The following is a 55,955-nucleotide window of genomic DNA, read 5'->3' as shown; positions in this document are numbered from 1 at the left end:
CGCTTCGTCGACAAAGGCCGGCAAGCTCGCGGGCTTCGGCGTGACCTTGTCGTGATACCACGCGATCGCCGCGAAGCTCGGCAGATAACTCTCGCTCTTGAAATCGGTGCCGGGCGCGAACGCCGCGGAATTGAGCACCGACGACAGCAGGATCACGCCGTTCAGCGCGATATTGTGCTGCCCCAACTGATAAGCGAGCATCGCAGCGCGCGCGGTGCCATACGATTCGCCGAACAGGTACTTCGGCGAATTCCAGCGCTGATTCACCGTCAGATAGCGGTCGATGAATTGCGCAAACGCACCGACGTCCTGATCGACGCCCCAGAAGTCCTTGCCCGTGCCATGCCCGACCGGTCTCGACAGGCCCGCGCCGACCGCATCGATGAACACGAGGTCGGTCGTGTCGAGCAGGCTGTCGGGGTTGTCTTCGAGCGTGTACGGCGCGGGCGGCGTGCTCGCGGGGCTCGCGGTGCGCACGCGCTTCGGCCCGACCGAGCCCATCATCAGGAATACGCTGCCGGCGCCTGGGCCGCCGTTGAACAGAAACGTGATGGGACGCGTGGCCGGCGCTTTGGTGGGCACCGTGTACGCGACATAGAACACGCTCGCGTTGGCCGCGCCGGTCTTGTCGTGCAGCAACAGATTGCCGGCGCTCGCCGTGTAGTCGAGCTTGCGACCGTTCAAGCGCAGCGAATGCGTGGTCGTGCTGGTGGTTTCCGGCGGCACCGGAATCGCGGGCGGCGACGCCCTGTCGTTGTGAGGCCTCGCCGCGTCGGCCGAGTCCGGTGCATTCGATGCAGCCGTCCGCTTGTGCGGCTCATTCGATTCGCCGACCTGCGGCGCGCTCGGCGCGGATGCGGCGGCGTCCGTGCCTGCCCTCGCATCGGCCTGCCCGGCTGCCATGCATCGTTCGCCGAACGACACCGCACCGGCGACGGAAAGCGCCACCGTCAGCGCGGCGGCCGGCAGTCCCGCTGTCAGCAAGCGGCGCAACGAGGAACAGAAGCGAAGGGTCATGAAGTCGTCCGCGACGAGTCGAAAAGCGCTGGAGGCCGTCCAGCCGGATTGTGGAGCGCACCCGGCGCTCGATTCTTGACGCAAGTTTGTGCGGCGTCAACCTTCGGTGTCGCGGCACGCCCCAACATTACATAGCGCCTTTTCCTGCACATGGCGCACACCTGCGCAGTCGTGGCAGAATCGACAGCGCCTTCGTCGCCTTGCCGAGAATACCCAATGGACCAACTGGTACTGGATGCATTCGACGCTGCCGCGCTGATCCCGGGCTTTCGCGCGCCGCACCTGCCGCAGGAACAGCCGGCCCCCTCGACCCTCGACGCCGCCGAGCACGCGATGCGGCACTGGACGAGCACCGTCAGCGGCCCGCTGACGCCCGGCTCCGACGTGCACCGGCACGAAATGTGCCGCATGTTCCGCGAGACCTTCAATCCGTATCGCCCGTCCGTGCTCGAGTGGCCGCCACTCGAAGCCGCGACGCTCAAGCGCATCGTCGAGCTGCCGATCTGGGACATCGCCGTGCAAACCGAAGGCAGAGCCCGCCTGCGCATGGCCGCCTACGCCGCGACGCTCGACACCCCGGACCTGCGCGACGCGCTTGCGCTGAACGCGTGGGAAGAAAACCGCCATAAGGAAGTGCTGTCGCGCATGGTGCATGCGTATGGCATCGAGCTCGCGAGCGAGCCTCCGTACGTCTATCCGAAAGACACGGAGCGGGCTTACCTCGTGACCGGCTATAGCGAATGTATCGACAGCTTCTTTGCCTTCGGCCTGTTCGAAGTGGCGCGGCGCTCGGGCCTGTTCCCGCCGGAACTGACGGAAACGTTCGAGCCGGTGATGCAGGAAGAGTGCCGCCATATTCTGCTGTTCGCGAACTGGGTCGCCTGGCATCGCGCGCAGCTTTCGTGGTGGCAGCGCATCCGCTTCGAGCTCAAGGTATTGGGCGTGTGGGCGTTTCTGGTTTGGGAGCGTATCGGGCTCGCGCGTGCGATGGATGCCGACGGCAACGTCCACGAACACGATAACAACTTCACGGTCAACGGCGCGCAGTCGGTGACGGATGTCGATATCAGCGTGCCCCAATTGATGCAACTGTGTCTTCAGGAAAACGAACGCCGCTTCGCGGGCTATGACCCACGGCTGTTGCGGCCCGCAACGATGCCGCGGCTGGTGCGCTTCGGCTTGAAGTTCGTGCGTAAGAAAAAATAAGCTGCGCCGAACGCGCGCTGTGCCCGCGCGCCCCGCATTCGAGAATTGCGAATCGCCGCTTGACGGTCGAAGTCACTGGCCATCCAAGCGAGTGGCGCGGCAGTCATGCCCGCGTCAGGCTGACGCCATGCTGCTTGCGTAAGCTGGGAACCCAAGCGAACGACAAGGAGCGCGCAATGGAGTCCTTCCCGCTATTCATCATTGGCTCGCCCCGGTCCGGAACGACCTTTCTTTGTTCGGTGCTGAATGCGCATCCTCTGATCCAGCTGACCAACGAATGCCGCGTGTTTGCGTTGCTGAAGGACTTCCTCGAAGTCGGCTGCCATCGCGCCGATCTGCTCGGCGATACTTCACGCGAGCGCCTGCTCGCATTCGGCCATCGTACGCTGGGCGGGTGGGTCGAGCGCTTCTATCGGGAAGAGTTGAAGTTCGGCGCGCCGATCTGGGGCGACAAGCATCCGTCGTACGCCGACCCTACGGTACTGTCGGGCCGAACGGGTTCGATCGAACGCCTGCCGCGCTCCGGTTCCTGCTTGCGTCTGATCCGCGAACTGCTGCCGCAGGCGCGTTTCATTCATATCCACCGCGATCCTCGCCACGTGGCCAATTCGCTCGTGCACAAGCATTGGACCGGATCGATCGAGGACGGCATCCGCGTGTGGGGGCAATACGTCGGCGAGATCAACGCATTTTTCGAAGAGATACCGGCGGCTCGCGCGTTGACCGTGTCGTACCGGAAGGTCATCGAAGAACCGCGCGAAACGGCGGCCAGCATCGGTCAGTTTCTCGGCCTTGCGGATGCATCGCCGATCAGCGAGTTCCTGATCTCGCAACGCCGCTCACCGACGCCGTTCAGCGATCCGGTGACCGATATCGGCGATCTATATCTGATTCCCGATACGGCCGCGAGCGACGACACGCTGCTCGCTCTCGCCGGAACCCAGGCGCGTCGGCTGGGTTATGCGGCGGCTTGAGGTTCTCGGTCAGCCCGTCACCCCTTCCACGAACCGCGCAATCCTGTCGCACGCCTCGATCAATCGATCCTCGCCCACCACCAGCCCCAGCCTGACGAAGCCGTTCGCCGTCTCCCCGAACGCACTTGCATCGAGCACGGCCACGCCTTGCGCGCGAAACAGCTGCCACGTGAACCCGGTCGTATCGAGCCCGGTCCCGCTGACGTCGACCATCACGAACATGCCGGCTTCGGGCAACAGGCACCGCAGGCCCGGCACGCGATGCAAGCGTTCGAACACGACGTCGCGCCGCCGCCGGTAGATTTCGCGGATAGCCGCGACGATCTCCGCCCTGTTCTCCAACGCCGTCAATGCGGCCTGCTGGATGAAGCCCGGCAGGCCGTACAGCATCGCGAGCGCGAGCCGCGCCATGTGCTCGATCAGCGTCGCGGGCCCGATTGCCCAGCCGACGCGCCACCCCGCCATCGCGTGCGACTTCGACAGACTGCCGAGCGTGACCGTGCGCTCCGCCATGCCGGGCAGCGACGCAATGCTCACGTGGTCGCGTTCGAACGTCAGTTCCGCGTAGACCTCGTCGGACAGCACCCACAGGTCGTGCTCGCACGCGAGCCGGGCGATGCGCTCGAGATCCGCGCGCTGCATCACCACGCCGGTCGGATTGCACGGCGTCGCGAAGAAGATCGCCTTCGTGCGCGGCGTGATCGCCGCCGCGAGCGCGTCGCAGTCGACGTGAAACGCGCGCGCCGGATCGACCGGCACCGCGACGAGCGTCGCGCCCGCCGCGCGCACGCAGGCCTCGTAGGTCAGATACATCGGCTCGGGAACGATCACTTCGTCGCCCGCCTCCAGCAGGCACAGCGACACCGCAAACAGGCCGTTTTGCGCGCCAGCGGTCAGCACCACGTTGGCGGCGCTCACGTCACGGCCCGTGGTACGCCCGTGCTCGGCGGCGATCGCGGCGCGCAGCGGCTCGCGGCCGGCCATCGCCGTATAGTGGGTATCGCCGGCGCGCAGCGCATCGATGGCGCGCTCGACGATCGGCGCGGGCGTCGAGAACTCGGGGTCTCCTACGCTCAGCACGATCACGTCTTCGCCCCTCGCAGCCGCCTGCTGCGCGACCCGATGGATTTCCCAAGCCGACGTGCGCCGCCCTTGCAGTCGCTCGACCAGATTCGAATACCTCATTGCGCTCACCCGTTCCATTCGACTCGCCAATGTAATGGCGCGCCGACGAAACGTCCAGATACGAAAAAGGGTCATGCGAGCGGACAACCTCGCATGACCCTGTGCGCAACGTACTGCTGTTTGCGCGACTGCTTTGCTTTGCTTCAAACCCCCGTCGAACCTTATTGCAAACCCCCGTTAAAACTTCGGTGCGTCAAAGCTGCCGGCGCAGTTCCGCCGGCGGCACCTTCATCAGATGCCGGTATTTCGCCACCGTGCGCCGCGCGACCAGCACGCCCTGGTCTGCGAGCATCTTCGCGAGCGTCACGTCCGACAGCGGATCGCGCGCGTTCTCCGCGGCGATCATCTCCTTGAGCAGCGCGCGCACCGCCGCGGCCGAGCAGGTGCCGCCGCTTTCGGTGCCGAGCTCGCGCGGGAAGAAATGCTTGAACTCGAAGATGCCGCGCGGCGTCGCCATATATTTGTTGCCCGTCGCGCGCGAGATCGTCGATTCGTGCAGGCCCAGCTCGTCAGCCACGTCGCGCAGCACCATCGGCTTCAGCGCGATCTCGCCGTACTGGAAGAAGGCCTTCTGATGCGCGACGATGCATTCGGCAACCCGCTGGATCGTGTCGAAGCGCTGCTGCGCGTTGCGGATCAGCCAGCGTGCTTCCTGCAGCTGTTGCGCGAGCGGCGAGCGGCTGGCGCCGGCCGACTGCGCGAACAGCTGCGCATACATGCGATGGATTCGCGCGCGCGGCTGCACTGCCGGATTGATCGACACGACCCACTTGTTGCGCGCCTGACGCACGATCACGTCGGGCACCACATAGTTATCCTCGGCGCGGCCGTAGCAATTGCCCGGCTTCGGATCGAGCTTGCGCACCAGCGCGCAGGCCACGCGCAATTCCTCCGCGCTGCAGCCGATCTGCTTTTGCAGCTCGGCCTGTTCGCGGCGCGCGAGACGTTCCAGATGATGCTCGGCGATCTGCCGCGCGACGTCGCGCCCCGGCGTATCGGCGGGCAACGCGTTGATCTGCAGCGCGAGGCATTCCGATAGCGAACGCGCGCCGAGCCCCGGACGATCGAGCGATTGCACGAGGCGCAACGCGACCAGCAGTTCTTCCTCGGTCAGCGTGGGTTCGAGATCGACGCTGTCGGCCAGGTCGGCGAGCGACTGCCGCATATACCCGTCTTCGTCGAGTGCCTCGATGATGAAACGGGCCACCGCGCGATCGCGGTCGTCGAGACGGTATAGGCGCAACGCGTCGTGCAACTGCTCGCGCAGCGTGGGTTGCGAGCGAGCCCAATCGGCCGGGTCGCTGCCGTCCCCGTCGCCGTTCTGGCGCGCCGAGCTGCGCGAACCGTAGTCGCCGGAAAAATCGGCGGGCATGTCGTCCTGACCCGCGCTTTCGAGCGTATCGCTACCGGAGTTTTCCGCCGGCAGTCCGTCCGGCTCGGCGGCGGCTAGCGTATCGACGGCGGGTGCGTTCGCGTCTTCGCCATCAGTTGGCGTCGTGCCGGCGAGCGCGACGTCCTCTGCTTCGGATGAGTCGTATTCGAGGAACGGATTGGTATCGAGCGCCGTGCGCAATTCCTGCTGGAACTCGAGAGCCGACAATTGCAAGAGACGCACCGACTGCTGAAGACGAGGCGTCAGTGCAAGAGACTGCCTTGTGCGTAGTTCGATTGAAGGCATTGGAGTAGATCCCGTTCGTTGGTAGTCAAAGACTCAGTGAGCCGAGTTCACTCCTTCAATGCAACGTCCGTACCAGTTCGCGCAAGACGCTGTTTTGATTACGGTTTGTTTATTCGTGCGGATGAATTTTCCGGGCCATGCGCGCCCGTTTTTACAAACGGCAGGCAATTTCCGATCCCTTTCTTCACACCTCCGACGGCCTCGCGCACGTTCGCGCCACAGCCCTATTCGTCAGTCGACAAACCCCGATGGATACGGCTTTCGCGAGCGGCATCACCAGGCTCGCAGCGGCCGGGCACGATGCATGCGGAGCAGCGTTGTGTGGACGGACGCCGCCCTTTGCAAACACGCCAGTCATGCGCGGATGCGAATACGACGCCCGGTGTCGAGAAACGGGCCCCCGACGGTACCGTAGCGGCCACGACCCACGTGTGTCATCAGCGGCTTCCGCCGCGATCGGCCACCGGCAACAAGACCGCCATTTTCATCACCACCTGAAGGAGAAAATCATGAAGACGATCCAGCTTCTTAAGACCGCCGGCAGCATCGTTGTCGTTGCATTCGCGCTGAACGCGAACGCCCAGACCAGCGCTTCGGCTCCGCCCGCGGCGTCGGAAAGCGTCGGCCAGCATATCGACGACGGCACCATCACGACCAAGGTCAAGGCGGATCTGCTTGCCGCGAAGAACGTCAAATCGACGCATATCCACGTGAAGACCCGCAAGGGCGTCGTATGGCTCACGGGTTCGGTGCCGTCGGCCGAAGACAAGACCGCCGCCGAAGATGTCGTGCAGAACGTAAAGGGTGTCGAGAGCGTGAAGAACCAACTGAAGGTGGGCGCGGACTGATATCCGCATAATCGGTTCGCGCCGATTCGATCGAGCGGAACGGAAAAGAGCCGGCAGAGCCGGCTCTTTCTATTGCACTGACGCGTCGATCAACGCTTCATCGCCGCATACTGGTCGCGCAGATCGCGCACGCGATCATGATTCTGCAGTACGCCCTGGTATTGCCGCTCGACGATCGCACGCACATCGGCCGGCAAATCCTTTTCGAGCGCATCGTGATAGCGCTTCTTCGCGACGTCCTCGCCCTTTTCGCATTCGGCGAGAATCGCATGGTCGCTTCGATCCGAAACCGCCGATCTGACGTCGACCCAGCCGCGATGCAGCGCACCGCTCATGCTGCCGCCGGTTTCGGGCTTGCCGCCCAGGGTCTGAACGGCATCCTGCAACTCACGCGCGCCGCGGGCGCACTCTTCGGCGGTCGAGCGAAACAGCATCTTCAGCTCTTCGTTATGCGCATCCTCGGCTGCTTTCATAAAGCCCTTTTCGCCATCCTTCGACGTTTCGACCAGGTCATTCAATACGGAAACAACGTTGGTAGCCATTCAATACCTCCAAGGGTTTCGTTCATCGCGGAATCCGCCGCGCGGGGCTTTTTATGTGCGTCGCGATGAATCGGTTCGACGCGCGGCGGGCTGCATTGGATAGCACGCATCGCGCGTGCCCGGAAACACTTTGGTCGTCCCCTCGAGCGGCACAGCGGTTGCTACGTCGATGAGTTCGGCAATCTATAACGACAGGGGGAATCACGATGAAAAAATCCGGCAGCGTCAAAGTCCTGGCGGCGGTCGCGATCGTCAGTTCGGCTACCGTGATGCAGATTCGCGCGCACATTGCATCACCCGACGCGGCGGCCGCCCATCCACATACAACGATGTCGGCCTGCGCCCGTTCGCATGACGGCATCACACCGGCCTCATGCGAGCCGATGCATAGCGAAAGGCAGCTCGAACGATTTCAGCCGCCGCACGACACACGGCAACCGTGGGTGTAGCGCGACGTCGAAATCGCGCGGTAAAACGGAAAACGGCCCGATGATCGTCATCGAGCCGTTTTTCGTTGGTATGCCGCTTCGCTTACGTCACGCGCGCTTCTCCGCGAATTCCTGGATCGGCTTGGGCGTCCTCGTCGGATCGAAATCGGCCCAGCGTCCCTGCTGCCAACGGCCGGTCGCCTTCTCGATCGCGACGCCGCCCGCTTCACGCAGCACGCGCGCGGCATCGAGCTGATTGTCGGGCGACACGTGCACGGCGACGAGCACGCCCGAATCGCGCGCCTCCTCGTGATACGGCACGTGAAGGTCCGATTTGCCGCGCTCTTTGGTGCGCGACATCGCACCGATCAGCGAGCCGACATACGCGCCGACACCCGCCGCGATCAGCGACACGAGCAGCGGTGCGGAAAACGCCGCGAAAATCGCCACGCCAACCACCGCGCCGATCGCCGCGCCGATCGTCACGCCCATGCCCGCGCCTTTAGGCGCCTCGCGCGCGCCGGGGTCGCTATCGGTGTCGCCGCCGATCGGGAAACGCGCGTGCTGGCCGCGCGGATTGACGAAAAACAGCGTGACGTCCTCTTCGACGAAACCCGCATCGAAAAGCTTTTGCGCCGCACTTTCCGCGGCCGGAAACGTCGTGAAGCGTGCTGCGACGATGAGTGACATAACGCCTCCTTATCGTTGATTAGCGTTCGCGGACCATACCGTCGCCGGGGAGCGCGCGTCACAAGCGGCGCGCCCAGTCAGTGCAACACGCGGCGGCCCTACGCCGCGGTGCCGCGATCCGGTTCCATGCCTTCCACTCTGAACAGTCCGCTATGCAACACGACGCCTTCGCCGTTGTTCTGGTCGAGCGCTTCGGCGCAGACCGAGCGGATGCGCTGACGGCCTCTGTCGAAAGCGGCCATCAATGCCGGTTCGAGCGCGGATTCCGCGCCGAAGTGATCTTCCAGAGCCTCGGCGGTGATCGAGCAGACCACCGGCTCGCCATCGACCCGCGCGAGAAAGCGCACCGTCAGATTGGCGCCGTCGAAGACCGGTTCGTCGTCGGGGAAAGTGATCTGCATCAGAGAGTCCTCATAAGCAGGCCGCGGCAAGATCGCGTTCATGACGAGCCTTTCAATTTGCCGGCCAGTTGCTGCGCCATCTCCAGGTGATGCTTGATGGTCGGCAGCGCTTTCGCGGCCGCGGCCTTCAGTTGCGCATCGGTGCCGCTTTCGCTTTGCTGCTGGAACAGGTCCACCGCACGCTGATGCGCTTCCACGCCGACCTGCTCGACGTAGGCCGCATCGAACTCGTTGCCCTTCAACGTCTGCAGTTTGCCGACCAGCGCGGAATCCGCAGACGGCGTTGGCTTGAAACCCTTCTTCGCGACCAGCCCGGCCATTGCTTGCGACAGCTTCGTGTGGTCGGTCATCATCTGTTGCGCGAACTTCCTGACCTGCGGATCGTTCGAGTTCTTCAGCGCGATCTTGCTGGCGGCGATTTCGGTGGCGTCCGACTTCGACGCTTCGAGCACGAACTGCTGATCTGCGGGTGACAGCGTCGTTTTACCGGCCGGCGCGGCGCTCGCGGGCGCATCGCTCGCCTGCGCGCAGGCTGTGTCGATCGTTGCGGCGCTCGCGCCCAACACAGCCAGCGCGGCAGTCACCACTTGTAGGGAATACCGGAATTTCATGCACTTTCTCCCTGTCGAATCACCGATGCGCAGCGTCGAATCACCGATGCGCTGGCGGCGAAGCCAACGCGCCGCCTTCGATCAAGCCGCCTTGCGCTTCGTCAGTTGGCCGATCAGCGTCTTGTTGAATGCGGGCAGATCGGCGGGTTTGCGGCTCGAAATCAGATTGCCGTCCTCGACCGCTTCCTGATCGACCCACGTGCCGCCCGCGTTACGAATATCGTCCTGCAGGCTAGGCCAACTCGTCACGGTGCGCCCCTTGATGGTCCCCGCCGATACCGGCAGCCACGTGCCGTGGCAGATCACCGCGATCGGCTTCTTCGCGTTGTCGACCGCTTTAACGAATGCCTGCGCCTGCGGCAGCAGTCGTAACGCGTCGCCATTTACGACGCCGCCCGGCAACACCAGCGCGTCGTAGTCTTCAGGACGGGCTTTGTCGAACGTCGCATCGACATCGACGGTGTCGCCCTTGTCGACATGCTTGAAGCCCTGGATCTTGCCCGGCTTCGCCGAAATCACGTGGACCGTCGCGCCGGCCTCGGTGAGCGCGCGTTTCGGCTCCACGAGTTCGGCCTGCTCGAAACCGTCTACGGCGAGTACCGCTACCTTGTAGCCATTCAGTGCATCAGTCATGCGTTTTCTCCTTTCTGCGGCGCCGCGCTCGCGCGCTGGCTGGTTATGCATTTGCATAGCGCGGCGCCTGTGCTAAAGCGTTGTCCCGCAAAACACGTGCCCGGTTGCGCCGGTTAGCGCGAACCGCTTCGTGTGCCAACAGCATCATGGTCAGACATCGGTCTGGTCTTCGTCGGAACCCTCCGCGCCCGGAGGCACCTGCGGATCGACGACGTGGTCGGTGTCGATATCGCGGTCCGCTTCCAACGTCGAATCGCCGTCGGCCGACGCACGCTCGCCCGTACCTGAGCGATCGGTATCGCTGCCGAGTTCGGCGTCGCCGGTTTCGAGCGCGTGATTGTCGAGCTCCGTATCGACGTCGAAATCGTGACGCTTCGCGCCTGCGACGTCGCTGCCGCTGTCGGACGAGTCGCTGGGACCGAGCGTGCCCGTCGTGTCGGAGGTTTGCTTGACAGTCCGCTGCGGCTCTTCATCGGGATTGAGTGTGCTGCTCATGAAATCTCCCCTTTCCAGTTGGTCACATCGACTTTTCCGCAAGGACCGTTCCGCTTCAATGGCATCCCCCTTGCTTCAGCCGCTTGAAACTTTCTACTGGCGACCATGGCTACCCCGACCCACTCCACGACCGCGAACGACAACACCGCACCGCAGCCGATGCCGCCGGGCCTGCGCCACGCCGACGACGCGAGGCCCGGCTACACACGCAAGCGCGAGCGGGACCGCTTCGTTTATTTCGACGTGAACGGCAAGCGCATCGTCGATGAGGACGAGATCCGACGCATCAACTCGCTCGCGATCCCCCCGGCCTACGAAAACGTCTGGATCTGCCCCGATCCGCGAGGTCATCTGCAGGCAACGGGCCGCGACTCGCGGGGCCGCAAGCAGTACCGCTATCACCCGCGCTGGCGCGAAACGCGCGACGCCGACAAGTACGAACGAATGGCCGAGTTCGGCCGCGCCTTGCCGAAAATCCGCGCGCGCGTTGCGCGTGATCTGAAGCTGCCCGGCATGCCGCTCGACAAGGTCGTCGCGGCCATCGTGCAGTTGCTCGACACGACGCTGATTCGCGTCGGCAGCGCCGAATACGCACGCGACAATCAGTCGTACGGATTGACTACGTTGCGCAAGAGGCACGTGAAGATAACGGCCGGTCGATTGCGCTTCCAGTTTCGCGGTAAGAGCGGCATCGAGCACGACGTGACAGTGGACAATCCGAACGTCAAGCGCATCGTGCGACGTTGCGCAGAGCTGCCCGGCCACGACCTGTTCCAGTATCTCGACGAAGACGGCACGCGCCACAGCGTCGGCTCGACTGATATCAACGACTACCTGCGCCGCGTGAGCGGCGCGGACTTCACCGCGAAGGACTACCGCACGTGGGCCGGCAGCGTGTACGCGCTGGCGGCATTGCGCCGTTTGATGTGCAGCAGCGCAGCCGAAGCGCGAGGTCATATCGTCGCGACCGTGAAAGAGGTGGCGAACCTGCTGCGCAATACGCCCGCTGTGTGCCGGCGCTGTTATATCCACCCGGCGATCATCAGCGCGTTCGAGGCCGACGAGTTGCGGAGCCTCACGCCAGCTCAGGCGCGCCGCGGTCTCAAGGTGGATGAAGTGGCCTTCGCGGTGCTGCTGGCGCAGGCGGAAAAACGCGCGGCGAAACTCGCGCGCGCATCCGCTGCGAAAGGACGCAAGACGCGCGAGTCATCGGCCGACGACAGCATCAACGGTTCGCTGACGAGTCTGCTGAAGAAATCCCGCGTGGTGCGCAGGAAAGCTCCCGCCGCGGAACAGAAAAGCGGCGCGGCCCAGCGGCGAGCCACAGCCCGCGCTGGTACGCCGCGCACTGCGCCAGAACTGGCATCTGAATCTAAACCGGCGGCCCAGTGAGGGGCTCGGCGATGAATCGACGAAGGTTCAAACCTCTTCCTCGAATGCCGCCATCACGAGCCAAACATCGCGTTCCCCATCGCGTATCTCGGCCGCCAGCGCATACTGATCGCGTGGCGAACAAACGCGCGCGAGCGTGTTATGCGCGACTTCACCGTTGTCGAACACACGCTCCGACAATGGCCGCACTTCCTGCTTGCCTTCGAACATCGGCTGTTGCCGACGGTACACGAGGGTCTCGGACTTCCAGTTGCTGAAGCACTCGCGAACGTGCGAGAAGTCCCCGCCGCAGATGTTCGCCTGAAAATGAATCTTCCTGGTCACGATATTCTCCCCGATGCGAAGCGGCATCGTCCGGGCGTCACCAAGAACGCAACGGTGCATTGCCGCTTCCGCATCGATCCAGCGTTACTGTCCCTTTGTATCGCTGCTGGCATCGGCGCCGGGCGTGTTCGTCGTATCGTTCATTGGCTTCGTTGCCTTCGACTTCTTGTGATGGTGTTTCATCGACGAAGTCGAGCCCCCGGTGCTGCCCATCGCATTCGGTGCGGGCTCGTTGCCCGCCGTCGGCGCGGCGGTGGCCGCGCCATGCGCGTTGCCGCCGCCCGCGCCGCTATTGCCGTTGCCGCCGCCCGTCTGCGCGAACGCGGCGCCCGACGCGACGGCGCCCGACGCGGCCACACATGCCGCCACCAGCCATGCCTTCGGATATTTGCTCATCTGGGTTCTCCCTCAAGTAAAAAGGACGGGTGTGATCCTTCTGTTCCTGCCGCCATCGCTGAACGTCGAGCAAGGCCTATGCCGCGCGATGCGCGCGGCGCATGCGTGCGTTGCGCTTTGCCGGGCAGCGCTGGCGCCGGCACGGACGCAATAATTGCAAACGCTGTCGCATCCTTTACGCACGCGGCGCCTCGTCGCGAGAATGCGGCGCGGGCTGCCATCGAGTAACTGCGCCCTACGGCTCGATGGAACGGCCGTTGCTAAATGCCTGGGTACATTCACCCCATCAAAGGAGCCCATCATGGTGATGCAGACCCAGACGCAAGGCGCGAACATCGTCGGCAAAGGCGCCGCGACCGCGGAAGGCCCAGGCCCGGATGTCATGGCCGCGGCTACGCTCGACGGCAACAAGGTCATCAGCAGCGACGGCGAGCACATCGGCAAGATCAAGGACATCATGCTCGACGTGCGTTCAGGCCGCATCGCGTATGCGGTGCTGTCGAGCGGCGGTTTTCTCGGCATCGGCGACAAGCTGCTCGCGATTCCGTGGAGTGCACTAACGCTGGATACGCAGGAAAAATGCTTCGTGTTGAACATGGTGGCCGAGCGCGTGAAGAACGCACCGGGATTTGACAAGGATCACTGGCCATCGATGGCGGATCAGACGTGGGCCACCACCGTGCATCAGTACTACGGCAGCGAACCGTACTGGGGCGGCGACGTCTATACGAACCGCAACGACGTGGGTGTCGGCGACATTCCCCCGGGTTCGTCGGATGCACCCGAGTCCGGTGGCGTGAAGCTCTGATCGCCGAACCGACCACTTCCGATGCGTGGCCAGTGCGGCGTTCCGCTTCAGGAGAGAACACAATGGCGACCCGAAAGAGCAGCAGCAGATCAAAACGCCCTGTGTCGCGTGGCAAGTCGGGACGGCCGCCGCGCCAGCGCCATGCGCAGGCGCAGGCCGCGCATCGCGCCAAAACCGCGAAGTCGAGCGGCGCATCCGGCGCGAAGAAATGGTCGCATCACGTTATGGAAACGAGCGACGCGATGGACATCCAGAAGGATATTTTCAAAACCGGCAGCGCGGAGTCCATCGCGCGATCGTTGAAGCACTCGTCGACGGTGAGCCGTCGACGCAAGGGCACACCGTTTCAATCGGCGATGTCGATGCTCAATTTCTACATCAATCGAGCGGGCCGAAACCTGCCGAAGGAGCGGCGCGATACGTTGCAACAGGCCAAGCGCAAGCTGCGCGAAGCATTCGGACGCGAGCCGCGCTGAGTTGCCGGGAGGGCGGCGACATCACGCGGCCAGACGCTTGAGTCGGCGCCGGGCTGAATGCCGAAGGCACTCTGCACGGCCTCGAACCGCGAATTGACGTTCAGTTTTTCGAATACGTTTTTCATATGCCATTTGACCGTCTCGGGCGCCAGATTCAACGATCGTCCGATTTCCTTGTTGGACAGCGGCGGGCGACGATAATTGTGCGAAATCTTCGAGGACATACAGCCAGTCTGCCCGACCACGGTCGAAATGTCGGTATCGCCACTGATATCCGACAACTGCGATTTCTCACACCCCACCGCCGCCCACGGTCCGCTGACTCTTCCACTGCCCCTGCTGCACCTCGAACAGCGTATAAGGCGGCTTGATCAGATCCCCATGCGGATCGAACGCGATTTTCCCCGTCACGCCCGTCACGTTCACCTTCGGAAAAGCCGCGACGATCTTCGCGCGATCGAGCGAGTCCGCGTCCTGGATCGCCTGAATCATCGCGAGCGCGGCGTCGTAGGCGAACGGCGCATAAAGCTCGACATCCTGATTGAAGCGCGCCTTGTAGCGCTTGCCGAACTCCTGCGCGGACGGCAGCTTGTCGAGCGCGGGACCAGGCTCGAGATCGCGCGTCCCCTCGCCCGCGTTGCCCGCGATCTGCAGGAACGCATTGCTCTTCAGCGCGCCCGCGCCGAACAGTTGTGCGGGCATGCCGAGCGAGCGCATCTGCTTGACCAGCATCGCGCCCTGCTCGTCGAGTCCGCCGAAGAAGATCAGGTCGACGTTTTTCTGCTTCAGCGAAGTCAGGATCGCGCGCAGATCGACCGCCTTGTCGTTCGTGAACTCCCGATCGACGACATTGCCGTTCGCCTGCTTTGCGCCCTTCTCGAATGCGTCGGCGAGGCCCTGGCCGAACGCGGTGCGATCGTCGATGATGCCGATGCGCTTCGCCTTCAACTGCTGCACCGCGAACTCGCCTGCAATCACGCCGCCCACGCCGTCGTGCCCCATCGTGCGAAACACGTTCGCGAAACCCTGCGCCGTGAGCGCCGGATTGGTCGAGCCCGGCGTGATCATTGCGACGTTCGCCGTGTGATAGACGGCCGAGGCCGGAATGCTGCAGCCCGAGTTGTAATGGCCGATCACGCCGACCACGCCGTCGTCGACGAGCTTCTGCGCGACCTGGATCGCGATGCGCGGATCGGCCTGATCGTCCTGCACGTCGAGCACATATTTGACGGGTTTGCCGCCGATCATTGGATGCTTCGCGTTCGCTTCATCCACCGCGAGCTGCGCGCCGTTCTGCAGGTCCTTGCCGACCCGCGCGACCGGTCCGGTCAGCGGTCCGACGAAGCCGATCTTGACGATTTGCGGCTCGGCGCCGTACGACGGCGCATGCGCGCACAACATCCCAAGGGCGAGTGCGACAACCAGGTTTCTGCGTTTCATGATGTCCGTCCTCTTCCGTGCAGCAGTTGCGGTGATTAAAAACGACGCGGGCTATAAGGCTCGAGATCGACCGGCGGCACGCGCCCCGCCACCAGATCGGCGACGACGCTGCCCGTCACGCCGCCCAGCGTGACGCCCAGATGCTGATGACCGAATGCGTAGACGACGCGCGGCGACGCGCTCGACGCTCCGACGACCGGCAAACCGTCGGGCAGGCTCGGCCGGAAACCGAGCCAGTCGCTATCCGGTTGCGGCAATTGCGGCAGCGCGTGCCGCGCGGAGCGCGTGATCAGATCGAGCAGCGCGGCATTGCGCTGCGGTCCATAGCCGCCCAGTTCGACGGTGCCCGCGGCGCGGATGCCGCCGTCCATCGGCACCATGTAGAAGCCGCGCTCGGCCCAGCCGCACGGCCGTGAAATCAGCGAAGACGTACCGGGGAAGCGCACGTGATAGCCGCGCTCGGTATCGAGCGGTACGCGGTCGCCGCATTGGCGCGCGAAGCGGCCCGAAAACGCGCCCGCACAGACGACCGCCTGCGCGGCGTCATAGGAGCAACCCGCTTCGTCGACGATGCGCACGCTGTTGGCGCCGGGCACAAGCGTGCGAACCGCGACGCGCTGATGCCTGAGACCGCGAGCGAGCAGCGCCGCGTGCAGCGTCTGCAAAAAGCCGCGCGGGTCGCTGAGGAACCAGCTGTCGTTGAACAACGTGCCGTGCGCAAAGATCGGCGCGAGATTCGGTTCGAGTGCGGCGATGCCGGCGCGGTCGAAGTTTTCGAAGCGCACGCCGAGCGAGCGGCGCAACGCGAGCGACGGCTGGGCCGCGTCGAACGACGCCGCATTCGAATACAGGTACAGGCATTCCCGCGGCCGGACGAAGCGCGACAGGTCGTCGCTTTCGAGCATCTCGCGGTAACCGTCGAACGCGCGCGACAGCAGGCTTGCGAGAGCCTGCGCGCTGTGCTCGTAGCGCCGCGGCATCGACGCGCATAAAAAGCGCGCAAGCCAGGGCGCGAGTTGCGGCAGATAGCGCCAGCGAATCCGCAGCGGACTCGTCGGCGAAAACAGGAAGCGCGGCAGATTGCGGAACACCGCCGGATTGTTCACCGGAATGCAGCCGTAGTTGGCGAACGTGCCCGCATTGCCGAATGACGTGCCCTCGCCCGGACCGAGCGCATCGAACAGCGTGACGTGGTGACCGTCGCGCATCAGCCAGTAGGCGCTCGACAGGCCGACGAAGCCTGCGCCCAGCACCGCGACCTCGCTCATCGCGTTCGCCGGCCGGCCGCACTGGCCGCCCGACCCGATCTCGCGCCGGCTGCACCGACCGGCAGCAGCGTGCTCTGCTCTGTCACGACCGTCCCTCCTGTACTACAGTTGCGCGTCGTCTTTCGACACGGCGCCACACAAATCATGCTTTAATACTCACACAAAATTTTTTTGTGTGCAATTAATTTGGCTTTGTGTGGACTTAGGTACTTTCCCCGAGCGAAACGGGCTGACATTGTGCAGGGCGGTGTAGTTCGGTTGCCGACTCGAGGACAAACAGGTTTAGTATTGGCTTGTCCTGCATGCTCGAACGAGTTTTTGTATGGAGATTCACGCTGGATGAAAAGCGCAATTGACCACACAAACGGCGAAGACGTTCTCCAGACAAAGGGGCGTCAGCCGACTTATCTCGAAGTGTCGCGCAGCCTCGAGGAAAAAGTCCGCAACGGTCTCTACCCGCCGGGCAGCCGTCTGCCGCCGCAGCGCGAGCTCGCGTCGGAGCTGGGCCTGAATGTCTCCACCGTGTCGCGCGCGTATAAGGAGTTACAGGCGCGTGGGCTGATCGTCGCGAGCAAGCGGCGCGGCTCGATCGTCACCGGCGGCGCCATGCCTGCCGTGCACGCCCGCCGCGACAACCCATCGGCAATCGGCAACGCTGACGCGAACGCCGTGCTCGACCTGACCGTGAACCGGCCTGCCACCGGTGAATTCCTCACACAGCTCGCGCGGACGCTGACGCAGATCGCGCACGATCCGCGCTATCCAGAGACCCAGGAATATCAGCCGCCGCAAGGCCCCGAATGGGCGCGGGCCGCGGGCGCGCAATGGCTCGCCGCGCCCGGCTTCACACCTGGCGCCGACAGCGTGGTCGTGACGAGCGGCGCGCAGCATGGCCTGTATGCGGTGCTGAGCAGCCTGATGGGGCATGAAGGCGTGATCCTGTCGGATCAGCTGACCTACTACGGCCTGAAAGCCCTGGCGCCGGTATTTCAGTTCGAGCTCGTCGGCATTCCGAGCGACGACGAAGGGCTGCTGCCCGACCGTCTCGAAGACGCGTGCCGGCATCGGCGCGTGAAGGCGATCTTCACGGTGCCGAATCTGCAGAACCCGACCGTCGTGACGATGAGCCTCGCGCGTCGCGCGGCGCTCGCCGACATCGCGCGTCGGCATCACATCGTGATCATCGAAGACGACGTGTACGGCCCGCTGCTGCAAGCGCGCCTGCCGACGATTGCGAGCCTGTGCCCGGAACTGACCTTCCACATCACGTCGACGTCGAAGATTCTCGCGCCGGGTCTACGTATCGGCTATCTGCGCACGCCGCCGCATGGCGCGGCGCTGGCCGCGGAAGCGGTGCGCACGACCGCGTGGATGCCCGCGCCGTTGTCGACGCTGATCGCCACGCGCTGGATCGAGGACGGCACCGCGCAGACGATCCTCGACGCGCAACGCGCCGAGTTGCGCGCGCGCCAGGAGATCGCGCGAGAACTCTTGCCCGCCGAGCATTTGAAGAGCGATCCCGCATGCATGTTCGTGTGGTTGCGCGTGCCGCCGCCGTGGCGCTCGGACGACTTCGCGGCCAACGCGCTCGCGCGCGGCGTCAACACGATGCCGGCCTCCGCGTTCGCGGTGGATCGCTCGACGATCGAACACGGCGTGCGCATCAATCTCGCTTGCGCCGAGTCGCGCGAGCAGTTGACGCGCGGCCTGCAGATTCTCGCGCACACGCTGCGCGACCGGCCGCGCGCGCTGTTCGGCACGATCTAGAGTGCGGCGGAAGGGTCGGGCGGAGCCGCTAGAATACGGCACGACCCCGCCCTGCCGAGCCGCCTTCATCCGATGACTCCGTCCGACGATTCAAGCCCCTCCTCGCGCACGCCCGCCGCCGACGCGCTGTTCGCGTTCCTAAAGACGCTGCCGCTCGGCGACCGCTTGATCGAGGGTGGCTTCATGGCGGTGCAGGCGGTGGCGGGCGCGAGTCTCGCGTTCGGCATCGGCCGCGCGCTGCACACTGAGCAAGCGTTCTGGGCCGCGATCACCGCGATCGGGGTGAGCCAGCACAGTTACATCGACACCCGCAAGCTGTCGCGCGACCAGTTCATCGGCGCGATGGTCGGCGGCATCTGCGGGCTGATCGGCACGCTCGCGGGCGGCGGCCATTTTGCTGCCTATGCGGCGACCGTCGCCGCCGCGATCCTGATCTGCTGGGTCGTCAACGTCGGCAGCGCGGCGCGCCTCGGCGGCATTACCGCGACGATCATGCTGCTGGCGCCGGGCATCGGCCCCGCGTGGGACAAGGCCTTTCTGCGGCTTGCCGAAGTGACGCTCGGCACGGTCTGCGCTCTCGTGGTCGCGCGGCTGATGGCGTCGCTCGAAAGACGGGCGTTCAGAAAGGGCGAAACGCCCAAATAGAATCACGCGCGCGCGTCGATTCTTCAGTCAGTCCTCCGCAGCATCGTCCGCTTGCGTGCGGCGCCGGTAACGTCCCGGCGTCACGCCGACGCTTTGTGCAAACGCCTTGCCAAACGCCGCCTCCGACTGATAGCCGACCGCCTCGCCGATGTCCGCCGCGCTGCGTTGCGTGCGCAACAGCAGGTCGCTGGCGATTGCCATGCGGATCTGCGTCAGAAAATCCATCACGGTCACGCCCGCGCGCTCGTTGAAACGGCGCGCATAGGTCGCGCGCGACATCGCCGCGCGCTCGCCGAGTTCGGAGATCGTCCAGGCGCGTTCGGGGGCGTCGAGCATCGCTTGCACCGAGGCGCCGAGGCGCGCGTCCGTCAGCAACGCGAGCGTGCCGGCGCTGTTCGCATTGCGCTCGCCGTGCACGCGCAGTGCCATCGCGAACAGCGCCTGGCTCAAGGCCGTCACGATGGTGAGCGCGCCAGGCTGACGCCGCGCCGCTTCGCCGCGCATCAAAGTGATCACCGTTTGCAACGCATCGAGCGTTCGCGCGTCGCCGAGCGACACGTGCAGCGGATCGGGCAGCGCATCGAGCAGCAGCGCCGACGAACCGGGCGCATAGACGAAGCGGCCGCACAGCAGATCGACGCCGTCATGAGTCGCGGTGTGGTCGGACTCCTGCGCGGAGGTGGCGGTGGCTTCGTGGCCATCGTTGCGCCGCACCGGCAGCATGCCGTCGTGCCCGAGCGTCAGCGGCAGGCCGCCCGCCGAGCGCTTCACGTCGCGCACGCGATGCGCGGCGCCACGCGGAAACAGCATGAAATCGCCGGCCTGCAATTCGAGCTGCTCGCCGGCCGCGGTCTCGATCACGCAACTGCCGTCGAGCACCAGATGAAACGGCGCGACCCCGCCTTCCAGCGGCGCGTGATCGATATCGAATGCGCCTGATAGCAGGCAGCGAAGATCGAGGCTCGCTTGCGGTCGGGCAAGGTCGATCAGGCGACTGAGGGTGTCCATGAGACGCGCGCGCTAAAAGTTGAGTGGAATGAGTATTCAGGATATCGCGGCGCGGCGCAATACTGTTTCCACGACGCCGGCAACCGCCGGCGCGCAACGGACCAAGGAGCACTGCTATGTTGAACTGGATCGATTACCGCAAGGAACTGTTCGGCCGTATCGGCGAAATGTCGAAGCTCGCGCCGGACAGCGTGAAGGCGTATCAGGCGATGTCGAGCGCCGGTCAGAAGACCGATCTGCTCGGCGCGAAAACGCGCGAGCTGATTGCGCTCGCGGTCGCGGTGAGCCTGCGCTGTGACGGCTGTATCACGGTCCATACGGCCGAGGCGCTGAAGCATGGCGCGACCCGCGAGGAAATCGCCGAAGCGCTCGGCGTCGCGATGGCGATCAACGCGGGCGCGACGCTGGTGTACTCGGCTCGCACGCTGGACGCGGTCGCCGCGCATTCGCAGGGGTAAGCGGGACCGCTGGCCAGCCACTGCGATCCGTACGCCATCGCCAGTGCCTACGCGCCGCAGCCATCACGAGCAGGTTCGATGATGCGGCGCACGGCGTTCACCCCGAACTTCATGGATTGATCTGCCCGCCCGCACCCTGCCGGCCACGCAGCCGCGCGGCGATGCGGCCGAACGCGTACCACTGCTGCGCGATCAGTCCATCCCCATACGAGCGCGCGGCACCATGCGGCGCGGGCAACTGATCGCGGATGCCGGTCGGCTCGACGGCGCGGTCCCACGATGCGGTGCCGAACAGCATGTCCCACCACGGGAACAGCACGCCGAAGTTGCACCCGTAGCGGCTGCCATCATGGCCATAGCCAATGGCATGATGACGCCGATGAAACGCCGGGCTCACGATCAGCCGTTCGAGCAGCCATCCATATGTGAGGCGCGCATTCACGTGCTGTACGCTCTGCATGAAATTGCCGAGTGCGACGAGCACGACGAACTGGTTTGGCTGCACACCGATGAACAGCGCAATGGCCGCAAAAAACGCCGCTTGCAAGATGTCGTCTAAAAAGTGGTTGCGGTCGTCGGCCCACAATGACATCTGCCGCTGGCTGTGATGAACCGCATGCAACTCCCACCAGACGCCGAACCGATGTTGCCAACGGTGATACCAGTAGCCGGCGAAATCGAGCACGATCAGATAGATCAGAAACGACACGAGTGGCTGATCGGTGACGCCCGGCCACAAGTCATCGACTTCGATGTTGGGCACGCCGTGGATCGCCATCAGGCTCTGCCAATGGTTGAAGAACGGCTGCAGCAGAAAGAAGAACGCAAGATTGATGATGCCGAGCTTGGCGATCCACGTGTAGATCACGTCCGCGCGCAACGCCCTGCGGTCCGCCCATGTCTCCACCGGACGCAGCGCTTCGAGCGGGCGCAACACCAGATACGACACGACTATCTGCAACGCGCCGACGATCACCCAGTAGAGCGCATCGTAAGTGTCTTCGTCATAGCCCATCAGATTGAAGCGGTAGAAGATCGGCTGGACCACGTCGACGTACAGCAGCGTCTGCAGGGCTGAGATGCCGTTGTCGAGTTGAGCGACGAGTTCGTGAATCATCTAAAGCCTTTCGGGTTGCGTCAGTCCGGATTGGGCGCGTAGACCGGCGCGCGGTTGGCGAAATACAGACCGTGCGGCGAACGCCCCACCGCGATCGTATCCACCAGCCGATGCGTGCTCAGGTCGATGACGCCGACGTGCCTCGCGAAGCGGAACGTGACCCATAGATAGCGCCGGTCCGCCGAGAGTTCCATGTCGTCAGGGCCCGGCATCAAGCCGGTGATGTCGGCCACTTTGGTCAGCGCGTTGTAGTCGAGGATGCTGACCGTGTTTTCCACGCGATTCGACACGGCGATGTGCTGGCCATCGTCGAGATTGCGAAAGTTGTGCGCGCCGCGGCCCGTGCGGATCTTCTTCACGAGTTGGCGGTTCTTCCAGTCGACCACCGCGACGTTGTCTTCGCCCGTCATGCCGACCAGCAGATAACGATCGCCGGGTGTCATCCAGAGTCCCGCTGGCGTCTTGCCTACATGCAGCTTCCACGAGACTGACTGTGTCGGCAGATCGATCGCCGCGACCTCGCCCGTGTCCTGAAGCGTCACGAACACGGTGCGGTTATCGGATGCAAAGGTCAGGTGGCTCGGCGTCTTCGCGAGCGGAATCCGCTTTGCGAGCGTCACGCTTTCGCCATCGTAGTGATAGATGTCGACGCGATCGAGCCTCAGGCCAGCGGTGACGAACCACCTGTGGTCAGGCGAAAAGCCAAGCTGATACGGATCTTCGATGCCTTCGACACGGCGTTGCACCCGGCCGCTGTGAGGGTCGACGAACATCAGGTCATTCGAAGTCGCATCCGCGACGATCAGCGAACGGCCATCGGGCGTGATCATCAGATGATGGGGCTCCTTGCCGGTCGACTCGGTGCCGATCACTTTGTGCGTGACGGGATCGATCAACGTGAGCTGCGCTTCGCCCGAGTCGAGCACGATCACGTTGTCGGCGGCGTGCGCGAGATGAGGCACTGTCAGCCAACAGCAAGCGAACGCCACGAAAGCGCCGGCTTTTGTAATCGAAGCGAGTGCGAATGTCACGAACCGGATAGGAGTTTGAAATACGACGCGGGGCATCGGTGCGGCCGATGCGGAAGAAGACCTGCCGTGTGAAGTCTACGCGCAATCGCGCGGCAAATGTGATGATCGTCGCGGCCGCGCGAGCATCAAACTCGCGCGGCCCAACGATGAAGATTCAGGCCTTCTTCAGCGTTCGCGAGAACGCCTTCGCGCTATCGCTGCACGACGTGCCGAACCTCGGCCAGTTGCTGACGGCGCTGTTCGCCCTGCCGCTCCAGCATCCAGCCCGGATACTCGGCTGGCAGCGCGCTGACCTCGGCGAGCTTCGCGAGCTCATCGGCGGATAGCGCGACGTTGGTCGCCGCGATGTTGTCGTCGAGCTGCTCGATTTTCTTCGCGCCGACGATCACCGTGCTGACGACACGCTGATGCAGCAGCCACGCCAACGCGATCTGCGCGACCGAAACAGTCTTCGCCGCGGCCATCTCGCGCATCACGTCGATGCAGTCGTACGCGCGCTCGCGATCGATCGGCGGAAAATCGAAAGTCGTGCGACGGCTGCCCGCTTCACCCTGCTGTTCACGTCCGTATTTGCCGCTCAGAAAACCACCCGCGAGCGGACTCCATACCATCAGACCGAGGCCTTCGCTTTGCAGCATCGGCACGAGCTCGCGTTCGAGATCGCGGCCCGCGAGCGAGTAATACGCTTGCAGCGTTTCGAAACGCGCGGCGCCGAGCCGCTCTGCGATGCCGAGCGCCTTCGCGATTTGCCATGCGGCCCAGTTCGACACGCCGACATAGCGCACGTGGCCGTGCTGCACGAGCGTATCGAGCGCGCGCACGGTTTCTTCGATCGGCGTGGCCGGATCGAAACCGTGGATCTGATAGAGGTCGACGTGATCGAGTTGTAGACGCTTCAGGCTCGCCTTGATGCCGTCGAGGATGTGATAGCGCGACGCACCGCGCGCGTTCGCGAACTCGCCGGTCTGGCCGAACACCTTGGTCGCGATCACGACCTTGTCGCGCGGCACTTTCAGGTTTTTCAGCGCGTTGCCCGTGATCAGCTCGGACAGGCCGCCCGCGTAGACGTCGGCCGTGTCGATGAAATTAATGCCCGCGTCGAGCGCCCGGCCGACCAGCCGCTCCGCATCTTCCTGCTGCAGATCGCCGATCTGCCGCCAGATGCCCTCGCCACCGCCGAAGGTCATCGTGCCCAAACACAACTCCGAGACAAACACACCGGTACGGCCCAACTGGTTATATCGCATCGTCGACGCTCCATCGTGGGTGCAGGGAGAATCGTCAAGCGTACTGCAAACGGCGCAGGGCGGCAGCAGAGGCGCTCGCGGCGAAACTACGAATTCCAGCAGTAACGCAACGCCCAACGCGCCGCGCGCGAGCGCCGAAAACCTGCGAGACTGACCGCTATTGCGCCGTCAGCGTGGCCGTCACTTGGAATCGCCGCCACCGCAAACACGGGCGACAGCGGCGGATACCGATCCGGGCGGCTCCCCACTGGATATCCCCCGCGCCGCCCTCACCTACACAAGCATGACTTCGGCAAAATCTTCCGCCGCACTCGACGCGGCGCCCCGCTCCCGCAAGGCCCGCTCCACCGCCAGCGCGGCGCACCCCGCCGCGCCCGTCATGCCGCAGGCCACGCAGGCGCTCGCCGGCTTTCACCCGGCCGTTGCCGGCTGGTTCCAGAAAACCTTCGCCGCCCCGACCGATGCACAAGCCGCCGCCTGGCCGCAGATCCGCAGCGGCCGCTCGACGCTGGTCGCCGCGCCGACCGGCTCCGGCAAGACGCTGACCGCGTTCCTGTCCGCGCTGAACGACCTGGTGTCGCAAGGCCTCGCGAACGACGGCGCGCTGCCCGACGAAACGCTGGTCGTCTACGTGTCGCCGCTGAAGGCGCTGTCGAACGATATCCGCCTGAACCTGCAACTGCCGCTGCAGGGGATCGCCGCCGAACTCGACGCGCTCGGCCTGCCGCCGCTCGACATCCGCACCGCCGTGCGCACCGGCGATACCACGCAGCAGGAACGCAACGCGCTGAAAAAACGCGCGCCGCACATTCTCGTGACGACGCCCGAGTCGCTGTACGTACTGCTCGGCTCCGATTCGGGCCGCCGCATGCTGGCGACGGTGCGCACGGTGATCGTCGATGAAATTCACGCGCTCGCGGGCAGCAAGCGCGGCAGTCATCTCGCGCTGAGCCTCGAACGGCTCGACGCGCTCTGCGGCCGGCGCCTGCCGCGCATCGGGCTGTCGGCGACGCAAAAGCCGGTCAGCGCGGTCGCGCGGTTTCTGGTCGGCGGCGCGAGTCTGGATAGCGACGTGCCGGCCGAGTGCGCGGTAATCGACGTCGGCCACGTTCGCGCGCGCGACCTCGCGCTCGAGATCCCGCCGGTGCCGCTCGAAGCGGTGATGGCCAACGAAGTGTGGGAGCGCGTCTACGACCGGCTCGCCGAGCTGGTCGCGCAGCATCGCACGACGCTGATCTTCGTCAACACGCGCCGCATGGCCGAGCGCGCCGCGCGTCATCTGACCGAGCGGCTCGGCAAGGACGCGGTCGCCGCGCATCATGGCAGCCTCGCGAAAGAACATCGTTTCGACGCCGAACAGCGACTGAAACGCGGCGAGCTGCGCGTGCTGATCGCGACCGCGTCGCTCGAACTCGGCATCGATATCGGCGACGTCGATCTCGTCTGCCAGATGGGTTCGCCGCGTGCGATCGCGCCGTTCCTGCAACGCGTCGGCCGCTCCGGGCACCACGTCGGCGGCATGCCGAAGGGGCGGCTGTTTCCGGCCTCGCGCGACGATTTGCTCGAATGCGCGGCGCTGCTCGATTGCGTGCGGCGTGGCGAGCTCGATGCGTTGCGCATCCCGCGCGCGCCGCTCGACGTGCTCGCGCAACAGATCGTCGCGGAGGTGTCGAGCGCCGAGTGGAGCGAGGATGCGCTGTTCGACATGCTGCGGCGTGCCGCGCCGTACGCGGATCTGCCGCGCGAGCAATACGACGCGGTGCTGCGCATGCTCGCCGAGGGCTACACGAGCCGCCACGGTCCGCGTGCTGCGTATGTGCATCGCGATGCGGTCAGCGGCACGCTGCGCGGCCGGCGCGGCGGCAAGCTGGTCGCGGTGACCTCGGGCGGCACGATTCCCGAGAACGCCGATTACGCGGTCGTGCTCGAACCGCAGGCGCTCAATATCGGCACCGTCAACGAGGACTTCGCGGTCGAAAGCCTCGCCGGCGATGTGTTTCAGCTCGGCAACGCGTCGTACCGGATTCTGCGCATCGAAAGCGGCCGCGTGCGGGTCGAGGACGCACAAGGCCAGCCGCCGAACATTCCGTTCTGGCTCGGCGAGGCGCCGGGGCGCAGCGACGAGCTGTCGTTCGCGGTAGCGAGATTGCGCGAGCAGGTCGAAGCGTTGCTGACGGAGCGCGAAACACAAGCAACAACGGCAACCGTCCTACCCGCAAGCGAACCCGAACCCTCCGCCCCGCGTCTCGACCACGCCATCACCCGGCTAGCCGACCACCTGGCGCTCGACGAACCCGCCGCGCGCCAGATCGTCGAATACCTGGCGCGCGCCCGCGCCGCGCTCGGCGTCTTGCCGACGCAGAGCACGCTCGTGATGGAGCGCTTCTTCGACGAATCGGGCGGCACCCAGCTCGTGATCCACTCACCGTTCGGCAGCCGCGTGAATCGCGCGTGGGGGCTCGCGCTGCGCAAGCGCTTCTGCCGCAGCTTCAACTTCGAGCTGCAGGCGGCGGCCACCGAAGACGCGATCGTGCTGTCGCTGGCCGGCAGCCACTCGTTCGTGCTCGACGATGTGTGGCGCTATCTGCATTCGAACAGCGCCGAGCATCTGCTGATCCAGGCGCTGCTCGATGCGCCGTTATTCGGCGTGCGCTGGCGCTGGAACGCGACGACCTCGCTCGGCCTGCCGCGCTACACGGGCGGGCGCAAGACCGCGCCGCAAGTGCAGCGCATGCGCAGCGAGGATCTGCTCGCAAGCGTGTTTCCCGAGCAGGCCGCGTGTCTGGAGAACATCGTCGGCGAACGCGAGGTGCCGCGCCACCCATTAGTCGACCAAACCATCGACGACTGTCTGCACGACGCGATGGACAGCGAACGCTGGCTCGCGCTGCTACGCCAGATCGAGCACGGCGAGTTGCGGCTCGTCGCGCGTGATCTGCCGGCGCCGTCGCCGCTCGCCGCCGAAATTTTGACCGCGAAGCCCTATGCGTATCTGGACGACGCGCCGATCGAGGAGCGCCGCACCCAGGCGGTACTGAACCGCCGCTGGACCGACCCTGAAACCGCCGACGATCTCGGCGCGCTCGACGCCGCCGCGATCGACAGCGTGCGCGACGAAGCCTGGCCGCAAGCACGCAATGCCGACGAAATGCACGAAGCGCTGACGGGCCTCGCCTGCATCACCGAGGCCGAGGCGCGCGCGCATGACGATTGGCCCGCGCTGCTTGCGGCGTTGGCCAAAAGCCGGCCGGGCGACGCGTTTGCCGCTGGCCACGCAAGCAGACGCAAGCACGGGCAACGACAGCGCGCTGTGGCTGCCCGCCGAGCGCCTGACCTGCTTCGAAGCGCTCTACCCCGCCATCGAGCGCAATCGCTACGAGCCGCCGCTGAACGCCCCGAAGGGCTACACCGAGAGCTGGAGCGCCGACGACGCGCTCGTCGACGTGCTGCGCGCGCGGCTGACCGGGTTCGGCCCGCTGACGGTCGATGCGATCGCGCGTCCGCTCGGTTTGCCGGCCGGCCGGATCGAACCGGCGCTGATCCGTCTCGAAGCCGAAGGCTATCTGTTGCGCGGCCACTTCACGCCGCACACGACCCACGAAGAATGGTGCGAGCGGCACCTGCTCGCACGCATCCACCGCTACACGGTGAAGCGGCTGCGGCGTGAAATCGAGCCGGTCGAGCGGCACGACTTCATGCGCTTCCTGTTCGAATGGCAGCATCTGACGCCGACCACGCGCGCCGAAGGCCGCGAAGCGCTCGCCGCCGCGCTGGACCAGCTCGAAGGCTTCCAGGCCGCGGCCGGCGCGTGGGAGGAGGACATCCTGCCCGCGCGGGTGCGCGCCTACACCAGCGGTTCGCTCGATGAGCTATGCCGCGCCGGCAAGATCGTCTGGACCCGCCTGACCGAGCGGGCGCGCGGCGCCGCCGGTCCGGTCCGCGGCACCCCGATCGTGCTGCTGCCGCGCGCGCAGTTGCGCGCGTGGCGCGCGCTGCTCGATCCGGCGCGCCAGGTCGAGTTGTCGGCTCTCGCGCAAAGCGTGCACGACACCCTTGCGCAACACGGCGCGATGTTCTTCGACGAACTGCTCGCTGAGGTGCGCGTGCTGCGCATGGAGCTCGAAAACGCGCTAGGCGAACTGGTCGCGGCCGGCCTCGCGAACTCCGACAGTTTCGCCGGTCTGCGCGCGTTGCTGAAGCCGATCGCCAAACGCAACGCGTTTTCCAGCAGCCGACGTGCGCGAGCGAGCGCGTTGATCGGCGGCATGGACGACGCCGGGCGTTGGGCGCTCGTTAGCCGCCCGTCCGCCGTCGCGCCGGAAAATCCGTCCGAGCGGCGCAGTCAGTTGCCGCCCGAGGTGCTCGAACACGTCGCAATGACGTTGTTGCGCCGCTACGGCGTGGTGTTCTGGCGCGTGCTCGAACGCGAGGCCGAATGGCTGCCGCCGTGGCGCGATCTGCTGCGCGTGCTGCAGCGGCTCGAGGCGCGCGGCGTGATCCGCGGCGGGCGTTTCGTCAACGGGCTCGCGGGCGAGCAGTTCGCGCTGCCCGAGGCGATTCCGCTGCTGCGCGAGGTGCGGCGACAAGCGAACGACGGTGCTCTTATCTGCGTGGCGGGAACCGATCCGCTGAATCTCGTCGGCACGCTGCTGGTCGGCGACAAGGTGCCGGCCGTTGCCGGCAACCGCGTGCTGTATCGCGACGGCGTGGTGGCGGCCACGCTGGTGGCCGGCAAGTTCTGGTTCGACGCGGCGCTCGACGCCAATCCGATCGAGCGCGAACGCGCCCGCACGCTGCTCACCCACCGCTTCTAGCGACGTCACCGTGGCGTCGTTTTGCCACGCCATAATGCCGCCGCGCGCGGCCACGCCGGCTCCCGCCCCTGGTTAGCAAAACGTTAATGATTCTTCGCTCGAATTGTCACGCTTAGATACAATGAGGCAGTTTCACTTTAGTATGAGGAAGACCGTCTGCCGCCGCCCGCCTTGATAGGGACCGCCGGCACACTCCGGGGATTTCATGAGCGACGAGCTACACGACCAGGTGCTTCACGCGCGGTTCGGCACGAGCAGCCCTTGCTGGCGCCTGGCGGCGGCCAACGACACGCTGGAACTCGTGCCGGCACACGGCCACACGGCTGCGGGCGTCGCCATTCCCCTCACGTCTTTCCAAGCCTCGCAGGTCCGCGCGCTGAGCGGCGTCACCTCGCACGTAGTCGTCGACGTGCAGCTGGACGGCGCGCCGCTGCGGCTGCATCTGGTCGGCAAGAAGCTCGATTGTCATCGCTGGGGCGGCACCGCGTCGGCCCATGCCGACACGGAATCCGTCGCACGCGCGCTGCTGCACGGTCTGTCGTTCGCCGAACAGGTCGTCTCCGAGGTCAATTCGGTCGTCGTCATCGTCGACCGGCATGGCCGGATACAGCGCTTTAACCGGCTCGCCGAGGAGCTGACCGGGCTCAAGGAAGAGGACATCATCGGCCGCAGCGTCTGGACGCTGTTCATGTCGTCCGACGACGGTGCGGTCTCGAACCAGGTCAGCGCGCACTTCTTCAACCGTGGCGAACCGTACGAGATCGAACGGCGCATCAAAACGGTGCATGGCGAGCGGCTGTTCCTGTTTCGCAACAAGTTCGTGCGCAGCGGCAGCGGCATCGAAGACCAGTTCCTGATCTGCTCGGGCACCGACATCACCGAGCAACGGCTCGCGCAGGACCGCCTGATCGAGCAGGCCACCACCGACCCGCTCACCGGCCTCGCCAATCGCAACGCGATCCAGGAGCGCATCCAGATCGCGATCGAACAGGCCGCGCCCGGCGAAACCATCGGCGTACTGTTTCTCGATCTCGACAACTTCAAGAAGGTCAACGATCACTACGGCCACGTGTTCGGCGACCGGCTGATCTGCGATGTGTCGGACGCGATCCGCAACTGCCTGAATCCGGGCGACTCGCTCGCGCGCCTCGGTGGTGACGAATTCATCGTGCTCGCCGCGAAGGGCTCCGCCCACGGCCTGGAAAACATAGCGCAGCGCATTCTCGATCGCATGCGCATGCCGTTCGCGGTCGGGCTCGTCGAGGTCTATACCGGCTGCTCGATCGGCATCGCGCGTTGGCCCGAGCATGGCGAAACCCTCGAATCGCTGATCCGTTCGGCCGACACCGCGATGTACGTCGCGAAGGATGAAGGCAAGCGCACGCACCGCGTGTTCTCGCCGGACATGAACCGCCGCGTCGCGGAGTTCATGTGGCTCGACACGAATCTGCGCCGCGGACTCGAGGAAGGCCAGTTCGCGCTGCACTATCAGCCGAAGCTGAACCTCGCCACGGGCGCCGTGCAAGGCGCGGAAGCGCTGGTGCGCTGGAATTCGCCGGAGCGCGGGCAGATCATGCCGGCGGAATTCATCCGTTATGCCGAGGAATCCGGCTTGATCGGCGTGCTCGGCCGCTGGGTGATGGAGACCGCCGCGAAACAGGCGGCCCGCTGGAAAGCGGCCGGCTATGACCTGCGCGTCGCGATCAACGTGTCGGCGCGACAGCTCACCGATACAGCCGTGGTGCGCCATTTCACCGAGGCGTTGCAGCATGCGAGCCTCGCCCCCTGCCTGATCGATCTCGAGCTGACCGAAAGCTGCCTGATCGAAAACGAAGCGGCCGCGATCGAACTGATCAAGCAGTTCCGCCAGCTCGGCGCGCAGGTGCATCTGGATGACTTCGGCACCGGCTACTCGTCGCTGTCGCAACTCGGCCGTATTCCGCTCGACGTGATCAAGCTCGACCGCAGCTTCACGCGCTCGATCCACGCTGACATGAAGGCACAGGCGCTAGTGCGGTCGATGGTCGCGGTCGCGCAGGAGCTCGATTTCCAGGTAGTCGCCGAGGGGATCGAAACCGAAGCGGAAGAAGCCTTCATGAAGGGCTTGGGCGTCGATTACGTGCAGGGCTTCCTGTACGCGCGGCCGATGCCCGCCACCGACTTCGAGCGCTGGCTGCTCGACAGGCGCAAGCTCAGGCTGATCGCCTAAGCGTTGCTGTCGCGCGCTTCAGCCGAGGCGCGCGGACCAACTTGCCACTTCGTCCTCACTCATCCCGACGGCGCGCGCCGCGGAGTGGATTTGCGCCCACGTAGCGGCGTCGATTGGAATGCCGGCGGCCTCGCGTTGCGCGCGTGTGACGCGCTCGGGCTCGCCGGGTTCGTAGATGCGCTCGGTGCCCGCCGCGAGCGGCGACGCCTTCACCCACGCGAGAAACGCATCGGCTTCGGCTTGCGCATCGGGCGCGTCGAATGCGGCCGGATCGATGATCACCGACAGCATGCAGTTGATGATCGCGTGCGTGGTAACGAGCGTGTCCGCGTGCGTCGTGAAGCCGCCCGACAGCGCGCCGCCGAAAATCTCGCACATTGCCGCGAGCCCGAACCCCTTGTGGCCGCCGAATGGTGTCAGCGCGCCGAACGGCGCTTCGTGCATGACTTTCGGTTCGAGCGTCGGCATGCCTTCGTGATCGATCAGCGCGCCGGGTGGCGTGTGCTTGCCCTGGTTATACGCGACGCGCGTCTTGCCGAACGCGATCGTGCTGGTCGCGAAGTCGAGCACGAGTGGCGGCTTGCCGGGTCGCGGATAAGCGGCGCAGAACGGATTCGTGCCGATGCGGCGGTCTGCGCCGCCGAACGGCGCGACTAGCGGATCGCCCGCCACGTTGACGAAGTGGAACGACACCAGACCGGCGCGCGCGCACTGCTCGGCCCAATGCCCGATGCGGCCGATATGATGCGCGCCGCGCAAGCCCACCGCGCAGATGCCGAGCCGCCGCGCGCGCTCGATGCCCCGCTCCATCGCCTCGAACGCGATCACCTGACCGAAGCCCTTGCCCCCTTCGACGGTCAGCACCGCGCCCGCGTCTTTGACGACGTCGGCATGCCGATTCAGTTGCAGTTGCTGGTCGGCGAGCGATTCGACATAGCGCGGGATCATGCCGACGCCATGCGAGTCGTGCCCGGTCAGATTCGCGGCCACCAGATGATCGGCGATCAGCTCCGCTTCACGAGGCGCACTGCCCGCTCGCTGCCAGATCGCCCTGACGTAGGCATGCAGTTGATCGGCCGGAATCCGGGGCGTGTTGGCGTGGGCAGTCTGGGAGTCGGTCATTCAGCGTGTCGGCGTGGTTCGAACGGAAGGGAGCATCAGTAAACAACGGGCCCGGGTCACGCCCGAGCCCCACTCAAACGAAGCCAGACCTCACGGCGCCGCGGCGATCACTTCGGCAACCGCGGCCGTCAGCTTCTTGCCGTACGGCACGTGCAGAAACTCGTTCGGCCCATGCGCGTTCGACTTCGGCCCGAGCACGCCGCACACCATGAACTGCGACTTCGGGAAGCCCGCCTTCAGCACGTTCATCAGCGGGATTGTGCCGCCGAGGCCCATGTAGGCGGCGTCTGCGCCGAAGTGCTGACGCGATGCATCGCTGAGCGCGGTGGCCAGCCACGGTGCGACCTCCGGTGCGTTCCAGCCGCTCGCCGCCCCCGCATCCGGCTTGAACGTGACCTTCGCGTTGTACGGCGGATCGAATTCGAGCAGCGCCTTCAGTTCGGCGACGGCCTTCTCCGCTTCGATGGTCGGCGGCAGACGCAGCGACAGCTTGAACGCGGTGCGCGGACGCAGCACGTTGCCGGCGTCGGCGAGCGCGGGCAAACCGGCCGCGCCCGTCACCGACAGCGAAGGACGCCACGTCGAATTGAGCAGCGCCTCCTGTGGATCGGTCGTGGTGGGCAGCACTTGACGGCCGTCCTGACCGCATGCCCACGGCATCTTCTTCCACACGTCATCGCCGAGAATCCTGGCGGCGGCCTCCGCTTCGCGCAGACGATCGGCCGGCACCGGGCAGTGAAAGCCCTTCGGCAGCAGCGTGCCGTTCGCGGAGTCTTCGAGACGATCGAACAGTTGCCGCATGATGCGGAAGCTCGACGGCACGATGCCGCCATAGACGCCCGAGTGAATCCCTTCGTCGAGCACCTGCACTTCGAGATCGCCGGCGACGAGCCCGCGCAGCGACGTGGTCAGCCACAGCTGATCGTAATTGCCCGCGCCCGAATCGAGACACACGACCAGTCCGACCTTGCCGAGCCGCTCGCGCAGCGCGTCGACGTAGGGCAGCAGATCGTAGCTGCCCGACTCCTCGCAGGTTTCGATCAGCCCGACGCAGCGCGGACGCTCGACCCCTTGCGCATCGAGCGCGGCGAGCGCCGTCAGGCTCGCGTAGATCGCGTAGCCGTCGTCTGCGCCGCCGCGGCCGTACAGCTTGCCGTCCTCGAGCTTCGGCGTCCACGGACCGAGGTCGTTGCGCCAGCCATCGAACTCGGGCTGCTTGTCGAGGTGGCCGTAGAGCACGATGGTTTCGTCGCTGCCCGAGCGCGTCGCGGCCGTTTCGAAGAAGATCACCGGCGTGCGGCCCGGCAAGCGGATCACCTCGAGCTTCAGGCCGCGCACCGGTTGCTGCTCGGCCCACTTCGCGGCGTCGGTGATCACGCGCTCGAGGTAACCGTGCTTCGCCCAGTCTGGATCGAAGGCCGGGCTCTTCGCCGGTACGGTGATGTAGTCCGTCAGCGCGGGCACGATCTCGTCGTTCCACTTGCGCTCGACGAATTCTCGTAGCGTGTCCGGGTTGAGTTGGGCCTGCTGGGTCGTGTCGTCGCTGATCATGATCGGGTCCGTGAAATACTGTTCGGTCGAAACGATCATGATAGTCCCGATGCGTGTCGGGCTGAACCCCTTGCGATGATTGGCTGGGGACTGGAACGCGCGGGTGCGCGGCGCGCGGCGGCCATTCGCGCGACAATCATTACATGCATCGCGCATCAGGAGCTTTTATGGGTGGCAACCTGGCCGTTCAGGCAATCGGCGCGGCATTCGCGCTCGCGCTGTATTTTCTGCCGGCGATCATCGCAGACCGGCGCAAGCGTCGTGACGTGCTGACGCTCGCGCTGTTTAACGCCTGCCTCGGCTGGACCGTGCTCGGTTGGGTGCTCGCGCTGTATTGGGCGCTACAGCCGAATCCGGCGGAGAGCCTTGCGAGCGACGTCGTCGAGACTCGCAAGATGTCGACCTTGCGCGCGTTTTCATCGGCACTGACGCTGCGCGTGCGGCGACGCGAGGCCGCGCGCGACCGGCCCGAGCGCTGAAACGATTCGGGCGGCTCGAGCAATACGAGCAATAAACGAATAACAGGAAACAGCTTGATTGATGCGCACGTGCGTCACTCAGGCCGCGCGCCCGATGCGACTCCACTGCACCGAGCCCGCCGGAATGGAGCGCGGTTCCGCACGCACGGCTTGCGCGGCAAAGGTTTCGTGACGCAGTTCGCCGTGTTCGTCGAACCACTCGCAGATCAGCCAGTCGCCCGGATTGCGCGCGACTGGACCTGCGTACGTCACGGTCATGCGCGGGCCCCCATCTTTTAACTTGACGACGTCGCCCACGTTGAAGGCGGCGGATGTTGTCTGGAATGCGTCAATGGTAGCGGTCAGCATATTGGGTCCCCCTATCTTGAGCGTTTTTAAGTTGAGCCCGGCCTTATCGACTTCGACCTGTTGAATGAAGATTCTAAAGTTTAGACAGATTAACAATCGAATTTAAACGCGGCAAGCGCTTTTTATTGATACCGTTTTCATTGGATCTGCGGTTGATGCCCAATGGTTAAAGTTCCCGGCATTCCAAAACATTTCACGCGACAACATTGCGGGTAACCCTATGTGCGCTACCGCACAGACGCAACAGTTACTGCAGGCCGTTTGCAGCCCGGTAGGAAATACGAGGCGGGTTTCGTCTGATTAGAAAACCTGACGTGATAGCGTTGAGCCGTTAATCAGAATGAGCCCGCTTGATCTAAATCAGAATTACCTGTGAACGAGTAGATCGCCGGTAAATACCCCGCAGTTCGTTATACCGCTTCGTTCAAATTCAACGATTTTTCTCAGCGAGCCAACGAGTGAAAACGATTACCGGCGGGTTAATTTCAAACTGCCGGGGCGACTGAGCGCCGCACGCTTTGCTGATGACGCACCAGCAGCACGCTCAGGCCAATACAAACAAACATCAGCGCGGCATTGATAGCGAGACTCAGCTGAAACGCGTGTGCATAAGACGCGGGCGCCGCGCTGCCACCGAGCGCCCCGAAGAACGCGCCGCTGACCGCTGCGGTGCCGAACGCGGAGCCGATCTGCAACGTCGACGACACCACACCCGATGCAAGCCCCGCCTTCTCCGGCACCACCTCCTGCAGCACGATGCGCATGATCGACGGCAACAGCAGACCATGTCCGACACCCGCGCATACCAACCCGCTGTAGAACAGCAGATCGGGCGTCGCGGATCGAGTCGCGGACCAGCCGGTCACGGTGAAGCCCAGCGTCATCATCGAGAAACCGAGCGTCAGCACATGCGCGCCGATGCGCTTGACCACGGCAGGCGACGTCAGCGGCCCGATCACGAAGCCGACCGCGAACGGCATGATCGCGATGCCCGACGCGAGCGGCGTCCAGTGCAGACCGGTCTGCAGGAAGATGCCGTAGGTCAGGAAGAACGCGCTATTGCAATAGAACAGGAACGCAAGCACGAGACCGAGCGCGAACGCGCGATTGCGGAACAGTTGCAGATCGACGAGCGGATGGCCACCGCCGCGCTCGACGCGCAGCTCGGTCGCGACGAACAGCGCGAACACCGGCACCGCGAGCGCGAACATCACGAAGGTCCACGCGGGCCAGCCGGCTTCGCGGCCATGCGTCATCGGATAGATGACCAGCAGAAGTACCGCCGACAGCAGCGCAACCCCCTTCAGATCGACGCCGGTATGCGTGGCCGGCTGGTTCTCCGGCACGAACTTCCATGTGCCGATGAACGCCGCTATGCCGATCGGGATGTTGATCAGAAAGATCACGCGCCAGTCGAGCCCGAACGGGTGATACGTGATCAGCGCGCCGCCGCCGAGTTGCCCGACGATCGACGACAAGCCGAATACGAAACCATACAGACTCATCACGCGCGTCTGCTGATGCAACGGTACAACCGCGCGAATCGTCGCAAGCACTTGCGGCGCCATTACCGCGGCCGCGATGCCTTGCACGATGCGTGCGATCACCAGCATGTGGCCGCTCGTCGCGAAACCGCACAACGCGGACGCGATCACGAAGGCCGCCATGCCGGTCATGAACATGCGACGGCGGCCGAACAGATCGCCGAGGCGGCCGCCCGTGATCAGCAGCACCGCGTACGCGGACGCATAGGCCGACACGACGAGTTGCAGCTGCGCGTCGCTCGCGTTCAGGCCCGTGTGAATCGACGGCAGCGCCAGATTGACGATGAAGTAATCGAGCGGCGCGAGAAAGGCGCCGACGAACAGCACGGCGAGCGCGAGCGCCTGGCGCGGGAAGCCAGGCGCCGCCGCTTTGGCGGCGACAGCCATGCCTGCCATCGCGGGGCCGGGCCCGGTCACCGCCCCGGCTGCGCTCGCCGCGCAACTAGCGGATCCACCGAATGCCGCAGGAGCGGACTTGATTGCTTCGCTTTTCATGACCGACCGTTCAAGAAATAGTTAAAAAACTCGCGCCAGTGTTCGCGTACGAGCTGCTACACCAGCGCGCGCATCGCCACATCGACGATATCGACCAGCGCATCTTGCTGGTGCGCAACCCGTCCCATGACCCGCAGGCCCTGCATCACGCATAACAGGAAATCGCCGACGGCTTTTTCGTCGAGTGTCGAATCGAACGCGCCGCTCGCTTGACCGCGAATCACCGCCGCCGCGAGCAAGGTTGCCATGCGACGCTGAATCGCGGCGACGCGCGCGCGCAGCACTTCGTCATCGGGCTGCATTTCGAGCGTCGTATTCGTGATGAAACAGCTGCGCCGACCGCTCAACCCGCACGATACCCGCGCGTAGTGCAGCAGCGCGTCGCGCAGCGCCTGCTCCGGATCAGCCGTCGCGCTCAGTCGCTGCGCAAGCCGCGCGACCGCGCCTTCCGAGTAATGCTCGAGCGCGGCAAGCATGATGCCGTGCTTGTCGCCGAACACGCCGTACAGGCTGCCGCGCAGCAGACCAGTGGCCTTGCACAGATCGTCGATCGACGTCGCGTGGTAGCCGTGATCCCAGAACACCTGGCTGGCGTTCGCCAGCACGGTGTCGGTGTCGAACTCGCGCGGACGGCCGCGCTGAGATGTTTCGCCGGCTTTTTTCGCGGCTTGCCTGGAATGACTCAATTGCGATGACCTTGTTGCTGCGTTGGTGTCGGTCTGTGGATATTATGACTGGATGTTCAATAAATCAAGGACGGCCTTCCGTAGGCCTACTCGCGTCGGGGTCATCCATTCCTTCGACAACGGCCAAGAAAAAGCCGGCGGCGGGCATGGCCCTTCGCCGGCTTCGTTGTGCTGACAGTGACAGCCAACGCTTAGGTCTCCAGCTTCGCATCCATCGTAATCGTCGCATTCAGTACCTTCGACACCGGGCAACCGGCCTTCGCGTCCGCGGTTGCCTTGTCGAACGCGGCCTTGTCTCCGCCCGGAATCTTCACGGTGACGTCGAGATGCACCGCGGTGATCGTGAAGCCGCCGCCGTCCTTGTCGAGCGTGACGGTGGCCGTGGTGCCGATCCGCTCTGGCGTGATGTTGGCCTTGCCCAGCTCCGCCGACAATGCCATCGAGAAACACCCCGCATGCGCAGCCGCGATCAGCTCTTCCGGATTCGTGCCGATGCCGTCCGCGAAGCGTGTCGCGAACGAGTATTGGGTGTCCTTCAACACGCCGCTGTCGGTGGAAATCGAGCCCTTGCCGTTCTGCAGGCCGCCTTGCCAGACTGCTGATGCCTTGCGCTTCATCGCTCTCTCCTGTTTATGCCTTGCCGCGCACGCCGCTCGACCGAAGATGATGCCCGCCGCGGCGGTCCGCCCGGATATGTCCGCGCCTGGGCATCGGTCGCTGGTGCCGCGCGACTTGCAGGCGCGGGCGTGGACCGGCCTTCATCATAGGCGCTTCCGTGTTTCGGCGCGGGAAAAGCGCCCTTTTCACTATCTCAAAACTCGCAATAATATTTCACCGGAAAGCCGCTTTTTTGCTGACCTCGTAAGAAATAGACTGCGTTCAACGGATCGGGAAACGCGGTTCATACCGGTCCCCACACAATCAATTGGAGGTCGTTATGAAATCGCTTCTTTCCGCAGTTGTCGTCGCATCCGCTCTTATCGTTCCGGCAGTGTCGTTCGCCCAGCAGGCAAACGGTCCGATCACGCGCGCTCAAGTGCGCGCCGAACTCGTCGCCGCGCAAAAAGCGGGCCTTCTGAACCAGAACGACACCACGTATCCGAAGGCCGTGCCCCAGGACTCGACGATCGTCACCGCATCGGCCGAGGGTACGCAGGATGTCGGCGGCGCGAAGGCCAGTTCGTCGGACGCAGGCGCGCCGGCGACGGTGCAGCAACGTCTCTTTTCGACGTATCGTGGTAACTAAAGGTGGTAACTAAGCGTGCCAACTAAGCGCGCTGGCAGTTAAGGCAGCGCGCAGTAAAAAAAAGCCCCGGTTGCGAAGTTCGGCAACCGGGGCTTTTTTCGTTGGCGCGTGCGGCGCTGCTGCGCGGCCGCTCGTCGGCAAAAACGCTATTCGGGAAACGGCAGGCTCTGCTGTCCGACTGCGCGCATGTCGAACACGTTTAGCGTCATCGCGACCAGCGCGTAGTAGCCGAGCAGGCCGACCAGGTTGATCACGACCTGATGCCCGAAACGCCCGACCGCCTGGGCATACGTCGCGTCCGACACGCGCTTTGTCTCGTACAGTTCGCTCGCGAAGTCGTAGATCAGCGCGTCGTCGGCATCGGCGAACTCGGGGCGGCGTCCGTGGCGGATCGCCTCGGCGTCCGCAACGCCCACGCCCGCCTGCAGCGCGATCGGATAGTGGATGTACCACTCCGCCTGCGCCTGCCAGCGCGAAGCGGTCACCAGAATCGCGAGTTCCGACAGCCGCAGCGGCAGCCCGGTCTGGTAGCGGCAAAACGCGCCGAGGCGCTGCGCATGCTGCGCGAGTTCCGGGCTATGAATCCAGCCGAGGAACGGCCCGTTCAGGTTGCCGCGCGGGCCGGACAGGATTTCGTCGAGCACCGCCTTCTGCTCGGGCGTGGCGGTGGACATGTCGAAGTGAGGCAAGCGCTCGGTCATCATCGTTCTCGCTAAGGGCAATGGTTTGGATAGCTTAGACGGCGGCGAGCGACGCGCCGATCGCATCGTTGAGACGGCTGACGATTTCGTCGATGTCGCGCTCCGTGCAGATGAACGGCGGTGCGAGCAGCACGTGGTCGCCGCTCTTGCCATCGACGGTCCCGCCCATCGGATACACCATCAGCCCGCGCGCGAACGCTTCGCGCTTGATCGTTGCGTGCAGTTTCAGTTTGGCGTCGAACGGCTCTTTGGTAACGCGATCCTTCACGAGTTCGACGCCGACGAACAAGCCGCGCCCACGCACGTCGCCGATATGCGCATGCTGCGCATAGTGCTCGCGCAACCGGCCACGCAACTGCTCGCCACGCGCCTGCACGTTCGCCAGCAGATTGTCTTGCGCGATCACGCGCTGCACTTCGAGCGCGGCCGCGCACGCGGTCGCATGGCCGATATAGGTATGACCATGCTGGAAGAAGCCAGAGCCGCCGACGATCGTCTGATAGATGCGGTCGCTGACCAAGGTCGCGCCGATCGGCTGATACCCCGCGCCAAGGCCCTTGGCGATGGTCAGCATATCGGGCGCCACGCCGTCTTCGTCGCACGCGAACAGGTACCCGGTGCGGCCCATGCCCGACATGATCTCGTCGAGAATCAGCAGCACGCCGTAGCGGTCACACACCGCGCGGATTTTGCGAAAGTATTCGCGCACCGGCGGCACCGCGCCCGCCGTGGCGCCGACCACCGTTTCCGCGACGAATGCCGCGACCGTGTCCGCGCCGAGTTCGAGAATCTTCTGCTCGAGTTCATCGGCCAGCCGCTGCGCGAACGCTTCTTCGGTTTCGTCCGCGTGCTGTTCGCGATACGCGTAGCACGGGCTCACGTGATGCGCTTCGATCAGGATCGGCAGGAACGGCTCGCGGCGCCATGCATTGCCGCCGATCGCGAGCGCGCCGAGCGTGTTGCCGTGATAGCTCTGCCGACGCGCGATGAAATGACGCCGCTGCGTCTCGCCCTTCTCGACGAAATACTGACGCGCGAGCTTGAGCGCCGCCTCGATCGCCTCCGAGCCGCCCGACACGAAGTACACGTGCTCGAGTCCGGCCGGCGCGCTCGCGACAAGCCGGTCGGCCAGTTCCTCGGCCGGCTCCGTCGTAAAGAACGACGTATGCGCGTACGGCAGCTGTTGCGCTTGCCGCTTGATCGCGTCGATCACGCGCTGGTTGCTGTGGCCGAGGCACGACACGGCGGCGCCGCCCGATGCGTCGATATAGCGCTTGCCCGTGGAGTCGATGATTTCGATGCCGTCGCCCGCGACGGCCACCGGCAAGGGCTGCTTCGGAGAACGATGAAAAACGTTGGTCATGATGTTCAGCTCCTGCTGATGGAGGTGCGGACTGAAGCGCGGGCCGGCTCGGGCGTCGCGCGCGCGATGCAAGTGTTGAACACGCATTGCCGCTGGCGATACGCCTTCATCGACACGCCCGCACTGCCGGTGTCGAACGGCGCGGGCGCTCAGGTGTTTTCGTCGTCGGAATCGTGCGGATCGTCGCTGCATCGACGCCACGGGCCGCACCGATATTCAACAATCGGTACGTATTTATACGCCTATACAACATTTGTTGTCAAACGTTGTTGAACGACGCCAGCTGCAGCGTGGCGTGCGTCACGCCATCGTTCAAGGCACGTACGCGCCCTTCGCGTGCAACGATTGTTCGGCGAGCGCGAGCTGCTCGAGCGCATCCGCGCCTTCGAGCGCGAGCAGATGTGCGACCAGCGCTTCGCTGATCGCGGTGGCGGCCACCAGCGACGGAAAGAACGACGGGCTTTCGTGCGAGAAGGTCAGCACCTTGTCGGCGTTCAGTGCGATCGGCGACACAGCGCTGTCGGTGATGGCGATCAGCTTGCTGCCTTTTTCGAGCGCGGCCTCGGCGACACGCGCGGCTTCGACCGAATACGGCGCGAAACTGATGACGATGGTCGCGCTGTCGCGCTCGATCGTGCGCAGCTGCATTTCGAGCGTGCCGGCCTCGCCGTTGAGCAGCGACACCGACGGACGAAACAGCCGGTAGCCATAGACGAGGCCGAACGCCACCGGGTAACACGAGCGGAAGCCCGCCACGTGCACGTGCGGCGCGCGCCGCAACACCCGCGCGGCCTCGACGATCACGCGGCCGTTATGCGCAGCGGTCGTTTCGAGATTGTGCTGCTGCGCGACGAGCAGGTCGTTCGCGAGCGCATCTTTCGATTTGACCATCGAGCGCGCCCGGCTCGTCAGCGGCTCGGGCCGCGTGCGCACGCGCGCGACGAACAGATCGCGCAATTCGTTCCAGCCGGGGAAACCCAGTTGCTGCGACAGCCGCACCAGCGACGCCGGCTGCACCTGCGCGCGCTCGGCCACCTTGCGCATCGACGACACCGCGACCTCGTCGGGATGATCGAGCAGGAAGCCCGCTCCCATCTGGAACTGCGGGCTCAGTTCGGGGAAGCGTGCCCGAATCAGGGCGACGAGCTGATCGAAGCTGTCTGGCATGTTGGGTGGCGCGGCGCCGGGCGTGAGAGATGACAACAAATGTTACCACCGGGTAGCAGTGTTTCAACGGTGCGAAGACGCTCTGATGCCCTTACGTGACCCTGAAGTGACCCGGGATTGTCGACGCATCCGACAGGCCGCCATCCACCACGAATTCGGCGCCGGTTGTGAATGAGGAGTCGTCGCTCGCCAGGAACAGGACGGCCTTCGCGATTTCCGTGGCCTCGCCGAAGCGCTTGAGCAGCACCGATGCCTGGATAGCAGCGGCCGTTTCCGACAGCTGGCCATCCGACAGACCGAGCTTCGTATGAAACGGCGTGGCAATCGGCCCCGGGCTGACTGCGTTGACGCGAATACCGCGCGGTGGAGCTCCGCACCGAGTGAGCGGACCAGCGAGCGAATCGCTGCCTTGGTGGCCGACGAGATCGACAGCCCGGGTGTACCGACCGCATTCAGGAACGACGTGGTGGCGACGATGCTTCCGCCGTGGGGGATGAGTGGCGCCGCCTTCTGAATGGTCAGCAACAGACCCGTGAAATTGAGCGCGAACTGGTCGTTGATCGATGTTTGCGACCCATCAACTCACTTCACCAGCACTTCACGATGGGCGTCGACGAAGTCAGCCATGCTGTTGAAGCGGAAGTCGATGTTCGGCTGCGAGCCCGGGTCCATCGTCGCGCCAAAGCCCGGCTGCGAATGACGCCGGTAAATCCAGCACGACGCCAGCCCGAACTCGTTCGCGGGCTTGTGGTCATGGAAAAGACTTTCTGCCGTATGAAGGATTTTTGCCTTCCTGATGCCCCGCTGATCGAGCTTCTGAAGCATGTACTCGAAGTTGCGCGGCGACGGCTTGTAGGAGCCGACGTCCTCCGCCGTGATGATCGCGTCGAACTGAACCTGCAGCCTGGTGTTGCTGTGGGCGAAACTTTCGTTGTCGACGTTCGACAGGATGATCAGCTTGTAGTGCAGCTTCAGATATTGCAGCGCGGCTGCAGAATCGGGGAATGCCGGCCAGTTTCTGATCGATCGGCCGTACGCCACGCATTCTTCGTGGGTAGAGGGCAGGCCCCACTCCTCTGCCATGCGCTTATACACGATGGACAGCAGTTCCTGATAGCGCTTCGCGGGCGTGAATTTCTGCTGCGACGACTCGTGGCGAGCGTGGGCTTCCAGCACCTGGTCACGCGTGAGCGGCGTGCTGGCTCGCTCCAGCAGAGGCTTCAGGGCTTCGAAGATGCCACTCTCCCAGTCGATCAAGGTGCCGTAGCAGTCAAAAGTCAGTGCATCGAAATCGGTCAGTTTCACGACTCCTCCTGTTAGATGTCCATGATGAAGACCACAATGGATTGAGCAACCGCCGCAATCAGAACTTTAATGCAGCAGCGAAGCGACAGCTTCACTTCCGTTGTCCGCTCGCATTGGCTCACCAACCCTGGCGTTTTCCCGAATGCGATCCGACGACGAAGCGGAGCTAATCTGGTCACCCCCGGTCCAACACCTGGAGACTTTATGCGACCCGTCGTCATGGCAATGGCTGTCCTAACAGCCGCCGGCATGTCCGCATCCGTCAACGCTCAATCGGTGGTCGCCCTCGGTCACTCCGCTCCGCTCACGGGCCCGCAGGCGCCGAACGGAAAGGACAACGAGAACGGCGCCCGCCTCGCTATCGACGAACTCAACAAGAGCGGTGTCACGGTAGCTGGCCAGAAGGTAACGTTCAAACTGGACTCCGAAGACGACCAGGCAGACCCGAAGATCGGCGTTCAAGTCGCGCAGAAACTCGTCGACAGCGGCGTGATCGCCGTGCTGGGTCCGTACAACTCGGGTGTGGCGATTCCGGCGTCGCGCGTCTATAACACGGGCGGCGTGCCGATGCTGCCGGTTGCGTCCAATCCGGCGCTGACGAAGCAAGGCTTCAAGAACATCTTCCGTATCGGCGCGAGCGACGAGCAGCTCGGCGGGACGATGGGCCAGTTTGCGGCCAAGACATTGAAGGCCAAGACCGCCGCGGTGATCGACGATCGCACGGCCTACGGGCAGGGCGTGGCCGAGCAGTTCATCAAAGAGGCCAAGGCAAACGGAATTCAGATCGTGGACCAACAGTTCACGAACTCGTCGGCGACTGACTTCCTCGGCATTCTGACCAGCATCAAGGCCAAAAATCCGGATGTCGTCTTCTTTGGCGGATACGCTGCTCAAGGCGCGCCGATGGCCAGGCAGATGCGCGCACGCGGACTGCGTGCCAAGCTGCTTGGCGGCGATGGCATTTGCTCGGCCGACATGGGTAAGGTCGCCGGTGACGCGGCCTCCATCGTGTATTGCGCCCAGGGCGGCATTGCGCTCGACAAAACCCCAGCCGGCCGTGAGTTTCTGCAGAAATACAAAGCCGCCTTCAACACCGACACGCAGGTCTATGCGGTCAGCTATTACGACGGTGTAAAGCTGCTCGCCGATGCGATGGTCAAAGCGGGCACCACGACCGACAAGGCAAAGCTCACCGCCCAGTTGGCACAGACCAACTATAAGGGCGTAGCAGGCACCTACTCGTTCGATGAAAACGGCGATCTGAAGGGCGCACCCACGACCGTCTATGTGATCAGAAACGGCCTTCCGGTGCCGTACGGGCAGTAACGTTCAATCGAGTCACCCCCTACACGGCCATGAAAATCACTCGCACTATTTCGACGGTCGAGGTTCATACCGGCGGCGAAGCGTTCCGTATCGTTACGAGCGGCCTGCCTCGTGTTCCCGGCGACACCATCGTCAAGCGTCGCGCGTGGCTGAAAGAGAACGCCGACGACATTCGCACCGCACTGATGTTGGAACCGCGTGGTCATGCGGACATGTACGGCGGATACCTGACCGAACCCGTTACTCCCACGGCAGACTTCGGGATCATCTTCGTCCACAACGAGGGTTATAGCGACCACTGCGGACACGGCGTTATCGCGTTGTCCACCGCGGCGGTCGAGTTGGGCTGGGTTCAGCGCCAGATTCCGCAGACGCGCGTTGGCATCGACGCTCCGTGTGGTTTCATCGAGGCCTTCGTGCAATGGGATGGCGAACACGCCGGCAACGTACGTTTCGTGAACGTTCCGTCGTTCATCTGGAAGCGGGATGTCACGGTTCAGACGCCGTCGTTTGGCACCGTCAAGGGTGACATCGCCTTCGGTGGTGCCTTCTACTTCTATACGGACGGTGCGCCGCACGGTCTTCCAGTCCGCGAGTCTTCTGTCGAGGAACTCATCAAGTTTGGCGCCGAGGTCAAAAAAGCTGCAAACGACGCGTACCCGGTCGAGCATCCGGACATCCCGGAAATCAATCACATCTACGGGACCATCATTGCCAACGCGCCACGGCACGAAGGCTCGACGCAAGCCAACTGTTGCGTGTTCGCCGACCGTGAAGTGGACCGTTCGCCCACCGGCTCAGGGACCGGCGGACGCGTCGCGCAACTCTATCTGCGCGGCGAACTGGCCATGAACGAGACGCTCGTCAACGAGTCCATCATCGGCACGGTCTTCAAGGGGCGTGTACTCAGCGAGACGACCGTCGGCGACTTCAAGGCGGTCATCCCCGAGGTCGAGGGCAACGCCTACGTTTACGGCTTCGCAACCTGGATCGTGGACGAGCGTGACCCGCTAACGTACGGCTTCCTCGTCCGATAATCGGCTCAAGCTCTCCTCCGGTTCCGAAGCGCGAAGAACAAGCCAGCTCCGAGCGCGACGAGCAGGATCACGATCAGGCCGCCACCCAGTCCGGCCATGCCGGTCATGCTGGTGGTTGCACCGGGCGCCGCCGAGGCAGCCAGCGGCGCGGAAGCCTCTGGCGCGACCGGCTGCGGAAGCGCTACACCGGCGGCACTGCCTTGACGCACCAGAGAAGCCTCCGATGTCGGCAAGGCCTGGGACGCCTGCGACACTTCAGGCGCGGACGCGACAGCAGGCGCTTCCGGATGGGGTCCGACAGGCGCCATCGCGGTTTCCGAAGGCGCCACGACCGACGCGGACGCCTGAGGACCCGCTTCGAGCGAGCGCGCCATCGTCTTCCACTTATCGAACACGCCATCCACGCAGTGCACATCGATACAGGCGTTGCGCGCGTGCCGCCACTGCGCCAGTTGCGCGGACGACAGTTTGCCGCTGCCGAGCAGTGCCTGTTGCTGCGCGAAGATGTCGTCGTATTCGTTGTTCAGGATCGCGTGATCGCAAATGACGCGCTCAGCGGGTTGCTGTGTGGTTGCACACTGAATGTCGTTCGCCGACGCCGCGGTCGAACCCAACGCCGCCAGGGATAGCAGCAATACTCCAATACGTCGTGCCAAGTGCACCCGTCCTCCGAGAATGTGAGCGTCAAAGTCGAGGCACCACGATGAATCCGCCCGACTCGTCACCGTATGTATCGACTCTGCCTTCCAGCAGATAACGTGCCGCCAACGCGCATAGCGCCGCGTCGACATCGTCGATCGATGTCAGCGGCGCTGTCGCGATGCCTTCCCGTTCGAGAATCGCCCGGCGCTGCGGGCCTTTTTGTTTCGCGGACGCGACGTCCGTGCCGAGAAAAGCGCACGTGATCGCGTGAGGAAACGTTTCGAAGCACACGCGATCCGTGACTTTTTCACCGCCGCCGAACAGCGCAAAGTGCGCGGCGAATGCGTCGTAGATGCGCTCGCCGTTGAACATCCATCCATAGAAGCCGCTTTTGCTGGCCGCCGCCAGTTCGCGAGCCGGTGTCGCGAACGAAAAGATGCGCTGCCGCGCGAGTGCCTTCTCGGCCAGCCTTCCCGCGGCGCCCGTTCGCCAACGACAGGGCGCATCGATGCCCACCGCCGCCACCTCGTGCGCGCGGCACCGCTCGAGCATCTGTTCGGGGCTCGCGTTGCCGAGTTTGCACAGCATCCGGGTGCCGCGCAGGATGACCAGATGGTTGCCCTTGCGGTCCCCGCCAATATCGATGCCCGCTACCGTCGGCGGCGTCAAAGCAGCGCCACCACCCTCACATCGCCCTGCTCCGCCGACGCCACCACCTTCTCGCCGATCCGGCGGAACGTGATCGACACCGACGCATCCCCGACCCGCAGATCGCTGACTTCGAGCCAGTCGATACCTTCTGGCAGCATCGGCTGTTCGATCAGCACTTCGCGGCGCTCGGCGTCGATCGTGATGCCCAGACACGACTCGAGCATCATGAACGGCGAGCCCGCCGCCCATGCCTGCGGCAAACATGCGACCGGATAGGCCGTGGGCGGCTCGCCGCGGCGGCGCGGGAAGCCGCAGAACAGTTCCGGCAAGCGCATGTCGAAATTGACCGCGGCCTCGAACAGCGCCTGCAGCAGTTTCACGGCCGACGCCTTGGCGCCGTAGCGCGACAGCCCGCGCGCGCATAGCGCGTTGTCATGCGGCCAAACCGAGCCGTTGTGATACGCCATCGGATTGAAGCGCGCCTGGCTCGCCGCCAGCGTGCGCACGCCCCAGCCGGTGTGGAACAGCGTCGAGTCGAGCGCGCGCACCAACGCTTCGCCGCGCTCGCGCGTGGGCAGGCCGAACGCCAGCAGATGCCCCGCGTTCGATGCCATCACGCGACACAGCTCGCCATGACCGTCGAGCGCGATGCCGTAAAAGCCGACCTCATCCATCCAGTACTTTTCTTCGACGCAGCGACGGATCTTCTTCGCGCGCTCCGCATACTGCGCGGCCGCGTCACGCAGACCGCGCAGCTTCGCGAAGCGCGCCATCGTATCGAACGCGGCGCTCGCATAGGCCTGCACTTCGACGAGCGCGATCGGGCCGTCGGGGAAGCGCCCGTCCGCATGAAACACCGAGTCGTGACTATCTTTCCAGCCCTGATTCGCGAGCCCGCCATCCGATTCGCGCTGGTAGTCGAGCAGTCCGTACCGGTTCTTGTCGCACACGCCTGCGACCCACTGCGCCGCGCGTTCGAGCGCGGGCCACAACTCGTCGATCAACGAGACGTCGCCGGTGCGGGCCGCATAGGCGCCGGCCAGCACGATGAACAGCGGCGTGGTGTCGACCCCGCCGTAGTACAGCGCGAACGGCACTTCGCCGGCCGCGGCCATTTCGCCCTTGCGCATCTCGTGCATGATCTTGCCCGGCGCGGCGTCGCGAAACGGCGAGTTCTCGCGCGCCTGATGCTCGGCGAGAAAGCGCAGCACGCCAGCCGCGAGATGCGGCTGCAGCCACAGCGTTTGCAGCGACGTGATCACCGCGTCGCGGCCGAACGGGGTCGAAAACCATGGGATGCCCGCATACGGGTACGGGCCGGTCGCGAGATCCGTGGTCAGCAGTTCGAGGTCGGCGAACGAGCGGTCGATCCATGCGTTGAACAGCGGGTTGCTCGAACGCACGCGCGCGCTCGCGCGGCGCCGCTCGCGCATCACCAGATGGGCATCCACCAGGGCCGCGCGTACCGCCGCACGGCCGACGCGCGGGCGTTCCGCGTCGATCTGCGACATATGCGCTTCGCTCAGCGCGTGCACCGGCTGCGACACGTCGGCGCCTGGCTTGCTGGTCATCGGAACCACGTGCACGGCCACCGACAGGTAGATCGACACGCACGCCTGCGCGGGCAGCGTGACGGTGTAGTCGGCGCGGTCGGCGAACAGCTTGTCCGGCTGCGGCGAGAACGCGATCTGCACGTTGCGCGCGACGTCGTCGAGACCGACATAGCCGAGCAGCACCTCCTGATTCTCGACACGCGCGGGCTGCACGCGACCCTGCTTGTCGCGCTTCAGGCCGCGCACTTCGAACATGTCGCGGAAATCGCTGGAAAACGAAATCGACAGCGGCACGGTCGCATCACGCGTGCCGTAATTCGTGAGCTCGATCGCCTCGTTGAGCACGGTGCCCGACAGCACGCGCACACGCTGGACGTGGATCACGCCTTCGGGCGTGCTGTCGCCACCGAGCGGCGGCAGCGGGCGGTTGGTCAGATGCGCGGTAAACGTGGCGTTGTCGCTGCTGACGCTGCCCGACAGCAGCGACGGCGCGCGGCCGCCGAAGGTCAGGCGCAGTTGCGACATCACGCGCGTGTCGTTGACGAACAGGCCGTCGTCGTGGCCGGTGATATCGCCGAGCGGATCGTTGACGATGAAGGTGTCGCCCGACTTGAGCACGTGCTGCGTGGCGCTCGCGACGTTGAGGTTTTCCGTCGGGATGAAGACGCCGTCCTGCTCGGGATCGCGATGATCGACGCCGCCCGAGTGGGTCAGCCCGCCGAGGGCTTCTGGCTGCTGTTTCAAGGTCGCTCCTATGAATTCGCTGCTGCGTTCAGTTGCACTTCGGGTCTCGCCTCGGAATTGCCGCCGGGCCGGCCGGCTTGGCCGCCCCCCGGTTGGCCGGCCCCGGTTGGCTGGCCAGCCCATCCGATTGTAGAGGCTCTGAGGGCGTGAGACGAAGTTATCGCGTAGGAGTTTCGGCTTTTTGCGCCATTTTTTGACGCCGTTTTCGGTGGCACAGGACGTGCAGGCGGGATGCGCGGAACGCAAAAACCCACGGCCTCGTGAGCCGTGGGTTCGGGACCGTCGTTAAACGCTTTGTTGGGCGTCTATCCGGCCTGTTACCGCTTTGCGACAGGTTTCGCCTCGCGCAGCGTCTCGCCGATGAACAGCTGACGCGGACGGCCAATCTTCTGCTCGGGATCGGCGATCATTTCGTTCCACTGCGCGATCCAGCCCACCGTGCGTGCCATCGCGAAGATGCACGTGAACATCGACGTCGGAATGCCCAGCGCGCGCTGCACGATACCCGAGTAGAAGTCGACGTTCGGGTACAGCTTGCGCGACACGAAATAATCGTCTTCGAGCGCGATCTTTTCGAGTTCCATCGCGAGCTTGAACAGCGGGTCGTCGTGCAGGCCCAGTTCTTCGAGCACTTCGTGGCAGGTTTCGCGCATCAGCTTCGCGCGCGGGTCGTAGTTCTTGTACACGCGGTGGCCGAAGCCCATCAGCTTCACGCCCGAGTTCTTGTCCTTCACCTGCTTGATGAACTCAGGAATGTTGTCGACCGAGCCGATTTCTTCCAGCATGTTCAGCGCGGCTTCGTTCGCGCCGCCGTGCGCCGGGCCCCACAGACACGCGATACCCGCCGCGATACACGCGAACGGATTCGCGCCCGACGAACCGGCGAGACGCACGGTCGACGTCGACGCGTTCTGCTCGTGGTCCGCGTGCAGGATCAGGATGCGGTCGAGCGCGCGCACCAGCACGTCGTTGACCTTGTACTCCTCGGCCGGGTTCGCGAACATCATGCGCATGAAGTTCGCGCTGTACGACAGATCGTTCTTCGGATACACGAACGGTTGATCGATGCTGTACTTGTACGCCATTGCCACCAGCGTGGGCAGCTTCGCGATCATGCGGATCGCCGATAGATCGCGATGCTGCTGGCTCGTGATGTCGAGCGAATCGTGATAGAACGCCGACAGCGCGCCGACTGCGGCAACCAGAATCGCCATCGGGTGCGCGTCGCGACGGAAGCCGCGGAAGAAGAAGTGCATCTGCTCGTGCACCATCGTGTGCTGCTTGACGGTGTTCTCGAACTCGGCTTTCTGCTGTGCGTTCGGTAGTTCGCCCTTCAGCAGCAGGTAGCAGGTTTCGAGGAAGTCGGCGTTCTGCGCGAGGTTGTCGATCGAATAGCCGCGGTACAGCAGTTCGCCCTTGTCGCCGTCGATATACGTAATTTCGGAGTTGCACGCCGCCGTCGACATGAAACCCGGGTCGTACGTAAATTTGCCGGTCTGGCCGTACAGCTTGCGGATGTCGATCACGTCGGGGCCCAGCGAGCCCTTATAGATCGGCAGATCGATGGTCTGGTCGCTGTCGGAAAAGCTCAGCGTTGCGTGTGACTTCGAGTTCATCTACGTGTTCCTTTTGCTTGATACCGCAGTCGTACCGGCATGCATCGCGGTCGTACGGCGAGGCGCGACGGCGGCGCTCTCGAACCAGTACAGGCATGCTCAGGTTCCGCTGCGCATTCTACGGGCCGGCGTGTCGTTGATTGCGTCGATTGCTCGCAACAGACCATCTCCGCGTGCGCAACATTCGTTGTTGGCATGGGGCGCTGGCATCGCGCTGCCGATGAAAGTTGTTCGAAAGTCGGAACACCAGCTGCAACAATGTTTTGCTGCCAGCAGACTGCGTCGGGCTGGGTCCGTCTGCGATACTCGGTGTGTGCATTGATGCTTGCGGCCCGCGATTCGAAGCGGGCTTTTTTGATCACACAGAAACGCAGGACGAATACAAATGAATGCCTCTCTCGAAACGCTGTTTCCGGATCATGTCCATACCGAAGGCCACACGGTCACCGCGCTGAATCACCAGGACATCGTCGTCGCGTTGTCGGCGGCGCTGAAGACGCAGGACGTCGCGGTGCTGCATATGCTCTATCCGCGCACCGACGCGCGCACGCATCGCAGTCTCGACACGCTCGTCGACGTGCTGCATGGACACGGCCTGCATGAAGTCGCGGATCTGATCGCGCGGGAAGCGCACTATCTGCTGTTCACGGACCCGGTGAAGGCGTGGAAGGTGTTCCACGAAATCCGCAACGATTCGCTCGCGATCGGCGTGCATCTGTACTATCACGGGCTCGTCGGCGAAGCGGCCGAACGCGCGCTCGACAAGGACGCGCATCGCAAGTCTTGATGCAGTCAACGGGCGATCGGCGGCGACGCGCGCCGGCCGATCGCCGTTGATCTTCTTCACTTCCTCAGCGCGCGCTCACCGCCTGAATGAATTCATCCACGTATCGATTGAACGCGGACGGATGCGCGAGGTTCATGCCGTGCGACGCACCGCGTACCGTTTCGCGGCGCGCATCGGGCAACCATGCCTGCAACGCCGTCACCGTGCGGTGGAACATGTCGGGACTTTTCTCGCCGTCGATCAGCAGCACCGGGCAGTGCAGGTCGGCCGCGTCCTCGGGCACGTAGGCGGGTAGCGGATCGCGGAATTGCCGCGCGAGCGTGTGCGCGTTGTCGGTCGCCATGCGGCGGAAGCCCGGTGTGCTCATCGCCCAGAAGCCGGGACGGCTCACCGAATCGACGAACAGTTGCAAGCCTGCTTCGACCTCGCCGCTTTCTATCAGTTGAGCCGCTTTCGCGCGCAATGCGTTGACCGGCTCCGGCAAGCTCGCGGGCGGACGCCCGGCGATCTGCAGCGGGCCGCCCGGATCGGCGAGCGTCAGCGTACGCACGTGTTCGGGATGGCGTCGCGCGCAATGATAGGCGACACAACCGCCGCGCGAATGCCCGACCACATGCGCGGGCCCGGCGTCGAAACCAGCGATGAACTCCGCCACTTCATCGGCGTGGCTGCTCCAGCTGAACGGCAGGTCCGCCGCACTGTCGGTGACTGGCCAGTAATGCGTGAGACTGACCGCGATGCAGCGATAGCGCTTTGACAGACCGGCCAGTTGCGGTTGCCAGTAGCGGTAGTCGCACAACGAGCCGTGCACGAACAGCAGCGGTTCGCCGTCGCCGGCCTCGATGTAAGGCATGCGCAAGCCGCTACGTAGTTCGATGAAGGATGGCGATGACGACAGCGACGAAGCGGAGACGGATTGATTCACGGGTGGTATGGGCGGCGCGACGTCGGCACGCGAATGCGTGCGGAGCCGGCAATGAGAGCTTTGGGAAATGGGGTACCGGCGTCCATCAAAATGGGAAGCCATGTGTATTGTCACATAAGCGTTGGCGACGCGTCGGGCGGCATCGATCCATCCACGCGTGGCGACATGCGGATTATTCGCGTTAAGAACACTTCATCAGTTGGGCCATGCGGACACCATGGCATCAAATGCCAACATTGCCGCGCGTGAAGACATGCCAGAGGACATGGAATCGTCCACGCGCCGGCGACAGATGCACTACTCGCTCAGGAGGCGCTGTATCTCGTCAAGGAAGGAGGTAGTCGTGTAACCATCTACCTCGTAACGAAATCCGCGACGGAACCATTTTTGGAATGCGGCTTCCAGATCATTCTCGTTCGGGTGCTCGCTCCTGAACGAGGCTAATTCTCGGATCAAATTTCGATGCCAGTAAGATTCATTTCTTTTGTAGCTTGAGATAATTTCCGGGACGGTATTTCCAAAAAGGTCGAAGTCCTGGCCGAAATAGGTAGTGAATATATGCTCCATCGCAGTATAGCGCTCTGATAAATCCATTTCTTTCTCAATCAACGTAAGCGGTAAAGACGTAATAGGGCATTCCATTATAGGTTTCGTACTTCAGCGTGACAAAAACCTTGTTTTTTCGAGTAAGTTTTCCAGTTTCCCTAGCTATTCCGTAACCAATGTCACCGGAAACGACTTTGGTGACTGTGATCGTGGTATTTGGGGATGCAGTCTGAGACCATTGCCTGATTCTTGCCGCGTGGGCGTGCAGTGTTTCCGAAATGGCGCGTTCGGCCTGTTCAAGGTTCGTAAACGACGATACCACGTCTCTTTTGGGTTCGCGTTTCAGCCGGTCCCTGAGCCATGCCTCATCTTTTCCGACATGCTTCACGATGGTGTGTCCACCCACTCCGCGAAGCATCTTTGCCTCATGTTCAATCAGCCTGATCCGGCCCATTGTGACACTGGCCGCGCGTGCTGCTTTGATCGAGCCAGCAAAGCCGAATGGCACGGCCATATCGCTGACAGGCCGATGTTGTTCGCCATGTCGGGACTGGCTTTCATCGCCTCGGCCAACTTCGTCGTCCCTTGCTGGGTCAGCGTGGCAGTATCCCGGCCCGTCCAGATCTGACGCAGACCTGCCGCCGCCGTATCAGATCCATGCACGCCGAACACAACACATCCGGCCTTGCTCGTCATCGTCGGTTCCGGCAGCACACACAGAGCCCCCGCACCGATCATTTCAAGCACTCCGCCGACAACCTGCAAACCGCCCCATAGACGGTTGGAAAGCATCTCCGTGGGGCTGATCGACTGGCGGGCGAGCACCGCGGCCAGTTGCGGCGCACTGAGCACCACGCGCACGCCATCCGGATCCTGTTGATACGACATTCCGAACTCCTGTAGCTATTGGGACTGCCAAGCTAGCAGGCGACCATAGGGGCACGGAATGGGCGATGGATGATTTTAATGTCTCGTCGCGATCAACGAAATCGTAAATAGTTGTCAAAACGGGCTTATCCCGAATTAACGCGGTTGACCGTGGTCTGTTTCGATGGTTAATTCGCGAGGTATCGCCTGAAAACTCTTGAGGAGTGTAATGGAGCAACTTAAACAGCAAAGCAGTGGAACGGATTCGACCATCGAGGAAGAATGCGATCTTTGCCGTATGACCTATTCGATCTACTCAAACTTCCCGCCGATGCCGCACGCACAGGCCCTGAACGCCGAAACCGGCGAGTTCTTTCCATTTGACAGGGTCCGTAAGATGAAATCCGGCTACGCCATGGCCGAAGCGCTGGGTTACGCATGGGCGTGCAATTGTCGCGAGCGCTCACAGAAGCATTTCGACCAGCAGTTCACGCTGCGCGACAACGCTGGCCGTTCGCTTCCACAGACGCCCTATACGGTCCGCTTCCCGTCGGGCGAACTGAAACATGGTGTTACCGATCACGCAGGACGTACAGCCCGCCACAGAACACGCGACCGGCAGCAACTAGCCGTGTACCTTGGACACAGGGAGGCTTGATGTCGGCTATCTATTGCAGGTTCACAGGAACGCGCCGGGCGCTACAGTACAAACGGGACCCGATTGGTTCACATTTCGTTGGTCACAGGGGGCGTAATGCCTGATGCAATTGGAAGCGCACTAACAGACACAAACCCCCATTCGTGCGTTGACCTGCGTTGCGACAGGCGTGGCAAGCCGTGGACCGTCACCGAAAATCTGGTTCTGTTCACCGCGCAGTGGGAAGCATTTCGTGCACACCTTTACGATAATGATGGCGGCGGCCGGGGCGGAAATACCACGATCGGATACGGCCATTTGGTACATATGGGGCCGATCAATGGCTCCGCATCGGAGACTCCGTGGTTAGCGGGTGTCACGGTGCCTCAAGCCTTCGCGCTAATTCGTGAGGATATCAAGGTTGTAGAGCGCATAATAAATCAAAGGATTCTCCTTCCGCTTTATCAATACGAATATGACTCACTCGTCGATTTTGTCTATAACGTTCGGGGGCATACCAAGGAAAGCCTGCTGAATCTGGTAAACACTGGTCACTATGACAGAGTGCCCGCAAAATTATTGAAAAATACCCGTGCGAGTGGGGCTCACCCAGGCGGCTTACTGAAACGCCGACACGCTGAGGCAAAAATGTTCAGAGACGGAATCTACGATGCGAGTCACTAACGTCTTAGCCGCAACTCTCATTGGTTGCGTTTCGATTTCCGCATTTGCTGATGCGACCTGCGAAGCCAAGGCAAAGACGCGCGATGACTTTCTGGCCTGCACCAGGATTGATACGGATCGCGCGTTATCTGGAGCGACGCGTTTGTATCAGGCAATCAGGCCATTGACAAAAAGAGAAAAGCAAGTCGCGCTAGATCGGAATTTCAATATTTGGCAAAGTCGCCTCAAATCAGATTGCGATGTTTTAGGAAAAGCATTCAATGATTGGGGAGACGACTATTCGCCGGACACGGACTTTCAAATCGCAGAATGCCGTTTAAAGATATCAGCGCAAGAACTTGAGTTTTATAGTTGGCTCGCCTGTCCTGATGATATCGAGACTTCAGACAAGCCGAAATGTGCAGCGCTCGCGGAAGCCTTGGGGAAACGTAAATAGTAGATGCCCCGCTTCGGCGGGGCTTTTACCTTGGGCGCTTCGGCGTTGCAGATCGCGCGTCGTGTCACGCAACGAACCGGCACCATGCGGCCTTCGCGGCTACGCCATGGCCGAAGCGCTGCGTTACGCATGGGCGTGCAACTGCCGCGGACGCGCACCAAAACGGTTCAATGAGCAAGCTCAATCAGCACACTCTGGCGCGTTTGCTTCTTGAACTGCGCAGATACGCATGCGCCGATGCTTGCATCATCGGGCCGCGCGAGTGTTGTCGTCTGGGTCAATATCACGTGGCCGCGCTTTCGCACAAACGCGGAACTGTCGCGCTAGTGCACCTGTGATGCAATGAGGTGGAATGCAATTCGGCAGACAACCCAGCCCCCGCCCCCGCT

53 protein-coding genes and 3 pseudogenes (1 of these 56 running past the window's edge) are annotated in these 55,955 nt (G+C 63.9%); 20 read left to right on the top strand and 36 right to left on the bottom strand.

Annotated elements, in window-relative coordinates; translation table 11 throughout:
- Window positions 1-1,017, bottom strand: partial view of a S10 family peptidase gene (locus tag GCT19_RS32725; RefSeq protein ID WP_152854230.1) — the 5' portion only. Its footprint begins 687 nt before the window's first position; 1,017 of the gene's 1,704 nt are visible here — the first part of the coding sequence; it begins with the start codon at window positions 1,015-1,017; the stop codon falls past the left edge of the window.
- 216 nt (window positions 1,018-1,233) lie between these two features.
- Between GCT19_RS32725 and GCT19_RS32720 the strand changes: the two genes are divergently transcribed.
- Entirely contained in the window at window positions 1,234-2,223 is a 990-nt protein-coding gene (locus GCT19_RS32720) for a ferritin-like domain-containing protein (protein ID WP_152854229.1), read from the top strand.
- 176 nt (window positions 2,224-2,399) lie between these two features.
- A complete protein-coding gene (locus tag GCT19_RS32715) occupies window positions 2,400-3,197 on the top strand; it encodes a sulfotransferase family protein (protein WP_152854228.1) in 798 nt (265 codons plus the stop codon).
- Between the two features lie 9 nt (window positions 3,198-3,206).
- Here GCT19_RS32715 and GCT19_RS32710 read toward each other — a convergent pair whose 3' ends face one another.
- A complete protein-coding gene (locus GCT19_RS32710; protein WP_152854227.1) occupies window positions 3,207-4,382 on the bottom strand; it encodes a pyridoxal phosphate-dependent aminotransferase in 1,176 nt (391 codons plus the stop codon).
- 193 nt (window positions 4,383-4,575) lie between these two features.
- Window positions 4,576-6,060 carry an RNA polymerase factor sigma-54 gene (locus GCT19_RS32705; RefSeq protein ID WP_013091823.1) on the bottom strand — a complete coding sequence of 495 codons (1,485 nt, stop codon included), beginning with the start codon at window positions 6,058-6,060 and terminating at the stop codon, window positions 4,576-4,578.
- 509 nt (window positions 6,061-6,569) lie between these two features.
- Here GCT19_RS32705 and GCT19_RS32700 point away from each other — a divergent pair.
- The gene (locus GCT19_RS32700; RefSeq protein WP_018438190.1) at window positions 6,570-6,908 is read left to right on the top strand and encodes a BON domain-containing protein; all 339 of its coding nucleotides are present in this window, start codon (window positions 6,570-6,572) and stop codon (window positions 6,906-6,908) included.
- A gap of 89 nt (window positions 6,909-6,997) precedes the next feature.
- On the opposite strand, the gene GCT19_RS32695 is transcribed toward GCT19_RS32700, so the two are convergent.
- The 6 genes from GCT19_RS32695 to GCT19_RS32670 form a co-directional block, all read right to left on the bottom strand.
- Window positions 6,998-7,450 (bottom strand): PA2169 family four-helix-bundle protein, encoded by a 453-nt coding sequence (locus tag GCT19_RS32695; RefSeq protein ID WP_013091825.1) that lies wholly within the window; start codon window positions 7,448-7,450, stop codon window positions 6,998-7,000.
- Window positions 7,451-7,986: 536 nt separating this feature from the next.
- Window positions 7,987-8,568: a glycine zipper domain-containing protein gene (locus GCT19_RS32690; RefSeq protein ID WP_152854226.1), complete on the bottom strand. Its 582-nt coding sequence runs from the start codon at window positions 8,566-8,568 to the stop codon at window positions 7,987-7,989.
- 98 nt (window positions 8,569-8,666) lie between these two features.
- Complete coding sequence (locus tag GCT19_RS32685) at window positions 8,667-9,011, bottom strand: DUF1488 family protein (RefSeq protein WP_018438193.1); 345 nt, start codon at window positions 9,009-9,011, stop codon at window positions 8,667-8,669.
- Complete coding sequence (locus GCT19_RS32680; protein WP_026229212.1) at window positions 9,008-9,580, bottom strand: DUF4142 domain-containing protein; 573 nt, start codon at window positions 9,578-9,580, stop codon at window positions 9,008-9,010. The genes GCT19_RS32685 and GCT19_RS32680 overlap by 4 nt, the downstream gene beginning before the upstream one ends.
- Before the next feature lie 81 nt (window positions 9,581-9,661).
- Entirely contained in the window at window positions 9,662-10,213 is a 552-nt protein-coding gene (locus GCT19_RS32675; protein WP_152854225.1) for a type 1 glutamine amidotransferase domain-containing protein, read from the bottom strand.
- A gap of 150 nt (window positions 10,214-10,363) precedes the next feature.
- Window positions 10,364-10,708 (bottom strand): chemotaxis protein, encoded by a 345-nt coding sequence (locus tag GCT19_RS32670; RefSeq protein WP_152854224.1) that lies wholly within the window; start codon window positions 10,706-10,708, stop codon window positions 10,364-10,366.
- Between the two features lie 105 nt (window positions 10,709-10,813).
- On the opposite strand from GCT19_RS32670, the gene GCT19_RS32665 reads away from it, so the two are divergent.
- Complete coding sequence (locus GCT19_RS32665; protein ID WP_152854223.1) at window positions 10,814-12,100, top strand: DNA topoisomerase IB; 1,287 nt, start codon at window positions 10,814-10,816, stop codon at window positions 12,098-12,100.
- Window positions 12,101-12,127: 27 nt separating this feature from the next.
- Here GCT19_RS32665 and GCT19_RS32660 read toward each other — a convergent pair whose 3' ends face one another.
- A complete protein-coding gene (locus GCT19_RS32660; RefSeq protein ID WP_321576906.1) occupies window positions 12,128-12,424 on the bottom strand; it encodes a hypothetical protein in 297 nt (98 codons plus the stop codon).
- Between the two features lie 84 nt (window positions 12,425-12,508).
- Window positions 12,509-12,820, bottom strand: a complete 312-nt coding sequence (locus GCT19_RS32655) for a hypothetical protein (RefSeq protein ID WP_018438198.1) — start codon at window positions 12,818-12,820, stop codon at window positions 12,509-12,511.
- A 301-nt stretch (window positions 12,821-13,121) separates the two neighbouring features.
- Between GCT19_RS32655 and GCT19_RS32650 the strand changes: the two genes are divergently transcribed.
- Together GCT19_RS32650 and GCT19_RS32645 are read left to right on the top strand one after the other, a co-directional pair.
- The gene (locus GCT19_RS32650) at window positions 13,122-13,628 is read left to right on the top strand and encodes a PRC-barrel domain-containing protein (RefSeq protein WP_018438199.1); all 507 of its coding nucleotides are present in this window, start codon (window positions 13,122-13,124) and stop codon (window positions 13,626-13,628) included.
- A gap of 62 nt (window positions 13,629-13,690) precedes the next feature.
- On the top strand, window positions 13,691-14,104 hold the full coding sequence (locus GCT19_RS32645) for a DUF3175 domain-containing protein (protein ID WP_026229214.1): 414 nt from the start codon (window positions 13,691-13,693) through the stop codon (window positions 14,102-14,104).
- Here the strand turns inward: GCT19_RS32645 and GCT19_RS43675 are convergent.
- The 3 genes from GCT19_RS43675 to GCT19_RS32630 form a co-directional block, all read right to left on the bottom strand.
- Window positions 14,002-14,328: a helix-turn-helix transcriptional regulator gene (locus GCT19_RS43675; protein ID WP_227749385.1), complete on the bottom strand. Its 327-nt coding sequence runs from the start codon at window positions 14,326-14,328 to the stop codon at window positions 14,002-14,004. The two genes, GCT19_RS32645 and GCT19_RS43675, sit on opposite strands and share 103 nt — an antisense overlap.
- Window positions 14,329-14,395: 67 nt before the next feature.
- Window positions 14,396-15,544, bottom strand: coding sequence for a branched-chain amino acid ABC transporter substrate-binding protein (locus tag GCT19_RS32635; protein ID WP_013091837.1), 1,149 nt, complete (start codon window positions 15,542-15,544; stop codon window positions 14,396-14,398).
- Between the two features lie 35 nt (window positions 15,545-15,579).
- Window positions 15,580-16,812, bottom strand: a complete 1,233-nt coding sequence (locus GCT19_RS32630) for an NAD(P)/FAD-dependent oxidoreductase (RefSeq protein ID WP_152854221.1) — start codon at window positions 16,810-16,812, stop codon at window positions 15,580-15,582.
- A 339-nt stretch (window positions 16,813-17,151) separates the two neighbouring features.
- Here GCT19_RS32630 and GCT19_RS32625 point away from each other — a divergent pair, with 339 nt between their 5' ends.
- Window positions 17,152-18,579, top strand: a complete 1,428-nt coding sequence (locus tag GCT19_RS32625) for an aminotransferase-like domain-containing protein (RefSeq protein ID WP_152854220.1) — start codon at window positions 17,152-17,154, stop codon at window positions 18,577-18,579.
- 72 nt (window positions 18,580-18,651) lie between these two features.
- Window positions 18,652-19,224 carry an FUSC family protein gene (locus GCT19_RS32620; protein ID WP_018438204.1) on the top strand — a complete coding sequence of 191 codons (573 nt, stop codon included), beginning with the start codon at window positions 18,652-18,654 and terminating at the stop codon, window positions 19,222-19,224.
- 27 nt (window positions 19,225-19,251) lie between these two features.
- On the opposite strand, the gene GCT19_RS32615 is transcribed toward GCT19_RS32620, so the two are convergent.
- Complete coding sequence (locus tag GCT19_RS32615; protein WP_152854219.1) at window positions 19,252-20,232, bottom strand: cupin domain-containing protein; 981 nt, start codon at window positions 20,230-20,232, stop codon at window positions 19,252-19,254.
- A 116-nt stretch (window positions 20,233-20,348) separates the two neighbouring features.
- Here GCT19_RS32615 and GCT19_RS32610 point away from each other — a divergent pair, with 116 nt between their 5' ends.
- On the top strand, window positions 20,349-20,690 hold the full coding sequence (locus GCT19_RS32610; RefSeq protein WP_013091842.1) for a carboxymuconolactone decarboxylase family protein: 342 nt from the start codon (window positions 20,349-20,351) through the stop codon (window positions 20,688-20,690).
- A 109-nt stretch (window positions 20,691-20,799) separates the two neighbouring features.
- Here the strand turns inward: GCT19_RS32610 and GCT19_RS32605 are convergent, their stop codons facing one another.
- The 3 genes from GCT19_RS32605 to GCT19_RS32595 form a co-directional block, all read right to left on the bottom strand.
- Window positions 20,800-21,807 carry a sterol desaturase family protein gene (locus tag GCT19_RS32605; protein WP_152854218.1) on the bottom strand — a complete coding sequence of 336 codons (1,008 nt, stop codon included), beginning with the start codon at window positions 21,805-21,807 and terminating at the stop codon, window positions 20,800-20,802.
- Between the two features lie 20 nt (window positions 21,808-21,827).
- On the bottom strand, window positions 21,828-22,874 hold the full coding sequence (locus tag GCT19_RS32600; protein ID WP_152854217.1) for a YncE family protein: 1,047 nt from the start codon (window positions 22,872-22,874) through the stop codon (window positions 21,828-21,830).
- Window positions 22,875-23,029: 155 nt separating this feature from the next.
- Window positions 23,030-24,085 (bottom strand): aldo/keto reductase, encoded by a 1,056-nt coding sequence (locus GCT19_RS32595; protein WP_026229216.1) that lies wholly within the window; start codon window positions 24,083-24,085, stop codon window positions 23,030-23,032.
- A gap of 379 nt (window positions 24,086-24,464) precedes the next feature.
- Here GCT19_RS32595 and GCT19_RS32590 point away from each other — a divergent pair.
- Together GCT19_RS32590 and pdeR are read left to right on the top strand one after the other, a co-directional pair.
- Window positions 24,465-28,899, top strand: a pseudogene (locus GCT19_RS32590) (DEAD/DEAH box helicase).
- A gap of 205 nt (window positions 28,900-29,104) precedes the next feature.
- Window positions 29,105-31,108, top strand: a complete 2,004-nt coding sequence (pdeR, locus tag GCT19_RS32585; RefSeq protein WP_018438211.1) for a cyclic di-GMP phosphodiesterase — start codon at window positions 29,105-29,107, stop codon at window positions 31,106-31,108.
- Window positions 31,109-31,126: 18 nt separating this feature from the next.
- Here pdeR and GCT19_RS32580 read toward each other — a convergent pair whose 3' ends face one another.
- Together GCT19_RS32580 and GCT19_RS32575 are read right to left on the bottom strand one after the other, a co-directional pair.
- The gene (locus GCT19_RS32580; RefSeq protein ID WP_152854216.1) at window positions 31,127-32,230 is read right to left on the bottom strand and encodes a malate/lactate/ureidoglycolate dehydrogenase; all 1,104 of its coding nucleotides are present in this window, start codon (window positions 32,228-32,230) and stop codon (window positions 31,127-31,129) included.
- 90 nt (window positions 32,231-32,320) lie between these two features.
- Entirely contained in the window at window positions 32,321-33,781 is a 1,461-nt protein-coding gene (locus GCT19_RS32575) for a M20 family metallopeptidase (protein WP_041735317.1), read from the bottom strand.
- Window positions 33,782-33,948: 167 nt separating this feature from the next.
- Between GCT19_RS32575 and GCT19_RS32570 the strand changes: the two genes are divergently transcribed.
- Window positions 33,949-34,260, top strand: coding sequence for a superinfection immunity protein (locus tag GCT19_RS32570; protein ID WP_026229219.1), 312 nt, complete (start codon window positions 33,949-33,951; stop codon window positions 34,258-34,260).
- Between the two features lie 78 nt (window positions 34,261-34,338).
- Here GCT19_RS32570 and GCT19_RS32565 read toward each other — a convergent pair whose 3' ends face one another.
- The 4 genes from GCT19_RS32565 to GCT19_RS32550 form a co-directional block, all read right to left on the bottom strand.
- Window positions 34,339-34,608, bottom strand: coding sequence for a YodC family protein (locus GCT19_RS32565; protein WP_018438215.1), 270 nt, complete (start codon window positions 34,606-34,608; stop codon window positions 34,339-34,341).
- Between the two features lie 485 nt (window positions 34,609-35,093).
- Entirely contained in the window at window positions 35,094-36,647 is a 1,554-nt protein-coding gene (locus GCT19_RS32560; protein ID WP_152854215.1) for an MFS transporter, read from the bottom strand.
- Between the two features lie 56 nt (window positions 36,648-36,703).
- Window positions 36,704-37,333, bottom strand: a complete 630-nt coding sequence (locus GCT19_RS32555; RefSeq protein WP_013091853.1) for a TetR/AcrR family transcriptional regulator — start codon at window positions 37,331-37,333, stop codon at window positions 36,704-36,706.
- 191 nt (window positions 37,334-37,524) lie between these two features.
- Complete coding sequence (locus tag GCT19_RS32550; RefSeq protein ID WP_013091854.1) at window positions 37,525-37,950, bottom strand: OsmC family protein; 426 nt, start codon at window positions 37,948-37,950, stop codon at window positions 37,525-37,527.
- 320 nt (window positions 37,951-38,270) lie between these two features.
- On the opposite strand from GCT19_RS32550, the gene GCT19_RS32545 reads away from it, so the two are divergent.
- Window positions 38,271-38,579, top strand: a complete 309-nt coding sequence (locus GCT19_RS32545; RefSeq protein WP_013091855.1) for a DUF4148 domain-containing protein — start codon at window positions 38,271-38,273, stop codon at window positions 38,577-38,579.
- 146 nt (window positions 38,580-38,725) lie between these two features.
- On the opposite strand, the gene GCT19_RS32540 is transcribed toward GCT19_RS32545, so the two are convergent.
- Both GCT19_RS32540 and GCT19_RS32535 read right to left on the bottom strand, forming a co-directional pair.
- Window positions 38,726-39,280 carry a carboxymuconolactone decarboxylase family protein gene (locus GCT19_RS32540; RefSeq protein WP_152854250.1) on the bottom strand — a complete coding sequence of 185 codons (555 nt, stop codon included), beginning with the start codon at window positions 39,278-39,280 and terminating at the stop codon, window positions 38,726-38,728.
- A 34-nt stretch (window positions 39,281-39,314) separates the two neighbouring features.
- Window positions 39,315-40,643 (bottom strand): aspartate aminotransferase family protein, encoded by a 1,329-nt coding sequence (locus GCT19_RS32535; protein WP_026229221.1) that lies wholly within the window; start codon window positions 40,641-40,643, stop codon window positions 39,315-39,317.
- Here GCT19_RS32535 and GCT19_RS32530 point away from each other — a divergent pair.
- A complete protein-coding gene (locus GCT19_RS32530; RefSeq protein ID WP_152854214.1) occupies window positions 40,626-40,916 on the top strand; it encodes a hypothetical protein in 291 nt (96 codons plus the stop codon). The genes GCT19_RS32535 and GCT19_RS32530 overlap by 18 nt on opposite strands.
- A gap of 39 nt (window positions 40,917-40,955) precedes the next feature.
- Here the strand turns inward: GCT19_RS32530 and GCT19_RS32525 are convergent, their stop codons facing one another.
- From GCT19_RS32525 to GCT19_RS32515, 3 genes and pseudogenes are all read right to left on the bottom strand, one after another.
- Window positions 40,956-41,810: a MurR/RpiR family transcriptional regulator gene (locus tag GCT19_RS32525; protein WP_152854249.1), complete on the bottom strand. Its 855-nt coding sequence runs from the start codon at window positions 41,808-41,810 to the stop codon at window positions 40,956-40,958.
- Window positions 41,811-41,901: 91 nt separating this feature from the next.
- Window positions 41,902-42,335, bottom strand: a pseudogene (locus GCT19_RS32520) (SDR family oxidoreductase).
- 57 nt (window positions 42,336-42,392) lie between these two features.
- On the bottom strand, window positions 42,393-43,115 hold the full coding sequence (locus GCT19_RS32515; RefSeq protein ID WP_321576905.1) for a haloacid dehalogenase type II: 723 nt from the start codon (window positions 43,113-43,115) through the stop codon (window positions 42,393-42,395).
- A 204-nt stretch (window positions 43,116-43,319) separates the two neighbouring features.
- Between GCT19_RS32515 and GCT19_RS32510 the strand changes: the two genes are divergently transcribed.
- Entirely contained in the window at window positions 43,320-44,441 is a 1,122-nt protein-coding gene (locus GCT19_RS32510) for a branched-chain amino acid ABC transporter substrate-binding protein (protein WP_152854247.1), read from the top strand.
- 29 nt (window positions 44,442-44,470) lie between these two features.
- Window positions 44,471-45,478, top strand: a complete 1,008-nt coding sequence (gene lhpH, locus GCT19_RS32505) for a trans-3-hydroxy-L-proline dehydratase (protein WP_152854213.1) — start codon at window positions 44,471-44,473, stop codon at window positions 45,476-45,478.
- Window positions 45,479-45,483: 5 nt separating this feature from the next.
- Here lhpH and GCT19_RS32500 read toward each other — a convergent pair whose 3' ends face one another.
- The 4 genes from GCT19_RS32500 to gltA form a co-directional block, all read right to left on the bottom strand.
- On the bottom strand, window positions 45,484-46,140 hold the full coding sequence (locus GCT19_RS32500) for a hypothetical protein (RefSeq protein ID WP_026229223.1): 657 nt from the start codon (window positions 46,138-46,140) through the stop codon (window positions 45,484-45,486).
- A gap of 22 nt (window positions 46,141-46,162) precedes the next feature.
- On the bottom strand, window positions 46,163-46,789 hold the full coding sequence (locus GCT19_RS32495; RefSeq protein WP_152854212.1) for a DUF429 domain-containing protein: 627 nt from the start codon (window positions 46,787-46,789) through the stop codon (window positions 46,163-46,165).
- Window positions 46,786-49,068 (bottom strand): amylo-alpha-1,6-glucosidase, encoded by a 2,283-nt coding sequence (locus tag GCT19_RS32490; RefSeq protein ID WP_152854211.1) that lies wholly within the window; start codon window positions 49,066-49,068, stop codon window positions 46,786-46,788. The genes GCT19_RS32495 and GCT19_RS32490 overlap by 4 nt, the downstream gene beginning before the upstream one ends.
- A gap of 317 nt (window positions 49,069-49,385) precedes the next feature.
- Complete coding sequence (gene gltA / locus GCT19_RS32485; RefSeq protein WP_152854210.1) at window positions 49,386-50,684, bottom strand: citrate synthase; 1,299 nt, start codon at window positions 50,682-50,684, stop codon at window positions 49,386-49,388.
- A gap of 385 nt (window positions 50,685-51,069) precedes the next feature.
- On the opposite strand from gltA, the gene GCT19_RS32480 reads away from it, so the two are divergent.
- Entirely contained in the window at window positions 51,070-51,471 is a 402-nt protein-coding gene (locus GCT19_RS32480) for a hypothetical protein (protein ID WP_018436573.1), read from the top strand.
- Window positions 51,472-51,535: 64 nt separating this feature from the next.
- Here the strand turns inward: GCT19_RS32480 and GCT19_RS32475 are convergent, their stop codons facing one another.
- The 3 genes and pseudogenes from GCT19_RS32475 to GCT19_RS32465 all read right to left on the bottom strand — a co-directional run bounded on the left by GCT19_RS32475 (window position 51,536) and on the right by GCT19_RS32465 (window position 53,830).
- Entirely contained in the window at window positions 51,536-52,396 is an 861-nt protein-coding gene (locus GCT19_RS32475; protein WP_408582405.1) for an alpha/beta fold hydrolase, read from the bottom strand.
- A 297-nt stretch (window positions 52,397-52,693) separates the two neighbouring features.
- Window positions 52,694-52,990 carry a contact-dependent growth inhibition system immunity protein gene (locus tag GCT19_RS32470; protein ID WP_152854209.1) on the bottom strand — a complete coding sequence of 99 codons (297 nt, stop codon included), beginning with the start codon at window positions 52,988-52,990 and terminating at the stop codon, window positions 52,694-52,696.
- 7 nt (window positions 52,991-52,997) lie between these two features.
- Window positions 52,998-53,830: pseudogene (locus tag GCT19_RS32465) on the bottom strand (RNase A-like domain-containing protein).
- A gap of 208 nt (window positions 53,831-54,038) precedes the next feature.
- Here GCT19_RS32465 and GCT19_RS32460 point away from each other — a divergent pair.
- The 3 genes from GCT19_RS32460 (at window position 54,039) to GCT19_RS32450 (ending at window position 55,566) form a co-directional block, all read left to right on the top strand.
- Complete coding sequence (locus tag GCT19_RS32460) at window positions 54,039-54,467, top strand: hypothetical protein (protein ID WP_152854208.1); 429 nt, start codon at window positions 54,039-54,041, stop codon at window positions 54,465-54,467.
- A gap of 96 nt (window positions 54,468-54,563) precedes the next feature.
- Complete coding sequence (locus GCT19_RS32455; RefSeq protein ID WP_152854207.1) at window positions 54,564-55,130, top strand: glycoside hydrolase family protein; 567 nt, start codon at window positions 54,564-54,566, stop codon at window positions 55,128-55,130.
- Window positions 55,117-55,566 carry a hypothetical protein gene (locus GCT19_RS32450; RefSeq protein ID WP_152854206.1) on the top strand — a complete coding sequence of 150 codons (450 nt, stop codon included), beginning with the start codon at window positions 55,117-55,119 and terminating at the stop codon, window positions 55,564-55,566. Before GCT19_RS32455 ends, GCT19_RS32450 begins: the two co-directional genes overlap by 14 nt.
- Window positions 55,567-55,955: the final 389 nt, after the last annotated feature.

Origin of the sequence: Paraburkholderia atlantica, assembly GCF_009362785.1 — a bacterium.
GTDB lineage: Bacteria > Pseudomonadota > Gammaproteobacteria > Burkholderiales > Burkholderiaceae > Paraburkholderia > Paraburkholderia atlantica.
The sequence above is the reverse complement of the archived record's forward strand: the minus strand, read 5'-3'. Positions and strand labels throughout refer to the sequence as shown.

Bases quoted from the DNA above. Each gene is read 5' to 3' on its own strand.
- GCT19_RS32720 (WP_152854229.1), top strand. From the start codon at position 1,234: ATGGACCAACTGGTACTGGATGCATTCGACGCTGCCGCGCTGATCCCG.
- GCT19_RS32715 (WP_152854228.1), top strand. From the start codon at position 2,400: ATGGAGTCCTTCCCGCTATTCATCATTGGCTCGCCCCGGTCCGGAACG.
- GCT19_RS32710 (WP_152854227.1), bottom strand. From the start codon at position 4,382: ATGAGGTATTCGAATCTGGTCGAGCGACTGCAAGGGCGGCGCACGTCG.
- GCT19_RS32705 (WP_013091823.1), bottom strand. From the start codon at position 6,060: ATGCCTTCAATCGAACTACGCACAAGGCAGTCTCTTGCACTGACGCCT.
- GCT19_RS32700 (WP_018438190.1), top strand. From the start codon at position 6,570: ATGAAGACGATCCAGCTTCTTAAGACCGCCGGCAGCATCGTTGTCGTT.
- GCT19_RS32695 (WP_013091825.1), bottom strand. From the start codon at position 7,450: ATGGCTACCAACGTTGTTTCCGTATTGAATGACCTGGTCGAAACGTCG.
- GCT19_RS32690 (WP_152854226.1), bottom strand. From the start codon at position 8,568: ATGTCACTCATCGTCGCAGCACGCTTCACGACGTTTCCGGCCGCGGAA.
- GCT19_RS32685 (WP_018438193.1), bottom strand. From the start codon at position 9,011: ATGAACGCGATCTTGCCGCGGCCTGCTTATGAGGACTCTCTGATGCAG.
- GCT19_RS32680 (WP_026229212.1), bottom strand. From the start codon at position 9,580: ATGAAATTCCGGTATTCCCTACAAGTGGTGACTGCCGCGCTGGCTGTG.
- GCT19_RS32675 (WP_152854225.1), bottom strand. From the start codon at position 10,213: ATGACTGATGCACTGAATGGCTACAAGGTAGCGGTACTCGCCGTAGAC.
- GCT19_RS32670 (WP_152854224.1), bottom strand. From the start codon at position 10,708: ATGAGCAGCACACTCAATCCCGATGAAGAGCCGCAGCGGACTGTCAAG.
- GCT19_RS32665 (WP_152854223.1), top strand. From the start codon at position 10,814: ATGGCTACCCCGACCCACTCCACGACCGCGAACGACAACACCGCACCG.
- GCT19_RS32655 (WP_018438198.1), bottom strand. From the start codon at position 12,820: ATGAGCAAATATCCGAAGGCATGGCTGGTGGCGGCATGTGTGGCCGCG.
- GCT19_RS32650 (WP_018438199.1), top strand. From the start codon at position 13,122: ATGGTGATGCAGACCCAGACGCAAGGCGCGAACATCGTCGGCAAAGGC.
- GCT19_RS32645 (WP_026229214.1), top strand. From the start codon at position 13,691: ATGGCGACCCGAAAGAGCAGCAGCAGATCAAAACGCCCTGTGTCGCGT.
- GCT19_RS43675 (WP_227749385.1), bottom strand. From the start codon at position 14,328: ATGTCCTCGAAGATTTCGCACAATTATCGTCGCCCGCCGCTGTCCAAC.
- GCT19_RS32635 (WP_013091837.1), bottom strand. From the start codon at position 15,544: ATGAAACGCAGAAACCTGGTTGTCGCACTCGCCCTTGGGATGTTGTGC.
- GCT19_RS32630 (WP_152854221.1), bottom strand. From the start codon at position 16,812: ATGAGCGAGGTCGCGGTGCTGGGCGCAGGCTTCGTCGGCCTGTCGAGC.
- GCT19_RS32625 (WP_152854220.1), top strand. From the start codon at position 17,152: ATGAAAAGCGCAATTGACCACACAAACGGCGAAGACGTTCTCCAGACA.
- GCT19_RS32620 (WP_018438204.1), top strand. From the start codon at position 18,652: ATGACTCCGTCCGACGATTCAAGCCCCTCCTCGCGCACGCCCGCCGCC.
- GCT19_RS32615 (WP_152854219.1), bottom strand. From the start codon at position 20,232: ATGGACACCCTCAGTCGCCTGATCGACCTTGCCCGACCGCAAGCGAGC.
- GCT19_RS32610 (WP_013091842.1), top strand. From the start codon at position 20,349: ATGTTGAACTGGATCGATTACCGCAAGGAACTGTTCGGCCGTATCGGC.
- GCT19_RS32605 (WP_152854218.1), bottom strand. From the start codon at position 21,807: ATGATTCACGAACTCGTCGCTCAACTCGACAACGGCATCTCAGCCCTG.
- GCT19_RS32600 (WP_152854217.1), bottom strand. From the start codon at position 22,874: ATGCCCCGCGTCGTATTTCAAACTCCTATCCGGTTCGTGACATTCGCA.
- GCT19_RS32595 (WP_026229216.1), bottom strand. From the start codon at position 24,085: ATGCGATATAACCAGTTGGGCCGTACCGGTGTGTTTGTCTCGGAGTTG.
- pdeR (WP_018438211.1), top strand. From the start codon at position 29,105: ATGAGCGACGAGCTACACGACCAGGTGCTTCACGCGCGGTTCGGCACG.
- GCT19_RS32580 (WP_152854216.1), bottom strand. From the start codon at position 32,230: ATGACCGACTCCCAGACTGCCCACGCCAACACGCCCCGGATTCCGGCC.
- GCT19_RS32575 (WP_041735317.1), bottom strand. From the start codon at position 33,781: ATGATCAGCGACGACACGACCCAGCAGGCCCAACTCAACCCGGACACG.
- GCT19_RS32570 (WP_026229219.1), top strand. From the start codon at position 33,949: ATGGGTGGCAACCTGGCCGTTCAGGCAATCGGCGCGGCATTCGCGCTC.
- GCT19_RS32565 (WP_018438215.1), bottom strand. From the start codon at position 34,608: ATGCTGACCGCTACCATTGACGCATTCCAGACAACATCCGCCGCCTTC.
- GCT19_RS32560 (WP_152854215.1), bottom strand. From the start codon at position 36,647: ATGAAAAGCGAAGCAATCAAGTCCGCTCCTGCGGCATTCGGTGGATCC.
- GCT19_RS32550 (WP_013091854.1), bottom strand. From the start codon at position 37,950: ATGAAGCGCAAGGCATCAGCAGTCTGGCAAGGCGGCCTGCAGAACGGC.
- GCT19_RS32545 (WP_013091855.1), top strand. From the start codon at position 38,271: ATGAAATCGCTTCTTTCCGCAGTTGTCGTCGCATCCGCTCTTATCGTT.
- GCT19_RS32540 (WP_152854250.1), bottom strand. From the start codon at position 39,280: ATGACCGAGCGCTTGCCTCACTTCGACATGTCCACCGCCACGCCCGAG.
- GCT19_RS32530 (WP_152854214.1), top strand. From the start codon at position 40,626: ATGAAAAACGTTGGTCATGATGTTCAGCTCCTGCTGATGGAGGTGCGG.
- GCT19_RS32535 (WP_026229221.1), bottom strand. From the start codon at position 40,643: ATGACCAACGTTTTTCATCGTTCTCCGAAGCAGCCCTTGCCGGTGGCC.
- GCT19_RS32525 (WP_152854249.1), bottom strand. From the start codon at position 41,810: ATGCCAGACAGCTTCGATCAGCTCGTCGCCCTGATTCGGGCACGCTTC.
- GCT19_RS32510 (WP_152854247.1), top strand. From the start codon at position 43,320: ATGCGACCCGTCGTCATGGCAATGGCTGTCCTAACAGCCGCCGGCATG.
- lhpH (WP_152854213.1), top strand. From the start codon at position 44,471: ATGAAAATCACTCGCACTATTTCGACGGTCGAGGTTCATACCGGCGGC.
- gltA (WP_152854210.1), bottom strand. From the start codon at position 50,684: ATGAACTCGAAGTCACACGCAACGCTGAGCTTTTCCGACAGCGACCAG.
- GCT19_RS32480 (WP_018436573.1), top strand. From the start codon at position 51,070: ATGAATGCCTCTCTCGAAACGCTGTTTCCGGATCATGTCCATACCGAA.
- GCT19_RS32470 (WP_152854209.1), bottom strand. From the start codon at position 52,990: ATGGATTTATCAGAGCGCTATACTGCGATGGAGCATATATTCACTACC.
- GCT19_RS32460 (WP_152854208.1), top strand. From the start codon at position 54,039: ATGGAGCAACTTAAACAGCAAAGCAGTGGAACGGATTCGACCATCGAG.
- GCT19_RS32455 (WP_152854207.1), top strand. From the start codon at position 54,564: ATGCCTGATGCAATTGGAAGCGCACTAACAGACACAAACCCCCATTCG.
- GCT19_RS32450 (WP_152854206.1), top strand. From the start codon at position 55,117: ATGCGAGTCACTAACGTCTTAGCCGCAACTCTCATTGGTTGCGTTTCG.